This window comes from Chryseobacterium sp. R2ACT005, assembly GCF_049949215.1.
GTDB lineage: Bacteria > Bacteroidota > Bacteroidia > Flavobacteriales > Weeksellaceae > Chryseobacterium.
The window spans coordinates 1151798-1209468 of sequence record NZ_CP188192.1; the positions used below are offsets into that span (position 1 = coordinate 1151798).

The window sequence follows — 57671 nt, forward strand, 5'->3', positions numbered from 1 at the left end:
TCGGTATTGATGGTGGTAAGGAAATAACTGAAGGTTTTAGCCGCTTCAAAAGCCACCTGTAAAGATGGAGCGGAAAGAAAGGTCATACTGTTTTCTACGAAACTCAGCATACGCCAGGGCTGACCATCGGCATCTTCTACCAAAAGCCTGTTGTTTAGAGAGGGGATAGGTTCAATAATTTGAAACTGATAATCATGTGCTCTAAGAATTTCATTAACCATTAAATGATTATTAACGATGACTTCCGGCTGCCTGAAAACATGATTGTTGATTTTCTGCAGAATAAACTTTTTCCTCTGATCTTTATCTTCCAAAAGATAGGTTGTATTGATCAATCCGTCAGTAATAGAAGTGAGTTTATAATTATCTGTACCGATAAACTCATTAATAATATCATTTAACTCCATAAATCTTCCGGGTATCTGTTGTTTTTAATCTCTGAAGTCAGAAAATCTATAATTTCCTTTTTATCATCGGCATAAGTGACACCCATCCATTGAGACGGAGATGCTTTTACCTTTACCTGTACTCTGTTTTCATCTATCATTCTCTGTACGGCTGTAGGAATATAAAATTCCTGGGTAGGCAGCGGATCAGATTCGATAAAATCATAAAAATAAGCTTCCAGATAACAGAAAATATGAGGATGGAATATAAAAAAGTTCATGGATACCAAAGTATCAGAATCTAATTTTACATTTTCTCCATTTTTAATATAAACGATGGAGTTATTTATTTTTTGAATGGAAGTCTGCTCTTCAACCTTAATCAGATAATTTTCCGGATCCAGTGTACATATTCCTCTGGCTACAGCTCCATTACCGCTCAATGTTGTCCCTACAGGATAAGCAATCATACCCAATTGTGAATCTGAAATATGATGATGGTTGATTTCATGTGCAGCCAATTGATACGCTTCTTTTCCGTAAAAGTCATCCGCGTTGATCATCACAAACGGTTCCTGTATTGAATATTTTGCACAAAGTACAGCATGAGCAGTTCCCCATGGTTTTTCACGATCAGGATAATCAAAACCTTCCAGCGAAATAGGAATACTGTCTATTTCCTGATATACCCAGTGAAGTTCAAAGTTTTTAGCCTTTGAAATGGTATTGAGTCTCTCAATATAACTTTGAGGAATCAGTTTATTGACAATAATAACTACTTTTTGGAAACCGGCTTCCAGAGCGTCAAAGATAGAATACTCCAGAATTGGCGAACCGTTATTGAGTATTCCGTCTACCTGCTTTAATCCTTTATATCTGCTTCCTAATCCACCTGCTAATATGAGTAATGTTTTCTTAGAACTCATCGGTCATTCCAAATACAGGTTTACGGGTTTTCCATTTTCCATTGGTAAAATCAGGAATATCAACTACCTGACCGCCTTTGGCAATAGACTCTTCACTCAATGGCGTAATCGAATACCACAACGCAAGATCATACACATCCATCGGGAATTCTATATTTCTTTTAATACATTCAATAAAAGTATTCATCACAAAGAAATCCATTCCGCCATGACCGGCTCCTGCTGCTGTATTTTCAAACTTCTTCCACATCGGATGATCGTGTTCTTGCATCCATTTTTCAGTATTATCCCAACGGTGGGTATGGTTCATCGTTTTTTCAAAATAAATATGACCCTGGTTGAAGTCTCCCCATCCGAAATCCTGCCACAACCCTTCAGTTCCCTGAACCCGGAAGCCCAGATCATAAGGTCTCTGTAAACTTGTATCATGAGTCAGAAGAATGGTTTCTCCATAAGCACAGGCAATTTGTGTTGTTACCACGTCTCCCTGATTGAATTTCACTTGGGCACTAGGATGGTTTTCTCCTCCTTTTGGATGTTCAACAATATATTTATGAAGCCCTACAGATTTTGATGAGAATGAAGACAGCCTCGTTAATCGGTTTCCTCTGTTGATGTCCATCATCATTGCTACCGGGCCTAATCCATGTGTAGGATAAAGTTCTCCGTTACGCTTTACATAATGTTCAGTTCTCCATTTTGCTTCACTGAATCCTTTCTCTCCGAATTCTGCACCAGAATTGTAAGGAGTAACGCCGTCATTGAAAAGTACACCTCTCAAATCGTGCTGATAACCGCCTCTGCCATGTACCAATTCTCCAAACATTCCTTTACGAACCATATTCAGAATGGCCATAATATCTCTTCGGTAGCATACATTTTCCATCATAAAGATAGGAACTTTTGTTTCCTCATATACCTTTACAAACTCCCAGCAGTCCTGAAGCTTTATCGCTCCGGAAACTTCCATACCCACAATTTTTTTAGCGCGCATAGCTTCTACCCCTTGGGTAAGGTGCCATTCCCATGGAGTAGCAATGACAACAGCGTCTATTGCTTTTGATTTTAAAAGATTTCGATAGTCATATTCACCGTTGGAAAACTCCTGAGCAGCCGGCTTATTATTGTCTTTTAAGATTTTTTGAGACGCGGCAAGCATTCTTTTCTCTGGATCTGCAAACGCAACAATCTCTACGTCATTACGCTTTGCCAGTAATTTTACATGTTCCTGCCCACGAAGACCTACACCGATGAAACCGACACGGACTTTTTTATCTGTTTTAAAATCATTGGAATAGGCAAATAATGAATTGGGTAAAACCAATGCCCCAAAGCTTGCCAAAGCTGCTGTCTTAAGAAAGTTCCTGCGCGAATTGCTATTGTCCATCTATTTTTTTTCTTAAATATATTAAAAACTTTTGTAAATCCCGACGTTGTGATAGTAGGGAGTTGAAGAGGTCATTAGTTTGAGCGTCGAAAAATTTAAGAGTTTAAAGCATATGGTGAATATCCCGGAGATTTATTGATTAATCCATGCTTTTCTTAAAGCTATTTGTTTTGAATCGGGATTGGGTAGAGAAGTTACCTTTCCGGTAATTTCATCATAGTTGAAACCTGCTTTTTCCAGATATTCTTTCAAAGGAATAGGTTGGGTGCCTTCTATAAAGTTGCTGAAAAATGTGCGTATTTCAGGATAAGTCATTTTTGTAATTTCATCAAACAGATCATCATCATTGAAATATTTACCTTCTCCATATTTTTTCATAAGCATCTGCATCAGGTTCTGAGTTCCCATTTTTCCATCAGAAAGTTCCCTTAGCCTTATATCTAAACACAGTCCGAGTAATGCTCCTTTCATATAAAAGTTCATATACTGATCCTGTCTTTCCATAGAATTTTTACTCATTTCCGTAAAAGATAATGTGTTGTCAAACTCTTTCATACCATGTATCTTTTCTTCCAGACTCTTTTCAAAATCTTCCAGGCTGATCATTTTTTGTTTGATAGGCATATGAATCGTAGCATATTCGGTCATTCCTTCATACAGCCACAGATGTTTAGACATGACAGGATTCAGGAAATCATAATGCTGAATTTCTCCTGAATGAATGTTGAGAGGAGTAACAACATGGAAAAACTCATGAGAAGCCACTCTGTTTAAAGCATTCGGAAGAAATTTCATACTTCCGGATCTGTACAGGCAGACTGTAGAATGGGAGTGTTCCAGACCATCTCCCAAAAATCCATTCTCATTTGAAGATTCATAATAAATTAGAAATGCATATTTCTTTACCGGTAATGTGCCTCCCAGATAAGCCTGCTGATTTTTCAGAATGTTCTCTATTTCATGAGCTATTGTTTTGGAATAATGTCTTTCCTTTTTATTATAAAATGATACAAGCACTTTAGTATGACCTATCTTGAGCCACGTTGTGTCTGGAACGGAATACAGAACAGGAGAATCTACCAGTTCCCGGTAATCTTTTGCCCAAACTACATCCGTGTTTTTATTTTTCTGTTGATAATCTAAAGCAGAGGAAGCATAAAAATCCTTGTTTTTTGTAATGGTAATTTGGTAAGGAATATCTTTCATTTCTTCAAAATATCCCACTAAAGAATTATAATTGATGACTGAAACACTGTCTTTTATAAACATACTTCCGGCAGATCTTGCCTCATTGGATTCCTTCTCCAAAGAGTTCCATCCATCCGCTACCTGATAGGATATTTTCTTTACACGATTCAGATCATGTACCAGCCAGCTGTTTTTATCCAGACGTTCGGTCAGAATTTTTTTTCCGTTTTTATCGGTGGCTGTGAAATTAGAAACATATTGTCCGAAATTCATAGCCTGATAAAATCCGGGTACCAGTTTGGGAATAATAAACCTGCCCTGTTTAAGATCATTCTTTGGGGGCGAAAAAGATACCCGGACTTCATCGTTGGACATATGAAGAAGGTCTATATTGTATTCGTAATTATTCTTTGTTTTTTGGGCTATAATGATATTAGGAATTATAACGATCAGAAAAAATAGCTTTATAATACTATTCATTGCTATTGCTTTAAGTACTACGAAAATACAAAATTACCTCTAAGGTTTGCGGACTTTATTTTTCCATATAATAAACTTCTTCGTAAGGCTGGATCAATACCCATCCGTGGCCTGAGAACTTCATCTGAAACTCTTCACCACTTCCTCTGCCAATAAGGCTTTTGAAAGAAACATTTGTTTTCAGTTCCGGGCTCAGATTTCCGGACCATGCAACAGTGGCATTAGGATCTGTAAATACAGGCGTATCAGGAGTTACCAGTAAAGTCAATGGATCTCCGTGAGTTGTAATCGCAATATGTCCCGTTCCTGAAAGTTTCACCTGGAAAAGTCCTCCGGACATCATTCCTGCAATACTCTTAAGCATAGTAATATCACTGTTTACACTTTGCTCATGGGCAAGAACATCATTTCCGTTCACACATACTGATTCATTATTCAGATAAAGGATACGTACTTTTTTCCCGGCATCTGCTACATACAATTTTCCGGTTCCTTCCGCTTTCATAAGCTTACTTCCTTCACCACTGATTGCTTTTTTTAGAAGGTTTCCAATTCCTCCGGCCAGCATTCCCTGTCTTTCAAAATTGATATTTCCCACATAGCTTACCATGCTTCCTTTTTTAGTCCATACCGCCTGATTATTTAGGTTGATTTCCAGAAGATGTTTGGTTTCCAGCTCAAAATAATCTCTTTGCTGCGGATTTTCTTTTGTTTCGTTGATAAAGGCTTCAATTGAATATTTACTCATAATGATAATTTTTTGATTGGTTATTTTATGCGGTTATCGATTTGATTTTGTTTAATTTATATTCTCTTTTATTACTTTTAGGATTCAGATCCACAAATTCATAGGCTTCAAAGTTGGCAAGTTTTGCTTTGAATACCTCAGCAGCTTTTTCTACCGACCAGGTTTTAGGATAATGGAATCCTTCAAATTCAGCATTGAAAATCTCTGCTTTGAACTCATGTGAAAATTCATCATCACCCGCGTAGGTTAATGCTATCTTGCCGGTCCATGTAATATCATATTGATTGTTGTCTGTTTTTGAAAACCGGATTTCATGACCTGCACAGCTGTCATGGCCAAGCAGATAAATATTGAAGGCCAGATCCTCATCATCAAAATGTTGTTCAGACGGAAGATCGTTACTGAAAAGATCATTTTTAACAACAGCATCAAAGTCCAGTTTTTCATCCGGATTGTTTATTCTGATTCCTCTTTCTTCACCCCAATAATTTGACGATAGAGTACAGGTATGGTAGTTTCCCCATACGCCTTTAGAGTCCCAGTCTGATAAATCTTCGTCTTCTTCTTCGCTGTCATGATCATCATTGGCATAATAGTCTTCAGTTTTTAAATGAAAATCAAACCAGATAAAACCATACTCATCAATTCGTCCACTCCAGTTGAATGTGACGATCTTATGCCCGTTAGGATACGGATTATTAAGGAAGTATATTTTGCTTACTGACTCCATACTGAATTTTAATTTTCCCAAAAATAGAACTTTTTAAGCTTAAAAATCCCCGTAAAATCACGGTTTTATATTTCATTGTAAATAATACTTGACAAAGGGGTATTCAATGTCGTATATTTGCAATCCGAAAATTACACCTTGTAATTACAATAATTTTTAAACCGTAATTTAAAAAATGAAAACATCAGATTTTAATTTTGATCTTCCTGCGGAATTATTAGCAGAACACCCATCAGAGCACAGAGACGAAGCTAGATTAATGGTACTTGATAGAAAAACACAAACTATCGAGCACAAATTATTCAAGGATGTAGTGGATTATTTTGATGAGGATGATTTGTTTATCTTCAATAATACTAAGGTTTTCCCTGCTCGTCTTTACGGAAATAAAGAAAAAACAGGTGCTAAAATTGAAGTTTTCTTATTAAGAGAACTTGATAAAGAAACCAGAGTTTGGGATGTTTTGGTAGATCCGGCAAGAAAAATCAGAATTGGTAACAAATTATTCTTCACTGAAGATGAATCTTTGGTAGCAGAAGTTATTGATAACACCACTTCAAGAGGAAGAACATTAAGATTCTTATTCGACGGTTCTTACGACGAATTCAGAACGAAATTAAAAGAATTGGGAGAAACTCCACTTCCAAAGTATATCAAAAGAGCAGTAGAGCCGGAAGATGCAGAAAGATACCAGACTATCTATGCTAAAATAGAAGGAGCTGTTGCTGCACCTACAGCAGGTCTTCACTTCTCCAAGCATTTGATGAAGAGATTAGAGATCAAAGGAATCAATTTTGCTGAAGTAACACTTCACGTAGGATTGGGAACATTCAACCCGATTGAGGTAGAAGATCTTTCTAAGCACAAAATGGAATCTGAAGAGATTATCATCGATGAAAAAAATGCTGACTTGATCAACAGAGCTGTAGAATCTCACAGAAGAGTTTGTGCGGTAGGTACTACAACAATGAGAGCATTGGAAACTTCTGTTTCTTCAAACAAAAAGATCTCTGCTTTCAACGGATGGACAAATAAATTCATTTATCCGCCTCACGATTTCGGAGTAGCTACTTCAATGATCACAAACTTCCATACACCGAAGTCTACACTGCTTATGATGATTGCTGCCTTTGCTGGAAAAGATTTCGTAATGCAGGCTTATGAAGAAGCTGTAAGAGAAAAGTATAAATTCTATTCTTACGGTGACGCAATGTTAATTCTATAAAAAAGTAAAAAGAGCCAAGTTAAAAGTAATACAAGTGTAAATGAGACAAAATGATTTACTTATAAGAACTTTTACATTTGGAGTTAATTGTCTTAAATTTTTAAGAACACTTCCAAATGATTCTGAAAGTAAATTAATAAGATTTCAACTTGGAAAATCAGCTACTTCAATAGGTGCTAATTATGAAGAATCCCAAGCTGGATCTTCTAAAGCTGACTTTAAAAATAAAGTGAAAATTGCTTTAAGAGAAGCAAGAGAAAGTAATTTCTGGCTTCGGGTTTTAGAAGAATTAGATGGTTATGATTCTGAAGAATTTAAAGCTTTATTGAATGAGAGTAACGAATTGAAAAACATTTTGGCTGCAATAGTTAACAATACTAAACTTTTTACTTTTAACTTGGCTCTTTAATATTATGAAAGATATCCGTATATTATCACTGGACCAGCTTAAAGATTACTTTGAGTCTTTAGGAGAAAAACCGTTTCGTGCGAAACAGGTCTATGACTGGCTATGGAGTAAAAACCTCCATTCGATAGATGAAATGACGAATCTTTCGAAATCACTTCGTGAAAAAATTTCCGAAGAATACACTATTAATCCTGTTTCCGTAGATCTTCTTCAAAAAAGCACTGACGGAACCATCAAAAACGGAGTGAAACTTCATGACGGGCTGATGGTGGAATCTGTTCTTATTCCTACAGAAACAAGAACTACAGCCTGTGTATCTTCCCAGGTAGGATGCTCACTAAACTGCGAATTCTGTGCTACAGCAAAACTGAAAAGGATGAGAAACCTTGAAGTAGCTGAAATTGTAGATCAGGTAGCCCTGATTGACAGCCAGAGTAGAATGTACTTCGAAAGACCACTTTCCAATATCGTATTTATGGGAATGGGAGAGCCGATGATGAATTACAAAAACGTCGTTGAAGCCATCAGGAAAATTACCCAGCCGGAAGGATTGGGAATGTCTCCAAGAAGAATTACCGTTTCTACATCCGGTATTCCAAAGATGATCAAAATGCTGGCAGATGATGAACTGCGTGTGAAATTGGCTTTATCCCTTCACTCAGCTATCGAATCCAAGCGTAACGAGATCATGCCTTTCTCAGATAAATTTCCGTTGACTGATATAATGGAATCTCTTCAGTACTGGTATCAAAAGACAGGTTCTGTCATTACTTTTGAATACTGTGTATGGAAAGGAATCAATGACGGAGATGAAGATATTAAAGCTTTAATCAAATACTGCAAACAGGTTCCTTCAAAAGTAAATCTTATTCAATACAACCCGATTGGTGACGGAAAATATGATCAATGTAACAAACAGGCGGAAGAAAACTATATCCGTCAGCTTGAAAATGCAGGGGTTACTGTAATGGTCAGAAGAAGCCGTGGAGGTGATATTGATGCTGCCTGCGGGCAATTGGCCAACAAAGCAACAGATTAAAATTTCCTTAAAAAAAATCAAAACTTTCTTAAAAAAAGGTTAAAGCCCTACCTTTGCACAAATTATTTTGTGATGATGGATTTTCTTATGAGCGAGGATGGGCTGGAAAATGTGTATGCATGGGCTATCCCGTTGCATGCAACCGTTATTTTAGCTGAAATGATTTACAGCCATGTTTCAGAAGCTAAGCTATATAGTGGGAAAGATCTTGCTACCAATGTTTATCTGGCATTGATGAACTTTGGTCTGGACCTTATCATGAAAGCGTTTGCCATGGGCGTAATGTTTTTCTTCTACAATCACAGGCTTTTTTCATGGGATCTGAGTGTATGGTATCTGCTGGCTTGTTTTATAATCACAGATTTTGCCTATTATGTACTGCATTATGTTGACCATCGTTCCAGAGCATTCTGGGCAGTTCATATCACGCACCACAGTTCAGAATATTTTAACCTTACAACAGGATTCAGAAGCCCTGTACTACAGCCGCTTTACAGATATTTATATTTTTCACCACTTGCATTTTTAGGATTTAATCCGTGGCATATTATGGTGGCTTATGCCATTGGTCAGGTATATGGAACGTGGGTTCATACACAGACTGTGAAGCGTATGGGATTTTTAGAATATATTCTTGTCACTCCTTCCCACCATCGTGTTCATCATGCATGTAATGTAAAATATCTGGATAAGAACATGGGAATGTGTCTGATCATCTGGGATAAAATATTTGGAACCTTTCAAAAAGAAGATCCTAATATTCCTGTAAAGTATGGGATTTATCCCAAAATGCCGGATAACAGACCAGATACAGTCCTTTTTTATGAATGGAGAAAAATCTGGAAAGATCTCAAACAGCCAGGATTAAAATTCACAGACAGAATCAATTATATTTTCAATTCACCGGGGTGGAGACATGACGGAACCGGAAAAACGGTAAGGCAATACCAGAAAGAATATTTTGCAAAACAGGCAAAAAAGAAAGAACAACAGCAAACTCAGGAAGAGCAGAAAACTGCTTAAACTTGTTTTTAAAATCGATAGAAATCTAAGGGAAAAGCGGGCTATTTCAGCCCGTTTTTCTATTTTGAGATAGAGAAAGGTGAATAAACAAAATAATAAATCTCTTAAACTCTACAATACAAAATCAAAAATTTTTCAAAGGACTATATAAAATATTCAGATTTCTGTGGAATGGCAAGGTGTGTGGAGAAATAAAACGCCTAGTTTGTCCATTCCGTAAGAATCTATGTTCGTATAGATCCCAACCCCTCAACTGGCAATAAAACCTTATTTTTGTCCTATGAAAAAATTCTTTCTGATTGTTGCCCTTATCATTACTCAATCTGCATTTTCCCAGCAGACCGATTTTCTGAAAATAAAAAAATACAGAGTTAATTATCTGAATGAGAAGATTGATGAAACTTCAGGGCTGGATATTTTGAACGGGAAATTATATACCTTCAATGATAGCGGAAATCCAGCTGAGCTTTTTGAAATTGATAAAAATAATGGCGAAATTATCCGAACACTTAAAACCAATTTGATTAATAACGATTGGGAAGCTTTGGCAAACGACGGTGAAAACTTTTATATCGGAGATTTTGGAAATAATACGGGAACAAGGAAAGATCTGATGATTTATAAAGTTCCTTACGAACGTCTTGATACGTCTATTAATATTAAAATTCCCGGTTCAGAAAGAGCTTTAGACGGATCTAGAATTCTTTTTTATTATCCTGAACAGACAGAATTTATTTCTAAAAATACCAGAAATGATTTTGATGCGGAAGCCATGATCTATTTGAATGGAAAGCTGCATATCTTTACTAAAGAATGGGCTGCAAAAGCAACCTCTCATTATATCGTAGATCCAGACATTTCAGAATTGCAGAAAGCAGAAAAAATAGAAACCTATACAACAGGTTTTGTTGTTACAGATGCTTCCTATTTTGATAAAAAGCTTTATTTGGTGGGATATACCAAGAAAACGGAAGTCTTTTTAAATGTCTTTAATGAAACAGAGCCCGGGGTATTTTTCAAAGAAAAGCCAAAGCATTATTATTTAGGAACAGCTCTTTCATTAGCTCAGATTGAAGGAATAAGCGTAGATAAAACAGGAATCTATATTTCCGGAGAAAAATTTAAATCTCCATTGGGAACTGCAAAACCCTCTTTTTATTTTATCCCGAAAGATCAACTCAAAGATTAATATGTCTTAAAATTGAGCGAAAAAAATTATCTTTGTGAGAATTAATAATTATTCACCCAGCATTCGCAGATTGTGGCAAATACAGTAGAAGAGATTAAACGACCGATCAATGATGAAATGAAACTTTTTGAACAGAAGTTTTATGAATCAATGCAGAGTAAAGTAGCTTTATTAGATAAAGTAACCCGTTTTATTGTTACCACCAAAGGAAAACAGATGCGTCCAATGTTTGTATTTCTCTGTGCCAAACTGGTGGGTGAAGTGACTGAAAAAACGTATCGTGGTGCGTCTATGATCGAGCTGATTCATACGGCTACTCTTGTACATGATGATGTAGTGGATGAAAGTTTTAAACGTCGTAATTTCTTTTCAATCAATGCTTTGTGGAAGAATAAAATTGCGGTTTTGGTAGGTGATTATCTTTTGTCAAAATCCGTACTATTATCTACAGATCATAAAGATTATGACTTGCTTGGTGTAATTTCCAGAACAATCCGGGAAATGTCAGAAGGAGAGCTTCTTCAGCTGGAAAAAGCGAGAAAGCTGGATATTACTGAAGATGTTTATTATGAAATTATCCGCCAGAAAACAGCGACTCTGATTGCTGCCTGCTGTGAAATAGGAGTTCTTTCCAATAATGCAGACGAAGCTTTGGCTAAGAAGATGATGAACTTTGGGACCTTTACAGGAATGGCATTTCAGATCAAAGATGACCTTTTCGATTATTTAAGTTCAAACGTGATTGGAAAGCCTGTAGGAATTGACATTAAAGAACAGAAAATGACCCTGCCTTTAATTCATACCCTGAAAATAGCTGATGAGAAGGATAGAAAGTATTATTTCGATACCATAAAACGTTATAATAACAACCCGAAACGTGTAAAAGAGCTTATAGAATTCGTTAAGAACTCAGGAGGATTGGAATATGCCATTAAGGTAATGAAAGACTTTCAGCAGAAAGCAAAAAATCTCCTGAATGAGTTTCCGGATTCTGAAGCAAGAAAATCGTTACATAGTATGTTAGATTATGTAATTGAAAGAAAGTTTTAAAAATACTGATATATAAAACTGATATATAAAAAGGATTCGGCGCACCACAGGTGCGCCGAATCCTTTTTATGTTTCCCTAATTATATTTTCTGTACCGTTACATTGGTCACATTTCCATTTCCTGTAGGCCCCATCTCTGTTGATAAAATAGTGCATGCCTGATTGGGAGCTGCTGTAAAACGAATCTGATAACCAGCTGTAGGCACTACAATTACAGTTGTATAATTCATTAGTTCACCAATTCTTGTGGAAGCAGTCAGGGTGGGAGTTGCGACTCCTGCATAATGGCTTCCTCTTCCCAGGTAGTTACTGTCCGGAACAGGTCTGATACCTAAAAGTAATTGCGCTCCTGCAGAAATATTTGTGAAACTTGCCTGCAAAGTCACCAGATAATTACCGGCCTGACTAAAAGTCAGAACCCCCGAAGAGGTGTTGTAAGAATAAAATGGGGAAGTAGCAACCGGGCTGGCAAACATTAGTGTCACGATTGAAGCTGCGCTGCCAATATTTTGATCTGCAGCCAAACGTGCATGAAATAATGAGTAGGCTGTAAAGTCAATAGTTTTCAAGACACCAGTGGCATCAGCAACAACAACTCTGTCTGTTCCTCCAACTCCAATATTGGAATTAATAGTTCGGACACGTACATTTCCTGAACTTACATCCAGCTTTTCTGTTGGAGTAATTGTACCTATACCAACTTGCGCTGTATTGGTCACTGCAAAATCATTAGTTTGTTGTACTGCTGTAGGAACTCCTGATGTCGAATTGTCTTTAGCTCCGTCAATATGAAAGGTTGTTTGAGGATTCGAGGTGTTTATTCCTACCTGTGCAAAGTAAAGTGTAGAAAAGGCGAAGACCTTAACTACGGTCAGTAATTTTTTTGTCATCTTATAGTGTTTTAAAAATAATTACTAACGTGAATTTCAAATAATATACCAGAAAAACGAAAATAAATGATTTTCGATAAATATCTATAGCTTATAGTTCAAAAATGACAATTGATTTGGTATTTTTTGAATTAGATTATTTTTAGGCTTACAATAATAACAGCTAGAACTATACAAAATAAAGCGATTAAAAATAAATAATCCGCAATACTCTCAAAGGTGTATTCCCGTTTTTCAGTTTTCGTTCTGATAGCCAGAAATGAGAAGAAGCAGCTGCATGCAAAAAAAATGCTGGCAAGACCTGCAAATTCGTCCAAATATGTATTCTGACTGATTTTAGCGATTTTTAGAGATGTCATGATAATCAATGAAAATCCTAAAAGATTGCTTGACGCATTCAAAATGTGAGGTGATTTTTTTTCCATCTTTTACAATTTTTTTCAAAATAAAGCACAATTTTTTTTATTATCAAATTTTTAAAAAAGATTATTAAAAATTAAAATTAATTTAAAAATTGTATATTAGCAAAATACTTGAAGACTAAAAAACTTTTTTACTTAGCTATGCAAACAACCTATATTGAAACACAGCAAATATCCTTTCAAGATTTTAAAAATCAGATACTTGAAGATTACAGGTTAGGAAGGATCTCTCGTGAAATGTCTTATCTCGGAAGGAGAGAAGTACTCACTGGAAAAGCTAAATTCGGAATTTTTGGGGATGGAAAAGAACTTCCTCAGCTTGCAATGGCGAAAGTTTTCAGAAATGGAGACTTCCGTTCAGGATATTACAGGGATCAGACTTTTGCATTGGCAATAGATGCCTTAACGGTAGAAAGTTTCTTTGCACAGATGTATGCAGATACAAGCGTGGAAAGAGAGCCTGCTTCAGCTGGAAGACAAATGAACGGGCATTTTGCAACAAGAAGTTTAAATGAAGACGGAAGCTGGAAAGATTTGACGGCTCAGAAAAATATCTCTTCGGATATTTCTCCTACAGCAGGACAAATGCCAAGATTATTAGGATTGGCTCAGGCTTCTACAATTTATAAAAGTGTAAAATTTGAAGGTTCAGAAAAATTCTCAAGAGAAGGGAACGAAATAGCTTTTGGAACAATTGGAGATGCTTCTACAGCAGAAGGTCATTTCTGGGAAACTCTGAATGCGGCATGTGCACTTCAGGTTCCTATGATTGTTTCTATCTGGGATGATGGATACGGAATTTCAGTTCCTACTAAAAATCAAAGAGCAAAAGCTGACATCAGTGAGATGCTAAGCGGTTTCCAGAGAAAAGAAGGAGATAATCAGGGATGTGAAATCATTCAGGTGAAAGCTTGGGATTATCCTGCATTATTGGATGCATATGCTAAGGCAGAACATTTTGCAAGAACAGAAAGTGTACCGGTAGTGGTTCATGTAATTGATGTTACTCAGCCTCAGGGGCACTCTACATCCGGTTCTCACGAAAGATATAAAAATGAAGAACGTCTGGCTTGGGAAGCTGAGTTTGACGGATTGGCAAAATTTAAAGAATGGATTCTGAACTATTCTATTGAAATTGATGGAAATGAAGAGGTGATTGCTACTACTGAGGAGCTTGAAGCCATTGATGAAGAAGCAAAAAAGATAGCAAAAGCAGGACAGAAAACGGCTTGGGAAAACTATCAGAAAGCAGTATCAGAACTTATTCATTCTATTTTACCTTTAGTAGAAAGCCTTAAAGGGCAGAATGCTGAAGTTGAAACATATATTTCTCAATTCAATAAACTTGTTTCAAAAGCTAAAAAGGATATTTTCCATTTAGTAAGAAAAGCTTTACTGGCAACAAGAGGAACGAACTCTGCAGAAAGAAATCAATTGATGCAGAAATACAATGAAGTGGCTGCTGTTGAAAAAGACAACTATTCATCTCACTTATACTCTCAGTCGGAGTGGAAGTCTGAAAACATTCAGGAGATTAAGCCGGTATATTCCGACAGTTCTGAAGATGTTGATGGAAGAGTAGTAATCAGAAATAACTTTGACAAAATTTTTGAAAAATATCCTGAAACTTTAATTTTTGGTGAAGATACCGGAAACATTGGTGACGTAAACCAGGGATTGGAAGGAATGCAGGAAAAATACGGTGCTTTACGTATCGCTGATACAGGAATCCGTGAAGCAACCATTCTTGGACAGGGAATTGGTATGGCAATGAGAGGTTTGAGACCAATCGCTGAAATCCAGTACCTGGACTATGTTCTTTACTGTTTACAGGGAATGAGTGATGATCTGGCAACCGTACACTATAGAACGAAAGGAGGGCAGAAAGCTCCATTGATCATCAGAACAAGAGGTCACAGATTAGAAGGAATCTGGCATTCAGGTTCTCCAATGGCAGGTATTCTTAACCTTTCAAAAGGAATTCTGGTATTGGTACCTAGAAACCTTACTAAAGCTGCCGGATTCTACAACACTATGCTTCAGGCTGACGAACCTGCGATCATCGTAGAATGTCTGAACGGATACAGATTGAAAGAGAAACAACCTGATAACTTAGGAGAATTCACCGTTCCTGTAGGTAAAATTGAAGTAACAAAAGAAGGAAAAGACGTTACTTTGGTCACTTACGGTTCTACGTGGAGAATTGTAACAGAAGCAGCTAACGAATTGGAAAAATTAGGGATTTCGGCAGAAGTAATTGATATTCAGTCATTGATTCCTTTCGATTTATCTCACGAAATAGCTGAAAGTGTTAAGAAAACCAACAGATTAGTAGTGATTGACGAAGATGTGGAAGGAGGAACTACAGGATTCATCTTACAGCAGATCCTTGAAAAGCAGAAAGCTTTCAGATACCTGGATTCTGATCCGTTGACGATTGCAGCAAACGATCACAGACCTGCGTATGCAAGTGATGGTGACTATTTCAGTAAGCCGTCTACAGACGATATGGTAGAAAAAATCTACGCTATGTTTAATGAAACAAATCCTCAGAAATATCCTGCGATATTTTAATTGGGATTTTAAATAAATTTTGAAACCGCTTCCTTTGGGGAGCGGTTTTAATTTATATTTGCTTGAATCATTTAAAGATAAATCATGAAAATTAGACTCTTATATTTGATATTAATAATTATATGTTGTAAAAAAGAAGATAAAAAAGAGGTTTTGCTGGCAGGCAGAGAAGCTCCTTTAGGCTGGATTTATTTGAAAATGTATGATGATAAAAGCTTTGAATTTATTTCTCAGGGAATGATACGGGATAAAGATGTGTATAACGGAAACTATCAACTAAAAAATGATACTCTTTATTTTAAATACAAAGATTCAATTCCTACAGCAGGTTCAAAAGCTGTTATAGAGAAAGGATTTGTGAATTATATTAATGGTAGTTATCATGAAAGCGTTCAGATAAAACTTAATAAATTACCAACTGACAAATAAACGGTGTAATATATTGCTAACCTGTTGGCTTTTTAATCCCATTCCGCCAGAGTAATTCTCAGTTTATTTAGTGTATTCATTAAAGTAATACTTGCGGTTAATTCTATAATTTCACGCTCTGTAAATTGCTCTATCAGTTTTGTTTTGGTGTCATGCCAGTTATCTTTGCTGTAAATAACGGCTTCAGCCCATTCTAAAACAAGCTTTTGTTGGGCGTCGAAGGCATTGGTATGTTTCCAGCCTGGAAGTCTGTTAATGACATCCTGTTCAAAGCCAAAATCAGAGAGTTCTTTTGCATGATAACTGCAGCAATAAGCACAGCCGTTAATTTGAGAAACCCGAAGTTCAACGAGTGCAATTAGTTTTTCATCAATCCCGGATTTTCTAATGCTGTTGTGGGTCTTATACAGATTTCCAATAGTTTCTTTTGCAATTTCTTTGTAATTCATAATGAAAATTTTTATGCAAATTTGCATCAGAAACAGTTCAGAACCTATATACTTACTTTTTGGTTATACACTTACCTTTTTGAAAGTACTCAATTATGTTAAATAAAAAATGAAAGAAATAACCTCATTTTTGAAGTCCCAAAAATGGACACTCATTATTTCAATGCTATATGTAGGAACCGGAACATTGGCAGTATGTTCAGCCTACGGCAGTGATCCATTATATGGTGAATGGACTTTATATGCTTTATTAATAACATTTCCTGTATCAATTTTGAGTTTTGGCTTCAGATATGCTGATCCAAGTGTATGGCCTGTTTTTTTTATTCAATTTATTATGTTTTTAATTACATTTTTTATTTTATCCTTATTTATAAAAAGTAAGCCGGATAATTAATAAATGGTTTTCAGAATTGTTTTAAAAAGCAAAAGTTATCAAGCATTGACAGCCTTTTTATTTTTTACTTCTTCATTCAAAAAAGCACAGTCTTTATTTTCATGCTGTCCTTTCACCTGATATTTTGCTTCCCATTCCTCCAGTAAATATAAGATCGGTAACAATGCCAGTCCTTTTTCTGTAAGAGAATATTCCACTCTTGGAGGGAGTTCCTTAAACTCTTCACGGATCACCAGTCCATCGGCTTCCATTTCCCTCAGTTGATCCGTTAATACCTTTCTGGAAATGACATTAATGCGTACTGCCAGTTCTCCAAAACGTAGCTTCCTGTCTTTAATAACAAGAACTATAATAGGTTTCCATTTGCTTCCTAAAGCGGCCATTGCCTTACCCAGAGGGCAGCTGTATTGCATTAATTCATTCTTTTTCATAAGAAAATCTTTATTTAAATACCATATGGAACCAAAATTTCATACGTTACTTTGATGTTACTAATGTAAGTTACTGCGAAGTTACCACTATTTTTTTTATAAAAGATACAAAAACGAACTATTATTAGTTACTTTGTGTAACAATTATAAAATATAAATTTAAATATGAGCACATCATCATTATTTAAACCGTTTCAATACAAAAATTTACAGCTTAAAAATAGAATAGTAATGGCTCCTATGACCAGAGCACAGTCTGACAATGGAGTTCCAACTCAGAATATTGCAGACTATTATGGGAGAAGGGCCGCTTCAGAAGTAGGATTAATTCTTTCCGAAGGGACTGTGATCAACAGACCGGGATCAAAAAATATGCAGAACATTCCTGATTTTTACGGAAATGAAGCTTTGAACGGCTGGAAAAATGTAATAGATACCGTACATCAGAATGGAGGTAAAATGGGCCCTCAGATCTGGCATGTAGGAGATACAAGAATGTCTGAGGATTATCCTTTGGTTTCAATGGAAAAGGCTTCAACAATGACCATTGAAGATATTCAGGATACCATTGCACAGTTTGCAGCATCTGCAAAATCAGCAAAAGACCTTGGTTTCGACTGTATTGAAATTCATGGAGCTCACGGTTATCTGATCGACCAATTTTTCTGGGAGGTGACCAACACAAGAACAGATGAATATGGCGGTAAAACATTAAAGGAAAGAAGCAGATTTGCTGTGGAGGTTGTAAAGGCTATCAGAGCAGTAGTAGGAGATGATTTTACCATTATTATCCGTCTTTCACAATGGAAGCAGCAGGATTATAAAACCAGACTGGCATTCACTCCAAATGAAATGGAAGAGTGGTTGTTACCTTTAAAAGAAGCTGGTGTAGATATTTTCCACTGTTCACAGCGTCGTTTCTGGGAACCTGAATTTGAAGGTTCTGATTTAAACTTTGCGGGATGGGCTAAAAAAATTACAGGACAGCCAACTATTACAGTAGGTTCTGTAGGTTTGAACGGAGATTTTCTTAATGCTTTTGCAGGACAGGGAACAGAAAAGACAGATCTTACGGAGCTGATCAGAAGACTTGATAATGAAGAATTCGATCTTGTTGCGGTAGGAAGAGCCATTTTGCAGGATCATCAATGGGTACAGAAGATCAAAGATGGAAACACTGAAGCTCTTCTGGATTTTTCAGCAGAAAGTATGGGCGTTTTATTTTAATATCAATAACGAATAGTGAATTTACTTCGCTGTCAATTTTTTACAGCATAATTTATTGACCTGCAAAGTTAATTTGACCATTCAACCTGATATTAAATCAGCATAATTCACTTTATATTTAATTTTCACCTATTTATTAAAGAACCCGATTTCAGAATTTCTGAAATCGGGTTCTTATTTGTTTTATAAACAACTTCTAAAGGCTTTGAAGGTTATTTTATAAGAATCTGCATCCTGTTGCAGCTGGTTCGCATGACCAGTAGGCAGGAACTCCATTTTCAGCTTTGTGGCGGCAGGCAACAGTATCTCCTTCACACTGTGGTGCATTTCCTCCGATGATGTTTTTTAATGTCGATTTTGTTAATTTCTTTAGATTTTTCATGTTAATTAATTTGTTGATTCATACAAATATAATATTTTTTGTAAATCAAACAATATTTTGCACTAAAATGGGAAATATATTTTTTCAAAGGTTATATTTTAAAACAAACCCGCTTCCGGAATTTCCGAAAGCGGGTTTTAACAGATTTAAATATCTAAAACTGCCTTTAAACCGGCAGAAATGATTTCTTTATCTTATAAACCAATATTCTTAGTTGGTTTCAATTGTTTTAAGATGCTTTTCGGGATTGCATTTTTGTGAACAAGGATCGCTGTTGATTTGTATTCAACATAAGGTCTTGTTACATAAAGATATCCGGCGAAATCATTGGTTACTCCCCATGAATTTTTCACCATATAATATTCTTTACCCGTTTGATCTTTTGCCAAACCTACGATATGCATACCATGATCATCCGTTGTAGAAAGGTTATTAAGTGCTTTCTGACGCATATCTTCAGTGATTGTTTTATCTTTTTTAGGCTCTGTAAATAAAGTTTGCTTATTCTCTGCAGTGATCTGATCAAGCTCCATATCCGGAACATAAGCTACACCATTTTTGTAAGAGAAATAAGGCTCAGAAACGTCAGTTGCCCAGCCTACAGAATATCCTTTCGTTACTGCATTGTCGATGATCGCTGTAAGATCTTTCATTGGAACATTCCAGTCAGAATCGTGGCTCCAGTTATCAGGAATCGGAACTACAAATTTCTCATAATATGCATAATCTTTATAAGAAGATAATTCTACATAATCTTCAGCATTGATTCCCACTACTTCCTTTGCAAATGTTTTCGGAGTGTAATTCTTCCCTTCATATGTGAAGTTAGCAGGTACTTTTCCTAAATATTCATCAAGAATAGCATCTACAGAATCCATCCAGTTATCTGTAAGTTTTCCTTTTGAAGAAGCTTGAACAAGGCTGTCAAGAACAGGCTTCAGTTTCCCCTGCATTTCCTTGAAGTTATTCGTAGTTTGTCCGGCTTTTAATCCTGTGTACACATCCTGAGGAACTGCACCATACTTCTTGTACATATTGATTACGTCATGAAGTTCTCCTCCGTCACCCCAGCTGATTGCACCATTATTTAAAACATATAATTTCGCTTTATCATGATAAGAGTTTCTCGCTGTAAAAATCTCAGCAAGATCTACAGGTTTTTTACCCATTCTCTGCATTTCAGATTCAAGGAAAGAATTACCTGAATAGCTCCAGCAAGTTCCTGATGAACCCTGGTTTTTTACAGAAGTTGCACCAACGTCTTTTAACGTTGTGAACTGAAAATTAGCATTTTGTGATTGGTTGTTTTTTAACTTGTTGATTAAGTCATCTTGGGCAAACATCATACTTCCTGCAGACAAAACAAAAAGTAATGATGCAATTTTGGCATTTTTCATTACTATAAAAAGATTATTTATATTAAGAGTCGTTGATAATAAAGATTTGTTACAGATGGAAAAGTTAAATTTGAAATGATAAAAAAATATCAAATGGCTTATTTTAAAATTTGTTTTTTCGATATTTTAATAAAAAAGTTGACCATGTTTCCAACCCCAGCAAAAGTTTCTGCATCTATAATAATATAACTCCTGACTATGGAACAAGAATTATTATTGGAATGCCAGCGTAACGACCGCAATGCACAGCGGAAGGTTTACGAGAAAATGGCGGGTAGGCTTTACGCAGTCTGCAGACGCTATTTGAAAAACGATGAAGATATAGAAGAAGTATTGGCAGATACGTTCTATAAAATCTTCACGAAAATTACCCAGCTTCAAAATGCTCAGACCTTTGAAGCATGGGCCAGAAAAATTGCGGTGAACGAATGCCTGCAGAAATTAAGATCTAGTAAGGGATTGTTGATTTTTCTTGAAGAAAATTTCATGGATCCTTCTGAAGGAACCACAGAGAACCTTTCCCTTGAAAAAGATATTCTGAGTTTACTGAATTTTCTTCCCGAAGGCTGCAGAGCGATCTTTAATCTTTTCGCTATTGAAGGATATCCTCATAAAGAAATAGCCGCAATGCTTTCCATCAGTGAAGGTACTTCAAAATCACAGCTCAATTTTGCAAGAAAAAAGCTGCAGGAACTTTTAGTGAATCAAAACATTTAAACTTTTACAACAATGGAAAATAATCATATAGATCAACAATTCAATGAAGCATCCAAGCTTTCAGAAGAGCCAACTGTTTTTCCTGGTTTTGAAAAAGTATGGGGGAAAATTGAAGAGAAATTAGATAAAAAAGAAGAAAAAAAGAGAACAATTCCTATTTGGCTGCCATATGGTATTGCCGCAAGTTTGATAATTGGTTTGGGAGCTTTTTACTTTATGAATAATAAAGAGACTGCAGAACCTGTAATCGCAGAGAATACAACTTTAAGAGGTCCGGTTACAAAGACAGATATTGCAAAAATAGATAGTACTATAAAGAATAATATTCAAAAAGAAAAGAAAATTATTAAACCTGCAGAAAATCTGGCTGTCAATCCGGAACCTATTAAATACTCTGTGAAAGTTCCGCCACTTCCGCCTTTGCCACTTCCAGTACCTTCAGATCATATCTATCAACCGGTAATCTCTGAGTACCGTATGGAAAGAGAACAAAATGTATATGCTGATAGAAATACAAATTATATTCCTACCGGCCAGCGAAAAGATACCAATCAGACTAAAAGTATTGAAGAGGTTGTAGTAATGGGATATTCAAAGGCGGTTAAAAGAAATTATGCAACAACATCCAGTACAATAACAAGTAGTTCTGTCAGTAATCTACCACAGTCCACCACTTATTCATCATTACAGGGAAGTGCTCAGGGCGTGCAGATAACCACTTCATCGGGTAATAAAAATGTAGTTAACAGCATTAATCAAGGATTTCTTAGTAACAATAACCCGATCCTGATCAGAGGAGCAGCTTCTGTTTCACCAGAAAATAACCCTTTATACGTAGTTAACGGAATATTGACAAAAGCTGATGACTTCAGAAATTTAGATCCTAACAAAATTGACAGTATGCAGGTTCTGAAGGGCAGTTCTGCTACAGCAATTTATGGAAGTAAGGGGGTAAATGGAGTAATTGTGGTAATAACCAAAGACCTTTCAAGAAGGGAAAGAAAAAAGTTGAAGAAACTTCAGGAAGAAATTAATAAACAACAACAGATTTCACCAGTTACTCAAAATAATGAGAGCTATGATGCCTTTGTTGAAAATCCTTTTGAGCTCACCCGCAGTCAGCCTTTATCTACGTTTTCTATTGATGTTGATAATGCCTCTTATTCGAACGTAAGAAGGATGATCAATAACGGACAGGGAGTTGATGGAAATGCAGTAAGAATAGAAGAAATGGTTAATTATTTTAAATATGACTATCCACAGCCTAAAAATGGAGAGCCTTTCTCAATAAATACCGAATACAATGATTCGCCATGGAATCCAAAGCATAAATTACTTAAAATAGGGCTTCAGGGAAAAAATATCCCAATGGATCATCTGCCAGCATCAAACCTTGTTTTTCTTATTGATGTTTCAGGTTCAATGGATGAGGATAACAAATTGCCCCTGTTGAAGTCTTCCTTTAAAGTTCTGCTGAATCAGCTCAGACCCAAAGATAAAGTGGGAATTGTAGTATATGCAGGAAGTGCAGGGATGGTTCTGCCCCCAACGTTAGCAGGGGAAAAAGATAAGATTATAGAAGCTTTGGATCATCTTCAGGCAGGAGGAAGTACCGCAGGAGGAGCAGGAATTGAACTGGCCTATAAACTGGCACAGGAAAACTTTGTGAAGGACGGTAACAATCGTGTTATTATTGCAACAGACGGGGATTTCAACGTAGGAATGTCTTCAACTTCAGACCTTAAAACGTTGATTGAAGATAAAAGAAAATCAGGAGTCTTTTTAACATGTTTAGGTTTTGGAATGGGTAATTATAAAGACAATACTCTGGAAACTCTTGCAGATAAAGGAAATGGTAATTACGCCTATATTGATAATATGCAGGAGGCGAATAAGTTTCTGGGAAAAGAATTTGCAGGAAGTATGTACGCCATAGCCAAAGATGTAAAGATCCAGATTGAATTTAATCCTGAATACGTAAAATCATACCGCCTGATTGGTTATGAAAACAGAAAATTGAAAAATGAAGACTTTGTAAATGATAAAATAGATGCCGGAGAATTGGGAAGCGGACATACTGTTACGGCTTTGTATGAAGTGATTCCGACAGATGTAAAATCAGACTTTACTCCTAAAGACAGTGATCTGAAATATACTCATAATACCTCATCGAAAAAATTTGGAGATGAACTGGCTACAATAAAATTCCGTTATAAAAAGCCTGATGGAAATACCAGCCGTGAAATCAGCCTGATTGTTAAAAACGATGATAACAGAATATCTTCTGCCAGTCCGGATTTTAAATTTGCTTCTTCAGTAGCATGGTTCGGACTGGTACTAAGAAATTCTGAACTGATTACCAAAAAAGATCTTTCAGAGATTGAAAATCTGGCCCAGCAAGGCAAAAATAAAGATGAAGAAGGCTATCGTTCAGAGTTTATAAGATTAATAGAGAGTTATAAAACAGTTCAAAAGTGATTTTTAAAGAAAGAAATTTCCCCGGAGATTTCTTTCTTTAATTTAGGAAAATCGGTTTTATCAAATATTTATTAACAGGTTTGAATTTATTTTAATAATTTCCTGCCGAAATTTGAACAAGATGAGAAAAATTGTAATAACCATGCTAGGGCTTGTTGCATTGACAAGCTGTAAAACTCAAAAAAATACTGAAAGCAACAACGAACCAAAGACTTACAGTATCAGAAAAGATAAAGATCAGGATGGAATTCCTAATAAATTGGATAAATGTCCTGATATCGCTGGTCCTGTAGAAAATGAAGGCTGTCCGTGGGTAGAATCGGATGGAGATGGGGTAATTGATAAAGATGACGCATGTCCTACTGTAGCTGGACCTCCTGAAAATAATGGCTGCCCATGGCCGGATACCGATGGAGATGGTATTCTGGATAAAGATGATGCCTGTCCCACAGTTCCGGGAATGCCTGAGTATAATGGCTGTCCAAAACCAAAATCAGTTACTGCAATGGAAGTAAGTTCCAGCTTAGAGAGATCTTATGAATCAGGAAGAGTTTACGACAATCAGGTAGGAGGCAAAAAAGAGGTTCAAAAGCCGGCAAAAACGGATAAGAATATTGATTATAATAATGAAGAATATACTGCATTGGCTGAGAATGCCTTTGAATTAACCCGCAATCAGCCTGTTTCCACGTTCTCTATTGATGTGGATAATGCTTCCTATTCCAATGTACGAAGAATGATCAATTATGGAGGGAAAGTTGATAAAAATTCAGTGAGGGTAGAGGAAATGATCAATTATTTTAAATATGATTATCCACAGCCTGTAAATGGTGATCCTTTTTCTATTAATACAGAATACAATCAGTCTCCATGGAATCCAAAACATAAACTGCTTAAAATAGGACTTCAGGGAAAAAATATTCCTATGGATCGTCTGCCTGCTTCCAATATTGTTTTTCTTATAGATGTTTCAGGTTCAATGAATCAGGAAAATAAACTGCCATTGCTGAAGTCTTCTCTTAAAATTTTGCTGAACCAGCTCAGACCTAAAGATAAAGTAGGAATTGTAGTGTACGCAGGGCAAGCAGGAATGGTGTTGCCACCTACATCAGCAGGAGAGAAAGAGAAAATTATCAAAGCGCTGGACAACCTTCAGGCAGGTGGAAGTACAGCAGGGGGAGCAGGAATCGAACTTGCTTATAAACTGGCTAAGGAAAACTTTATTAAAGGAGGGAATAACAGAGTTGTTCTGGCAACAGATGGCGATTTTAATGTAGGAGCTTCTTCAAGTGCGGATATTGAAACCTTGATCACGGAAAAAAGGAAAACTGGGATCTTTCTTACCTGTCTTGGCTACGGAATGGGCAATTACAAAGACAATACCATGGAAACCCTTGCAGATAAAGGAAATGGAAATTATGCCTACATTGATAATATGCAGGAGGCCAATAAATTTCTGGGTAGAGAATTTGCGGGAAGTATGTATGCCATAGCCAAAGATGTAAAGATTCAGATTGAATTCAATCCTAAATTTGTAAAATCTTACCGTTTAATAGGATATGAAAACAGAAAGCTGAGAAATGAAGACTTTGTAAACGATAAAATTGATGCCGGAGAGTTGGGAAGCGGTCATACAGTTACAGCTTTATATGAGATCATTCCGGCAAATGTAGACTCAGAATTTATTCCCAAAAAGACAGCATTAAAATATTCTGCAACTTCAAATACTAAGAATTTTGGAGATGAACTGGCAACTGTAAAATTCCGTTATAAAAAGCCTGATGGAGACAAAAGCATGGAAATCAGTAAAGTAATTAAAAAAGAAGATACACCTGTAGGATCAATAAGTCCGGATTTTAAATTTGCTTCTTCAGTAGCATGGTTTGGATTGGTACTAAGAAATTCTGAACTGATTACCAAAAAAGATCTTTCAGAGATTGAAAATCTGGCCCAGCAAGGCAAAAATAAAGATGAAGAAGGCTATCGTTCAGAGTTTATAAGATTGATAGAAAGTTATAAAACAATTAAAAAATAATTTGTAAAAAAGAAATTTCCCCGGAAATTTCTTTTTTATATTTTTAAGCATACTAATAACTGATGAAAAAGAATTATCTGCTGTTACTGCCATTTACCATTACTGTATTACAGGCACAAAATTCACAATTATATTATTCCGGAAAATTTTTAACACCTAAAGATAAAACACAGAATTTTTTAAAGATTCATAATAAAAACAGTGGTATTTATGAACTGACCGATGAGGAAGGATTTGCAATTATTGCTGCCAAACCTTATGACACACTCGTTTGGAATCAAGGCAAGAATACGCATGTTATTTCTACCTATGAGCTCAGGGAATTAAAAGTCATTCTGGAAAGCCAGACAGGCAATAAAAATGTAGAAAATATTTACAGTAAAACATATGACAGTCTGGTTTCAAAGGAGATTAAAGATGATTTCAGTATTGAAAAAACAAAGACCCGTTTAAGTAGAAGATCACACTCTTATTTTGATCAGATAAGAAGATTAAAGCAAAGGAATGACAGTGTTTATATTGTAAAAAGACTCAATCGGAAAACATTACTTTTTAACGGAAGTTTTACCACATCATTAGATATTAAAAACAGGAATGCTATTCCGGGAACTCAAAGCAAATATGTACAGGGAAGATCAGAAAACGGAAGTCTTGTCTGGAAAGGACCTGAAACCAATGAGATGCTCAGTTTCGGACCCGATATTTCTACATTAGGATTTAATGGATTACCTTATGAATATGATCAGAATGGAAAATTAATCCCCTGGGTTGATGGTCTTCAGCGCGCGCAGAAATATGACAACAACATTTTTAAAACAACAGTAGGATACAACAATCAGTTGAACGTAAATGCTTTTATAAAAGAAGGTTACAATGAAAAAATCCGTTTGTCATTGAACCTTGGCCAGCAGAAAAACCAAATGTATTTTATCGATCAGTTTGATATTGCCAATTCCTTTAAAGCCAAGCTTAATACGGGACTAAGTGGATATTCCATTAATCTTGCTTTTAATTACGAAGAAGATAAAGCCACTAATACCAATAGGATAGGGCTGTTCAACAAAGCTTATCAGAATTCATTGTTAACACCCGTTTCTTTTTCAAATGAACAACATACTTTCCTAAACAATGGTTTTCAGAGAAGTTACAGCAAATATGCTGACAATCCCTCATTTCTTTTTGAGCAGGAAAGCAAATATAGTTATCAGAACCGCGAAAGATGGTTTAGCCTTAATATAATAAAAGACTGGGATCATCTTAAACTGAATATCAGCCAGTCCTATGAAAGTAACAACATCTGGAATTTTGATCAGTACAAACCTTCTGCTTATGGTTTTAGCAATGGAGTATTGAATGAAAGAACTCAAAACAGCAGTTCATACCATTCCAATATACTGGGTTCCTATACATTGGGAGATTATAATTTTAAAAATATTTTCAGCCTGAATTTTATTTTAAATGATAAAAAATCGGATGTTTATAACAGTTTTATCAATCAGAAATACCTCTATCAGAGAATTTCGCAGGATCATATTTTTAATTATAATATGGATATCCGGGATTATGATTTTGAAGCAGGTTTAAATCTTGGAAATTCATTTTACATCTCGAATACATCGCTTAAAAATAGCTATTGGCTTCCCAAAGCTAATTTCTATGTGAAATTCAATAACATTTTCGATTGGTATAATTACAGTTTTAAAATACTGGGAAGTTACACACAGCTAAGCTCAGAGCCGGAAATTACAAGATCATACGCTTCTTATGCCACCACTTTATTGAATGCACAAAACTACAATCAATATTTCCCGGTACAGGAAGTGGAAAGCTTCAGAGGTTTATCCAATATCAATACCAGAGAATGGAAAGTGGGAACTAGGTTTAACTTTGGTTATAATGTAAGTTTGGAAGGAGAATATTTCAACAGAAAGAATATAAATGATATATTTCCTGTTTTTGAAAATAATCAGCTGAAATTAAAGAACATAGCTGACCATACATACAGTGGATATGAATTCAGTTTTACCTATGACAGGCTTCGCCTTGGGTACGATATATTTACAACCCATAAAGTCTCATTTTTCAAATATAAAGATATTGTAGACCGTATCTCTCCCGGATATCAGAATCTGGCTGTTTCAGGATTTAAAGACATTTATAAAACCCTTACTGAAGGACAGGTTTTGGGAGCTGTCATGGGAAGCTATTTTGAAAGAAATGCTGACGGGCAATTGATTATTGATGAGTCTGGATTCCCCAAAAAAGCAGAAGGAATGAAAATTATCGCAGATCCTACACCAGATTTCGTGATGAAATTTACCCATAGTTTTGCCTATAAAAACTTTTCCTTAGATATCAATTGGGAATGGAAAAAAGGCGGACAGCTCTGGAATGGAACACAGGCAGTTCTTGACTATTATGGCCGTTCTTCTGAATCGGGAGAAGACAGAAATATCAAAAACTATGTTTTTCAGGGCGTGCAGGCCAATGGAACGGGAAACCAGATTCCTGTAGATTTCTATGATCCCAACCTGAATGTACAGGAAAACCGGTGGTCCAGATATGGTTACCTTGGCGTGGCAGAAAACTATATTCAAAAGGCAGATTATATAAGAATCAGCAATATTTCACTGTCTTCCAGTTTTCCAATCAACTATGGAAAACAGAATCTTAAACTTACTTTTTATGTGAATAATCTAATGCTTTGGCAGGCCAGTAAAGGTGCAGATCCCAATCAGAATTTTTATGATATGGATAACGGAAGAGGACTTGATTTTTTCAACCTTCCCTCTTTTAAAACATTTGGATGTATTGTTTCACTCAAATTTTAACCCATGAATTTCAAATTTATATCACCCTATATCATCTTGCTGAGCTTATTCTTTTCAACCTTTTCTTTGAAAGCACAGCAGTCATTTCAGGACTTTGAAAAGGAAAAAACGTACATTCAGACCAACCATGTTTTTTATAAACCTGGTGAGGGAATGTATTTTAAAATATACGTTGTAAAAGGAAAAAACAATCTTCCGGTGGAAGACAGCAGAATTGTTAATTTTGAAATTATTGATCCCGCAGGAAGCGTTTTGAAAAAAATGAAATATGAAATTACCAATGGATATGCCCAGGGGTATTTCTATTTTGATGAAGACATGAAAGGCGGAATTTATAAGATCAGAGCCTTTACCAACTGGATGCAGAATGAAGAAGGAAAAAATACCTTCGAGAAAGAAATTACCCTCCAGAAAATAGTTTCCCCAAGAATATTAATGAAGCTGGATTTTCCTAAAAAAGGATATGGCCCGGGAGATGAGGTAACAGCCGACTTTTCAATGAGAAGTCTGAGCAACCTTCCGATTCCCTTTTATGAAGCGGATTATACGGTAATGGCCAACGGGGAAACTGTCTCAGAAGGGAAACTCATCACCAACAAAGAAGGTAAAAATCAATTGATTTTCAAGCTCCCTGAAGTTCTGAAATCATCTGATGCACTGTTGAATATTAAAGTGAATTTTGATGGATTTACAGAATCTATTTCCAGAAATATTCCGGTTGTTCTGAATAATCTGGATGTAAAGTTTTTACCTGAAGGAGGAACTTTTATCAATGGAATAGAACAAAATATAGCCTTTAAAATTCTTGATGAATTTGAAAAACCTGTAGATGCTGTCCTGACTGTTTACAATCAGAATCATGAAAAGGTAAAAGAAATTTCAGCCTACAATTTCGGGATGGGAAGCTTTCGTTTTACTCCTAAAAAGGAAGAATCCTATTATGCAAAAGTTAGTAAGCCGGAAAATATAAACCAGACTTTCAATTTCCCGGCGGCAAAAGATGAAGGTTTGGTTTTAAATATTCAGAATGAAAACAGAAAAATAATTTTCACCATCATTTCAACTCAGGAAAAACAGATTACCCTGAAGGGAAATTTCCGCGGAAAAGAATTGTATACTAAAGATATTCTGCTAAAAAAAGGCAGCAATTCATTTGAAATTGATGAAAAAGACTTCCCGATAGGAATCTGCCGATTTACCGTTCTTGAGAATAATATCCCTCTTGCAGAACGTATTGTTTTTACCAATAAAGAGAATCGATTAAATATAAAAATTAAGCCTGTAAAACAACATTACCTGCCACGGGAAAAAGTAATTCTGGATATCGAAACTACTGATGAAAATAGCAGACCTATTCCTGCCAACCTTGGATTGAGCGTAGTGGATGATAAACTATGGACATACGCTGATGACAAGCAAAATCATATCGTTTCCTGGCTTCTGATGGACTCTGAGTTGAAAGGGAAAATTGAAAAGCCACAGTTTTATTTCGATAAAAAAGAAGAAAAAGCGGATAAAAGCTTAGATCTTGTGATGCTCACAAACGGTTACAGATATTTCGACCTCATCCCGGAAGTTTTAAAAAACAATAAATACAAATACCTTCCTGAAAAGAAAAACACAATTTATGGAGTAGTGGAAGACGAAAACAAAAAACCGGTGAAAGCAGATGTTTTCCTTTTGAATACTGATAATAAAAAAATTCTTAAACAAGCCGCTGCAGAAAATGGACGTTTTTATTTTTCAGACCTGAATGCGGACAATTCATATAAAATGATAGCCAGATCTTCTCAGCCTAAACATCAGTTGAAAATCAGAATATTGTCTTATAATCTGGATATTAACCCTTTAGTGGAACAGAAGCTTTCTAATATTGATGTAGAAGAAATCGTAAAAGAAGCTGAAAGAAAAGAAGTAATAAAGACAGAAAACAAAAATAATACCCAAACATTGAGCAAACCCGGTCGGTCAAAAACTGATACTATTCAGAATAAAAGGATTGAAGAAGTTGTGGTTTTAGGATACAGTTTGAGAAGAGATAAAGCCGCGGTTACTTCTACAACAATAATGTCTTCGATGGAAATTCAGAATCCCAATGTAACGTCATTACTAAGCGGAAAAGTCGCCGGGTTAATAATTACACCAGCGGGACAGTCCGGAGCCAGTTCACAGATAAGAATACGGGGAGAAGCATCCATTACCAATAAGAACCCATTGTTCATTGTAGACGGTACTCCTGTTGAAAACTTCAATACTACCATAAATCCGAATGATATCAATAGTATCACTGTCCTCAAAGATGCAGCCGCTACAGCTATTTATGGAAGCAGGGCAGTGAATGGAGTCGTGATTGTAAATTCATACAAAAACAGCAGTTCAAAGATCAGTTTTGATATTACCCCGAAATCTTATATTGCTGTTGAAACCCTACCACAAGGAAGACTTATATCATACGCAGGATCAAGAGAATTTGCTTATCCGGAATATAAAACCACCAATACATCCTACCGTTTCGATTACAGAGAAGCGCTTTATTGGAATCCGGTGGTAGAAACCGATAAAAATGGGAAAGCAAAAGTGGAATTTTATAATTCGGATGCCAACTCCACTTTTAGAATTATGACAGAAGGTATTGCAGTATCAGGACTTGTAGGAAATGATGAAACTACGTATGCTGCACAGAGCCTTATCTCAATAGATGCTAAAATTCCTCAATATCTGACAAGAACAGATCAGATGACGATTCCTGTTGTGATTAAAAATAATTCTTCGGAACTAAGGAAAATAACCATGGATGTTATTGTTCCCAATCATGTAAAACTAATCGGCTCTGACAATTTAATTACCCTGAAACCATTGGAATCAGGAAGATTATTTGTCAAAATACAGACCGATGAGATCGTGGATTCCAATATTCAGCTTACTCTAAGATCCGGAGACTTCAGGGAAACGATGATTCTTCCGTTTAAAGTAGAAGAGAAAGGATTCCCACATAAGTTTTCCATCATCAATAACAAAACGGAAGATATCAAAATCAATATTCCGGAGTATATCAACGGAAGTCTGTATTCCTCATATTATGTATTTGAAAACGCTGCTTTACAGATGTTTGCAGATATTGAACAACTGAAGAGAGAGCCTCATGGCTGCTTTGAACAGCTTTCCTCAACAGTCTACCCAAACATTTTTATTCTGGATTATTTAAAATCAGAGAAAAAAATAGATACTGCAACGGAGAATTTGGTGATTAAAAACCTGAAAAAAGGGTTTCAGAAAATGTTGAGTTATAAAAACAGAGACGGAGGTTTCGGATATTTCAGCAGCGGAGAATCAGATGTGGCACTTTCCGCATTTGCGTTACTGGAATTTACGGATTTAAAAAAATATGTAAACCCGGATGCCAAGCTTATTCAGGGACTTTCCTCATTTATTTTATCCCAAAAGAATGCAAACGGATTATTTGAAGTAAGAAAACCCTATGAATTAAGAAAAGATTTCTCCGAATATTCCTGGTCAAGAAATATGTATGTGGTATATGCTTTATCCAAACTGGGTTTTAAAAATGAAATAGAAGACACCTTTGCTATAATGATGAAAAGAGCTTTAGTCACAAAAGATTCTTATCAGCTTGCTTTGCTTGCCAATGCTGCCGCTCATCTGGGAAAACAGCAGGAGTATGATCATCTGATAAAGCTTCTGGACCAGCAGTATGAAACGAGAAATATAAAATCTAAAATCACTTTTACAGGCTCATGGGGATTGTCTGCAGATGCGGAAACCCTTTCATTATATATCATGGCACTTCAGAAAGATGAAAAACTGAATCAGTTGAAGATTGCAGAAGCTGCTGATCAGCTTATTAATTTCAATGGATATTTCGGGTTCGGTTCTACCCAGGCAACAACGCTGGCCATACAGGCTTTGTCCGAGTTTTTCTCTAAAAATGGACAGTTATATGGAGCTGAAAGACCGGTTATCACCATCAATAAAGCAAGTACTTATCCTAATATCAGTCTTTCATCAGCATATAAAGCCGGAGAAAATAAGATCAGTATTCATTATCCAACCAAAAATGGACTGCCTTATCAATTAGAATATCAGTATTATACTCTTCAGGCCCCGGAAAGCAAAGATATTCCCGTTATAATGGAAACAAAACTAAAATCTGCGGTATCCAAAGTAGGTGAGACCAACAGAATGACGGTTACCGTTAAAAATAAAATCAACGGCCAGCTGCCAATGACTATAGCGAAGATCGGTATTCCTGCAGGCCTGACCCTACAAAATGCCTTGCTGAAAGATTTGATTGATAAAAAACAGATTTCTTACTATGAAATCTTTGACAATTATCTGGTACTTTACTGGGAACATTTCAATGCAGAGGAAACAAAAACCATCAATCTGGATCTCAAAGTGGAATTTGCAGGAACTTATACTGGTAAATCAAGCAATGTGTATCTCTATTATATGCCGGAAGCAAAGTATTGGAATCAGGGAATAACGGCTAGTATTGAGCCTTAACCTTAATTTTTTATAAAATAAAACAGACCTTCTTATGGAGGTCAGTTTTATTTTAAAAATTAATTTTCAAAAATTATTGAAAATTCAAAAAAATATAATTACATTTGTAACAGAAACTTAAAAGGAAAATAAAATGCAACTTTCAGAAGCAAAAGAAAAATACATTCAGACCTGGGGAACCTTTGCCACCAATTGGGGAATCAACCGTACGATGGCACAGGTACATGCATTGCTTTTGGCTAGCGGCAGACCCCTTTCTACTGATGAGGTAATGGAACAGCTGGAAATTTCAAGAGGAAATGCCAATATGAATCTTCGTGCCCTGATAGACTGGGGAATTGTGAAAAAAGAATTTGTGAAAGGAGACCGTAAAGAATATTTCGTGGCAGAAAAAGATGTGTGGTACCTTTTCAAACAGATTACCAAAGAACGCAGAAAAAGAGAAATTGAGCCTGTAATTTCTTTTCTTGAAGAATTAAAAAATATTGAAGATAAAGACTCAGAAGAAGCTCAGGAATTTATCAAACTGATGAATGATTTCAGTTCTGTAACCGGAAAAATAAATAATATTATGGATCTGGCGATAAAAAGTGATGATCACTGGCTGGTAGGAAAGATTACCAATCTGTTGAAATAGAAAAATTGAAAAAGGGTTAAAATCCTTTTTTATTTCAATTTAATTTTCAAAAATTACTGAAAATATAAAATTTATAAAATGTTTAATATTGTTTCTTATATAATTTTCTTAAGTATCAGTTCTTATGTCATAATTGATGTAGGAAGAAGATGTTACCATGAAGGAAAAGCCTATTTGAAATACTTACTTCATGATGAAGGTCTTTGCCTGACAATTAACAGGATACTTCTTGGCTGTTATTATCTCGTGAATCTTGGTTTTATCGCAATAAACCTTACAATATGGAACAAAATAAGCAGTCTCGAAGAAATGATAACCATTACTGCTACGAGAGTTGGAAGTATCATTTTAATCCTTTCTATGCTGCATTATATGAACATTTTTATCCTTTACTTCCTGAGAAATAAATTAACATTAAAATAATACTATTATGACAACTACAGTTTTAACCACAACGTATAATTTTTCTGCGTACATGATCTATTTACCTATTGTAATTACCCTTACAGTATTGGTATCCCAATTTTTGTTTAAAAATTCAAAAACATTCATGATTGATATTTTTCACCAGAAAAAAGACATTGCAATGGCAACAAATTCATTATTTAAAATTGGGTTTTACCTTTTAAATATAGGTTTTGCTCTATGCATCATTGAATTTTTTCAAATTGAAACCATAGAAAGGCTGGTCGTTGCGCTGAGCAAAAAAATAGGAGGATTTTCAATTTATTTAGGAATAATGATGCTTTTGAATCTATTGTTATTCCTGAAAGGACGTAAGCACGCATTGAACAAAGAAAAAGTAGTAAGTGAAAGAAATGCTGATCTTGAAAGAAATTAATTTTTTATTTGGAATTATGTTTCAAAAATTACTGAAAATATAAAATTAACAGTAAGTATGAAAAATTTAATCGTTCACTTATTTCTGATTATTTATTTCAGAAGAAAAGGATCACTTTAAACAGTCATTGCCATGAAAACATTTGCAAAATATGATTATTACATTCATCTGTTTTTTATAATAATAGGGCCTCAGGCTTTTATATTTGGTGGTTTGTCGGGATTTGTTCTGTTTTATTTTATAGTAGGAATCCCTCAATTGATAAGCTTTCTGGTCAAACTATTTCTTAGAACAAAAAAATCAGCATTGTATATCGCGTATGGGATTGTAGTACTGCCGGTTTGGATTATTGTACTGATTTTGTTTACAGAAAAACATATCAATGATTTTTTTGGATATGTTTTAATGGCTGCTCTTTTATACAGTCCCGTGATGGCAGCAGCATATGTTTATGATTGCTATAATACTTATGAACCTTATAAATCACAATTATGAAAACGCTCAAAAACCACACATTAATCTACGACAATCAATGCCCGATGTGTAATCTCTATTCCAAAGGTTTCACAAAATGTGGAATGCTGGATGAAGATGGAAGAGAAGCATTTACAGAACTTTCTGTTAGAAATAAAAACCTAATCGATTTCAATCGTGCGAAAAATGAAATTGCTCTGGTAGATCACGACAAAAATGAAGTCGTTTACGGGCTGGACAGTCTGCTTCTCATCATTGGAAACTCTTTGCCATTGTTGGAAAAAATTGCTCGAATACAACCTCTGTATTGGTTTTTTCAAAAGCTGTATTCCTTCATTTCTTACAATAGAAAGCAGATTATTCCTTCCCAAAATGACGGTACAGAACAATCATGTATCCCGGATTTTAACCTGAAATACAGAATGGCCTACATCAGTTTTGTTGTTATTTTTTCAGCATATATCCTAAGTGAATTTTCCGTAAAGCTGAATTTTGATTTAGAACGAAATTTCCTGAGAGAATTTACAGTTTGCCTTGGTCAGCTCGTTTGGCAGATCCTCTTTTTAAAAACTTATCTCAAAGATAAAATCTGGGATTATCTCGGAAATATGATGACTGTTTCTTTAATTGGAACCTTACTTTTAATTCCTGCGCTGATGATCGATTTCACCCCTGTTTTTTATCTGATATACTTTGGAATTGTAGTATTGATCATGCTTCTGGAACATATAAGAAGATGCAGAATACTAAAACTAAACTTTCTCCCTACCATTTCCTGGATAGTATTCAGAATCACTGCGTTGGTCGTTATCATTCTGACAACCATTGAATTTAAAATTTAACAAACTTAACACCTCTGAAAATGTCAACCATCTATTTAAACACCGTAATCAATGCAGATATTCACTATGTTTTTGATCTGGCAAGAAACATTGATCTGCACCAGCAGTCAACCTCAGTATCTCATGAAAAAGCAATTGCAGGACGTACCTCAGGATTGATTGAAGAAAACGAAACCGTAACCTGGCGGGCAAAACATCTGGGAATTTATCAGACCCTTACCACAAAAATTGTCAGTATGGAGAAACCGGTTCAGTTCATTGATGTTATGCAGAAAGGCGCCTTCAAATCTATGCGACACAGACATACCTTTAAATCTGTAAACGGAAAAACATTAATGACCGATATTTTTGAATTTGAATCTCCACTCGGGATTGTAGGAAAATTGTTTAATGTCATTTTTCTTACAGGATATCTCAAGGATTTTCTGCTCAAAAGAAATGAGATGATCAAAACCATTGCAGAATCTTCCACCCATGACGGAATAGCCATTTTTTAACCTAAAGAACACAGTATTATGAATTTTTTAAAAGCAGAATGGCGGAAGCTGGCCATCATCAATTACGAAATAGATCCTGAAATCTTATTGCCTTATTTACCTAAAGGTACAGAACTCGATTTTTATAAAGGTAGATGTTATGTAAGCTTAGTAGGATTCATGTTTTTAAATACAAAACTGCTGGGATTACCCATTCCTTTTCACCGGAACTTTGAGGAAGTGAACCTAAGATTTTATGTAAAGAAAAAAGAAAAAGGAGTCTGGAAAAGAGGTGTGGTATTTATCAAAGAAATTGTTCCCAAACCTGCATTGAGCTTTGTCGCCAATACTTTGTACAAAGAAAATTATCACACAATGCCAATGAAAAACCAGATTCATGAAAGTGGGGACGAACTGCTGATCCGGTATTCATGGAAAGATAAAAGCTGGCATTCTATTGAAATTATGGCTGATCGTACGACAAAACTTATGGAAGAAAACTCAGAGTTTGAATTTATCACAGAACATTATTTTGGCTTTACAAAAAAGGAAAATACAACCACCGAATATGAAGTATGCCATCCAAAATGGGATTGTTACACCGTAAAAGAGCATCATGTGGATATTGACTTTCAAAAGATCTACGGAAATAATTTTGAATGTTTGAATCATCAGGAACCTCTTTCCGTAATGTTGGCCGAAGGCTCAGAAATTCAGGTGAGAACAAAGAAATACATCAGCTAAAAAAGAACAAGAATACCCTTTATCCATAAACATCTGTGTTAGTTTGTACAATTTGTGGTTAAAACCTTAAACATTGAACCCAAAACTTTGTATTTTGAACTTAAAATTTTAAAACAATGAAAATAATCATAGCCGGAGGCACCGGATTTCTTGGTGAAAATCTTGAGAAATACTTTACGGAAAAAGGAAACCAAGTCTATATCCTGACCCGTAATCCTCAACGTAAAAACGAAATTTACTGGGATGCCAGAACATTGGGTGAATGGAAAAACACTTTGGAAAAAGCAGATGTTCTGATCAATCTTACAGGAAAATCTGTAGACTGTCGTTATCATGAGAAAAATAAACAGGAAATCTATTCTTCAAGAATTGATAGTACAAGAATATTGCAAAGAGCAGTAGATCAATGTTCTGAAATACCAAAAGTGTGGCTGAATGCTAGTTCTGCTACCATTTACGTTCATTCTGAAAAACATCTCAATACAGAAGAAAACGGAATTATAGGAGATGATTTTTCAATGAATATCTGCAAAAGCTGGGAGAAAGAATTCTTTGCAGTCAAAAATGAAGGAATACGGAAAGCTGTTCTTCGCACATCAATCGTTCTGGGCAATAATGGCGGAGCATTTCCAAAGCTGAAAATGATTACCAGGATGGGTTTAGGAGGAAAACAGGGAAGAGGGAATCAAATGGTAAGCTGGATTCATATTGATGATTTTTGTAAAGCAGTAGACTGGATTATTCAGCATGAGGATATGTCAGGAACGATCAATATAACCGCCCCTGCACCGGTTTCCAATGAAAATATGATGAAAAAATTGAGAAAAAAACTGAATGTTCCTTTTGGGCTTAATGCTCCGGTCTGGCAGTTGGAAATTGCATCTGTATTCCTGAATACGGAAACCGAATTACTCTTAAAAAGCCGTAATGTGTACCCAGAAAGATTGATAAAAAATGGATTTCAGTTTTCATTTTCCGGATTTGATGAAGCTATTCTTAATCTCTTGGAATCCTAATGTTTGCGGATTTCCCAAAGGATAATTAAATTAGCGGAAAACTATTCCATATGTTGGTTATCCCCAAAATAAAACCTTTTTTCCTTTCATCTTTTTTAATAAGTTCAGTCGTATTTTCACAGGCTCATAATGTGTCTGACGGATATCAGAAACCCACAGACCCTCTTGTTGTTCAGAATCTGGACCAATGGCAGGATATGAAATTCGGACTGTTTATGCATTGGGGAACCTACAGCCAGTGGGGAATTGTTGAAAGCTGGAGCTTATGCCCTGAAGACGAATCTTGGACGCAGAGAAAACCTGAGCATGGGAAATCTTATGACGAATATGTAAAGAATTATGAAAACCTTCAGACAACTTTTAATCCCACTCAGTTTAATCCTCAAAAATGGGCGGATGCAGTAAAAAAAGCTGGAATGAAATATGTGGTTTTTACCACGAAGCATCATGATGGTTTTGCGATGTTTGACACTCAGCAGTCAGATTATAAAATCACTTCTCCTAAAACTCCTTTTTCAAAAAATCCAAAATCTGATGTGACGAAAGAAATCTTCAATACCTTCAGAAAAGAGGGATTCAAAATTGGAGCATACTTTTCAAAACCTGACTGGCATTCCGATGATTACTGGTGGCCTTACTTTCCGCCGAAAGACAGAAATGTAAATTATGACCCTAAAAAATATCCGGAAAGATGGGAGAGTTTTAAAAAATTCACCTTCAATCAGCTGAACGAAATCACATCCGATTATGGTAAAATTGATATACTCTGGCTGGATGGAGGCTGGGTACGTCCTTTTCATACCATTGATCCGAAAGTTGAATGGCAGCGCACCATCAAAGTAGAGCAGGATATTGATATGGATAAAATAGGAACAATGGCCAGGAAAAATCAGCCGGGAATTATTATTGTAGACCGTACCGTTTCCGGAAAATGGGAAAATTATGTTACACCAGAGCAGGCGGTTCCGGAACATGCTCTTCCCATCCCTTGGGAAAGCTGTATCACCATGGGAGATTCCTTTTCCTATGTTCCCAATGACAACTATAAAACCTCCCAAAAGATTATTGAAACCTTGGTGAAAATCATTTCCAGAGGAGGAAATTACCTGATGAATATCGCTCCCGGACCTAATGGTGATTATGACCCCATAGTGTATGAAAGATTACAGCAGATTTCCGGCTGGATGAACAAAAATCAGTCTGCTGTTTTTGCTACAAGAAGCATTGCTCCCTATCACGAAGGAGATTATTATTATACCCAAAGCAAAGACCATCATACGGTAAATGTTTTCCATCTTGATGAAAAATCAGAATATAAGGCTCCATCAACATTAAGTTTTACAATTCCTGATAATTTTAAACCAAAATCTTTGAAAGTTTTAGGATTGTCAAACAAAATTAAATGGAAAAAATTAGGAAATTCAATTGAAATTAATTTACCTAAAGAAAGAAATAAGTTAAAATATTCAACTGTAATTCAAATAACGCAATAGTTGAATTGGTGACTTATTTTATATTAAAGTGACATAGGAAATCGAAGCGTTAAGAAAATATAGTCTGTGAACGTTAAGAAAATTCTAGTGTTTGAGTGCGAGACAACTGTTGAACAGGAAAACTAACATTAATTCACACGAGTTTTAGAATTTTTAGAGAGCAGATTCTATTTTTAGCGGAGAGTTCCAAGTCTTGAACTTTTGGTTCTTTTGCTTCAAGGTAAAAGAACAAATTTTAAACTAAATTATTCTTGAGATGTGTTTTAAACTTCGATTTAAAATTATAGGAATTTTCTTGTTGAGTTCAGTATTTATCTCTGCTCAAAAACCCTTATATAAAGACCCAAAACAATCCATTGAAACCAGAGTTCAGGATCTGCTGAAGAGAATGACCCCTGAAGAAAAATTCTGGCAGTGTTTTATGATTCCCGGAGATTTGGATAACGTCCCAAAGGGGCAATATTCTCATGGGATTTTTGGATTGCAGGTAAGTGCTGGAAACCAGGGAGGCGGCGCTGCAGGGCAGTTGTTGAAATATAACGCCAATGAAGATGCCGAAAGATTGGTGAAAAAAATCAATGCTATTCAGAAGTATTTTGTAGAAGAATCAAGATTAGGAATCCCGATTATTCCCTTCGACGAAGCATTACACGGATTGGTAAGAGAAGGAGCTACCGCTTTTCCTCAGGCCATCGGTTTGGCAGCCACTTTCAACCCGGAGTTGATGAACAAGGTTTCAACAGCGATTGCAAAAGAATCCAAATTGAGAGGAATCCGTCAGATTCTGACCCCTGTAGTAAATCTGGCGGGTGACGTGAGATGGGGCAGAACAGAGGAAACTTACGGTGAAGATCCCTTTCTGACCTCAGTAATGGGAGTTAGTTTTGTCAGTTCATTTGAAAATATGGGAATCATTACTACTCCGAAGCATTTTCTTGCCAACGTAGGAGAAGGTGGAAGAGATTCATATCCGATTCATTGGAGCAAAAGATACCTTGAGGAAACACATTTAATACCTTTTCACAATGCTTTTACAACAGGAAAAAGCCGTTCAGTAATGACCTCTTATAATCTTCTTGATGGAAGACCTTCAACCGCTAATCATTGGCTGTTAACAGAAAAGTTAAAAAAAGACTGGAATTTCAAGGGCTTCGTCATCAGTGATGCAAGTGCGGTAGGAGGCGCAAATGTGCTGCATTTTACGGCAAAAGATTATGATGATGCTTCTGCACAGGCCATCAATGCAGGGCTGGATGTGATTTTTCAGACAGAATATAAACATTATGAGCTTTTTATTCCTCCGTTTTTGGATGGAAGAATATCAAAAGAAAGAATTGATGATGCTGTTGCAAGAGTATTGAGAGCTAAATTTGAGCTTGGATTATTCGAAAACCCTTATGTTTCAGTCAAAGAAATTGAAGAATTAAAAAAACTGAATCATAAACCGCTGGCAGAAAAAACGGCTGCAGAGTCTTTCGTTTTGCTCCAGAATAATAATCAGACCCTTCCTGTTCCCGGAAATGTAAAAAGAATTCTGGTGGTAGGAACAGATGCTGTTGATGCCAGATTAGGCGGTTATTCAGGGCCTGGAAACAAAAAGATAAATATTGTTGACGGAATTAAAAATTATACCAGAGATAAAAATATTGAAGTCGTTTATTCAAAAGGGATTGATTGGAATGTAAAGGATTTTACTACAATTTCCAATGAATACTTATCCTCCGAAAACAAAAAAGGATTAAAAGGGACCTATTTCTCTAATACCAATTTAAAAGGAAGTCCGGCTTTTGAAAAACAGGATGAACAGCTCAATTTTAAATGGACTTTATACTCACCCGATCCTCAAAAACTTCAACCTGATCATTACAGCATCCGCTGGACAGGACAACTGGAAGCACCGGATTCAGGAAAGTATCAGTTAGGATTGCGCGGAAATGACGGCTTCAGATTATACCTTGATGGAATATTAATCATTGATCAATGGGAAAAACTAAGCTATTCCACCAAAATGGTTGATCTAGATTTCGTAAAAGGTGAAAAATATGACATTACCATTGAGTTTCATGAAAATCGGGGAGAAGCAAACCTTGAGCTGATCTGGAACTATGGACTTCATAAGTACCGGAAAGAGTATGAAGAAGCTTTAGATCTTGCTCAGAATGCAGACTATATCATTGTTACTGCCGGTATTCATGAAGGCGAATTTCAGGACCGTTCTTCACTGAGTTTACCCGGAAATCAGGAATCATTTATTCATGAAGTTTCAAAATTGAAAAAACCGCTAACAGTAGTTTTAGTAGGTGGATCTGCTATAAAAACAACTGCCTGGAAAGATAAAGTAGGTGCTATTTTAGATGTTTGGTATCCGGGAGAAGAAGGAGGAAATGCTGTGGCAAAAACTCTTTTTGGTGCAGAAAATCCATCCGGGAAATTACCTATAACCTTTCCGGTTGAAGAAGGCCAGCTGCCTTTGACATATAATCACCATCCAACGGGAAGAGGAAATGATTATTATGACCTGAGTGGTGAGCCATTGTATCCGTTTGGTTTTGGTTTAAGTTATACCACCTTTGAAATCTCCGGTTTACAGCTGAACAAAACCAAATATTCAGAAAATGAAACTATTATTGCTAAAGTCAATGTAAAAAATACAGGACCAAAAGCAGGAAGCGAAGTTGTTCAGCTCTATGTAAAAGACTTATTGGCAACTGTTTCCAGACCGGTGATTGAGCTTAAAGGATTTCAGAAAGTAGAATTGAAGCCCGGAGAAACAAAATCTATCACCATTGAAGTTCCCATAAAGCAATTACAGTTCTTGAATGAAAAAATGGAATGGGTTGTAGAAAAAGGAACTTACAGAATTATGGTTGGCAATTCATCCAAGAACCTTCCATTAAAACAAAATATTGAAGTTTTGTAGATTAAATTAAAAAACAAAAAGAGCAGAAATTCCTGCTCTTTTTGTTTTTTAATTTTTTGAAGATATCTAGTATTTTCGGGCTAGTAGAACGTTCAATAAGAATGTTCCGGTCCAGTTACTGTTATTAGATCCGTTATTTCCAATGAAATCTATACGGGCTACAGATACCGTAAGTCTTGTTCTTCCGGCAGTACCGTTATTGGCAAGGCTTACAAAAGATGCTGTAAATACATCCGGGAAACTTGAATTATTTCCTGCTGTAAGGATTGGATACATATTGGTAACGTTGAACGGAGTACCCTGATATTCATAAACCAAGGTCATTCTGCTGGCATTGGAATAGAGTGACGTGTGAGCATTATCTACTGATGTTTTGCTAATGATCCACCATCTGTCATTGGTTGTTCCTGTATCATAACCAGGATTACCATGGTTAGTCCAGTCGGCAACAGGTGCTGTTCCAAGTCTATGAGGAGGAATGAGAACTTGCGTTCCATAGATTTCCACATTGCTCGGTTTAGGAAGAACTGTAAAAGACAAGTCCCATGTTCCGCCAGTTGTATTGCTGTTGTTCACAACTTCAGCATAGGCACCGATAGGAATCACAAAAGAAGCAACAGGAGTGTTGTCAATTCTTAGGGTATTACCGCTGGAAGCCTGAAGTGTGATATTATTCGGCGAAATGTTTTTGATCTTATAAATTCTTCCTGTAAAACTCGTTGTTCCGGTTCCGATGACAGGAAGGGTAAATGTGGCATCGGCTGTTCCATTATAAGTAATATAATGATCAGTAGTCAGAATATTATAAGCAGTGGCGGTGACTTCACTATAGCCAGCCCTCAATGAACCATTTATAGCAAGTGTGCTGTTAGGAGTTGTAGTATTAATACCTACTTGTGCAGTTAAGGGAAGGGTTACAAATAAAAGGATCAAAATGTATTTTTTCATGTGTTGGAAATTTGGTTTCGATCAAATATAGAAAAAAAATAACTAAAAATTAAATAAAACTTAATAAATTATATATTTTTAAATAAATCACTATTTAAGAATGTAATAACTGTTGAGAAATATTAAACCAGTCTACACGGGACTTCCAGATCTTCGGTAAGATAATAGCTGCAGCAAAGGCGGTGGTAACCATCTGCAATAATCAGTTCATTTTCACCTCTTACTAAAAGTATGGGCGAAAGTTTTTTATTTTTTTCTACTTTTTTCAGGTTTTCTTTTACATGAATATTGGTCTCAGGAAGCAGAGGAAGCTTACTAGCTCTTAAAATATCTTTTGATTTTTTTGTAATTGTATCAGCTGCCTTTAATTTTTCAACCATTTTTCTGGCTTTATCGGGCTCAAAAAGCAGTTCCAGATAATCCTGTGCCGCAGGAAAATCGTGAATTTCGGGTTCTTTCATCCAGATACTGTCTTTAGTCAGATTACCTTTTTTTACAGACGTTTTCATAGGTGTTTGTTAAAAGATAAATGTATGAAAAATAGATCGTTATTAATGACCATAATTTCAAATGAGTTAATGATTTTACATGATGAATTTTACTTTCTACAAAAAATATTGGTATGATATATGCAAGATTTATCACGAACCGGAATGAATTTAATGAAAATTATAAAATTTATTGAAGTCATTCAAAAATATGAACATCATGAAAAAGTTTTTAATTTCAACACTATTAGTATTAGGTTTATCAATGAATGTTTCTGCCCAGAAACGTCCGCCAGCTCCTCCACATCCATCAAAAACGGAATTGGTTAATATTAAAATGCAAGAGCTCACCAAAAAATACAATACTGAGAAAAAGCTCATTCTTAATCATCCGCTTGCTACCAAACAGATGAAAAGGGATCAGATGAAAGCCTTAAATCAAAGATATGCGACTGAAAAACGATTACTTAGACAGGCTAAATAATACAGAATTTTTGCGGTTATTAAAATAAAAAAAGCCGCTTTTTATATTTTAAATTTTGAGAAGTTTTCAATGTAAAATAAAATTTATTGAAAGAGGATGCGTTTGTTTCCTCTTTCTTTGTTTAAAATTGAATGAAAATAGCTTTATTGATGCATTTTAAGATCGGTTTACAGAAACATCAAACATCCAATATTTTTCCTTAAATTCGCATAAAAATTTTTAAAGTAATGAATTACGATATTATTGTCATTGGAAGTGGTCCTGGTGGATATGTTACTGCGATCAGAGCAGCGCAATTAGGTTTCAAAACCGCAATTATCGAGAAAGAAAATTTAGGAGGAATCTGCCTTAACTGGGGATGTATTCCAACTAAAGCTTTATTGAAATCTGCTCAGGTTTTTCATTATATCAACCATGCTGAAGATTATGGTTTGAATAAAGTGGAGGTTAGCTTTGAATTCCCGAATGTAATTCAGAGAAGCCGTGGTGTTGCCAGCAAAATGAGCAAAGGAATCGAATTCTTGATGAAAAAGAATAAGATTGACGTAATTCTTGGTACTGCAAAAGTACAGAAAGGTAAAAAAGTTTCTGTGATAGATAAAGAGGGTAAAGTAACTGAATATTCAGCTAACCACATTATCATCGCTACAGGAGCTCGTTCAAGAGAATTACCAAACTTACCACAGGATGGTAAAAAAGTAATCGGATACAGACAGGCATTATCTCTTCCTGAGCAGCCGAAATCTATGATTGTTGTAGGTTCTGGAGCTATCGGGGTAGAATTTGCTGACTTCTATAACACAATGGGAACTAAAGTAACTGTTGTTGAATTTATGCCAAACATCGTTCCTGTAGAAGATGAAGAAATCTCTAAACACTTAGAGAAATCTCTGAAAAAGACAGGAATCGAGATTATGACAAACGCTTCTGTAGAAAGTGTTGATACAAGTGGTGAAGGAGTAAAAGCTACTGTTAAAACAGCTAACGGAAACATTACTCTGGAAGCTGATATCTTATTATCTGCTGTAGGTATTGCTGCTAATATCGAGAATATCGGATTAGAAGAAGTAGGTATCCAGACAGATAAAGGAAGAGTATTGGTAAACGAATGGTATGAAACTTCAGTACCAGGTTACTATGCAATCGGAGATATCATCCCAACTCAGGCTTTGGCTCACGTTGCTTCTGCAGAAGGAATCACTTGTGTTGAGAAAATCAAAGGGATGCACGTTGAAAAAATCGACTATGGCAATATTCCTGGATGTACTTACTGTCACCCTGAAGTAGCTTCTGTAGGTCTTACTGAAAAGCAGGCTAAAGAAAAAGGATACGAAATCAAAGTTGGTAAATTCCCTCTTTCTGCAAGTGGTAAAGCTACTGCAAACGGAAACACAGACGGGTTTATCAAAGTAATCTTCGATGCTAAATATGGTGAATGGTTAGGATGCCACATGATTGGTGAAGGAGTAACGGATATGGTGGCTGAAGCTGTGGTAGCTAGAAAACTGGAAACTACAGGTCACGAGATCATCAAGTCTATTCACCCGCACCCAACAGTTTCTGAAGCAATTATGGAAGCTGCTGCTGCTGCTTACGGTGAAGTGATTCACATTTAATCTGAAATATACAGAAATCAATATATAAAAGCCCGGAGATATCCGGGCTTTTTCGTTGAAATACATTAATAAAACCATTGATTTTATTAAAATAATTTTAAAATCAGCATATTTATAAAAATTAACTCGATTATTTCAGGCTGTTTCCTTACATTTATTCTATGAATTTTGACAGAGTAGGACTTGTTTTATCAGGCGGCGGTACCAAAGGAATCGCTCATGCAGGAGTATTAAAATTCTTACAGGAAAAAGGAATTGAAGTAGATATCCTTTCCTCCTGTAGTGCAGGATCTATTGTAGGATGTCTTCATGCTATCGGAAAAACTCCGGAAGAAATTCTGGAATTTTTCAATTCTGTGTATTTTTTCAACTGGAAACATTTTACATTCAATCAGCCGGGACTTGTTTCTTCAGTGATTTTCCGGAATTATCTGAAGCCTATTTTTCATGAAATGAAATTGGGTGATCTCGATATTGAAGTAAAAATTGTGGCCACAGAACTCGTTTCCGGAACCCAGAAGATTTTTGACAAAGATTTTGAGATTGTGGATGCTATCATTGCCTCGTGTTCCATTCCCGGAATAACAACCCCTTACATTATTGGAGAGGAAATGTACTGTGATGGAGGTGTACTGAACAACTTTCCGGCAGATATCATCAGAGATGACTGTGATAAGCTGATCGGCGTATTTGTCTCTCCACCCAACGAAGCTAAAATCAAAGACCTGAACTCCATTAAAGCAATCGTTTCCCGTTCCTATGATTTACTTTCCTATAGAATTGAAAAAATAAAATTTGATTACTGTGACTGGTTTATTTCCTCTCAAAAATTATCTTCTTACGGAACTTTCGAACGAAGAAAGGACAGATTGGAAGAGATTTTCAATATCGGGTACCAAGCAGCTAAAGAAAGCTATGAAACCAGTGGTTATTTTGAAGAATTAAAACAGTCGGGAACATAAAAAATCCCGCATCAACGCAGGATTTTAGTTTATACAAAAGGAAGATAAACGTTGAGTTCATAAAGTAGAGTGTTAGACAGACTGTAATAACTTCCAGCTTCTCTCCTCCAGCTTCCAGCTTTTATTCTAATTCTTGACTACATACCCGTCCTGTCGTACAATTTCATTATCGTTGGCATCGTTGACAACCAGTGTATAAGGTGCTTTTTTAGGAGAATCTGTAAGGTAATTTCTCCAGATCTGGTAGCTGTGCCCCTCATTGCTGAAAGTGATATAATAATTCCCTCCAGTACCGTCAGGAATCATTTCACCATCACTGATGATCATGCTTGGTTTTGCTGTGATCTTTGCATTGGCATTCCATGATTGATAAAGGTATTTGCCATTTGGCTGTTTGTCAATTCTGATCTTGAACTTTTTGGTTTTAATAATAACTGTTTTGGGTACCTGTTGAAGAGCAGAAGAAGCTACAGAAATATCTGTTTTCGGATTCGGAATCTCTTTGGCATAAACAAAAGAAAATTGAGCCAAGCAGAAAGTCCCTAGTAAAATATGTTTTATCATATTGAGTGGTTATTGGTTAACATTTCAGAGTCTATCAAATATAGCGCCATATTTCAATTAAAAAGAAGAATATAGAGTGTCGGAAAGAGATTTCGGAGACCGCTAAATATCTGTTTTTAGAAATAATTGTATTGATTATCAATTTGTTATATTTTTGTTTGTGAAATATTGTCAGTTTTTGAAACAACTGAATACTTTTCTTCTGTACATTTGTACCATCAAAGGATCTCGTTCCTTTATTATCAAAATGAAACTAATTAATTTTAAGTTTTTTCTATTAAAAGTATCAGAAATCATCTTCACGATTTTTAATACATCTCCTCCTGTAATTTCTTAATTTTTTCGAAAGAATTATCACATAATTCGTACTCTGTTTTTTCATATCCCGAAGAACCAGAGCACAATCCCTGTTTTCAAAAATAATCAAAAACAAAAAACAAAACTATGGAATTAGCTTTTCATGGCTGGATGGTTCCGGCCGTAATGGCACTTTTGTGCGTACTTTTTTATAAATTCATTTTAAGAATTTTCTTTGGATTAATCATTGTCCCTCAGGACAAAATAGGGTTGGTAACCAAAAAATTTGTGCTGGTAGGTAAGCAGGAACTTCCGGAAGGAAGAATTATTGCAACCAACGGAGAGGCAGGCTTTCAGGCTCAGACACTAGCTCCGGGGGTATATTTCAGAAAATGGATATGGCAATATACTATCGATTTTCAATCTTTTACAGTGATTCCGACCGGAAAAATAGGATTATTGCTGGCAAAAGATGGGGTAGAACTAGAAACCGGAAGAATCTTGGGTAGAAAAGTTGATTGTGATTCTTTTCAGGATGCTGAAGCTTTTTTGAAAAACGGAGGAAGAAAAGGCCGTCAGACCGCGATTATTGCACCAGGATCCTATAGAATCAACACGTTATTATTTGAAATAGAATTAACGGATATGACTCAGATTCCTGATAATGCAGTGGGGGTTATCACAACCATGGAAGGAGACCCTTTAGCAGAAGGTCAGATTGCGGGTAAAATTATCAATGGACATAATAAATTTCAGGATGTAGATACTTTTTTAAATAGCGGAGGATTTAAAGGTCTTCAGGAGCAGGTAATTCTGGCGGGTTCTTATTTCCTGAATCCCTGGTTTACAAAAGTTGAAATGGTGAAAATGACGGAAATTCCAATTGGCCATGTGGGAGTTATTATCAGCTATGTAGGAGAAGAAGGGCAAGATTTGAGCGGGATTGATTTTAAACATGGAAACATTGTTGAGAAAAGCCGTAAAGGAGTTTGGGCAGAACCCATTGGTCCCGGAAAATATCCCATCAATCCTTATATTATGAAGGTTGAACTTGTTCCTACCACCAATTTGGTACTGAACTGGGCTTATGAAAGAAGCGAATCTCACCAGCTGGATAAAAACCTCTCAACGATTACGGTACGAAGTAAAGACGGTTTCCCTTTCAATCTTGATGTTTCGCAAATCATCCATATTCCGACATATGAAGCTCCAAAAGTGATTGCACGCTTTGGAAATATGATCAATCTTGTAAGCCAGGTTTTAGAGCCAACTATTGGGAATTATTTTAGAAATTCAGCGCAGGATAGTGATGTGATTGCATTTCTGGGAACGCGAAAAGAAAGACAGCAGTCGGCAAAAGACCACATCAGCAGTGTTTTGGAACAATATAATGTAAATGCAGTAGATACTTTGATAGGAGCGATTGTTCCTCCGGAAAGTTTAATGAAAACCTTAACGGATAGAAAATTGGCGGAAGAACAGAAAATTACGTACGAAACTGAAATGCTGGCTCAGGAAACGCGTCAGGCTCTGGAAAAAGAAACGGCTGTTGCTGATATGCAGAAAGAAATTGTAAAAGCGGATCAGGGTGTTGTGATTGCGGAAAGAATAGCTGATGCATCAGTGAAAAAAGCAACCGGAGATGCCAATTCCGTAAGATTGCAGGCGAATGCAGAAGGAGACAGATTGAAGCTGTTGGCCACAGGTGAAGCAGAAAAAACAAGACTTCTCGCAAAAGCTGAAGCAGAAAAGATAGAGTTGCTGGCAAAAGCAAACGCGGAACAAATTTCATTAACAGGTAATGCAGAGGCAGAAAAAATTCTGGCCATTGGTAAATCTAATGCAGAATCCTATAAGTTATCTGTAGAAGCAATGGGCGGAAATAACTTTACCCAATTGAAAATCATGGAAAATATTGCCAGCCAGAATGTAAGAATAATGCCTGAAGTATTAATCGGAGGAAACGGAGATTCAGCGAATGGCGGAATTAGCGGACTTTTAGGACTTCAGCTTTTGGAACAGGTGCAAAAGAAAAATACTGAAACGGCTGCTGTAATTGAGGAGAAACCGGATAACAATTCTTGATTTTAACTTGAAGAATAATTAAAAAAAATCGCCCGGAAATTTTTCCGGGCGATTTCATATTCTTTATACAGTATAACTTGCAAACGCTTCTTCCAGGCTTTCAAATTTACCTTTAAACTCATCAATAGGGCAGTCCTGAAGAATATTCCCTTTATGAATAAGAATAACTCTTGAACAGAGTGCTTCCACTTCCTGCATGATGTGCGTAGAAAGTAAAACCGTTTTCTGCTGGCCGATTTGTTTTACCACATTACGGATTTCAATGATTTGATTGGGATCCAGACCATTGGTAGGTTCATCAAGAATCAGTAAATCCGGCTGATGAATAATAGCCTGAGCCAATCCTATACGTTGTTTGTAACCTTTAGAAAGCTGTCCGATTTTTTTAGATTTTTCTGGTGTGATTCCTACTAGCTCAATCACCTCATCTACTCTGGACTCTGATATTTTGTGGATATTGGCTACAAACTGAAGATATTCTTTTACGTACATTTCCAGATAAAGCGGATTGTTTTCAGGAAGAAAGCCTATTTTCTTTTTGCTTTCAATCTCATGGTTTGAGATATTCATCCCATTGAAAATGATTTCACCCTGGTCAATTTTCAGTGCTCCGACAATAGATTTCATCAGGGTAGATTTTCCGGCACCGTTCGGGCCAAGAAGACCGATGATCTCATTTTTATCAATAGAAATGTTGATATTGTCAAGGGCAGTCTGCTCACCAAATTTTTTGGTTAAATTGATTATCTGAAGCGGCATAAGTTTGAATGTCTTTTTGCAAAAATAAAATAAAAAAACTCATCCGATAGAATGAGTTTCGCAATATTTATAAAATATAATTATTTTTTTGATTTTTTCTTGGTTCCACCTGTTGCCGGAGCAGCAGTAGAGGCTGTATTGCCGGCTCCTTTGGTTACAGCTGGTTTTACAGAACCTGAGTTGTCATACATGGCATACTTTCCATTGGTTCTTCCGAAAATTTTCTCCACTTGTTTTTGGGTCAAAAACTGTGATTTTCCTATATATTTCCGGTTCTTATTGATCACCTGGATAAACTGTACGGTTGGCTGGCCATAGTTCTTTTCATAATGAAGCTCAATGATATCATTAGGCAGTTCCAGGATAATATTCTCACCAGGAGCAGAGATAAACCCATCCATAATAAGTTTAAATAATCCGGTAACATCACCATTAATATTCTGAAATGAAAAAGATCGGATTGTATTCAGGTTAGCGGTGTTCAAATCCTGGTAGTTGACTGTAAATTTATCTTCCTTTTTATAGAGACCAACGGAATTATCTTTACCAATTTCCACCAAACTTTCATTCTTCAACACTTTAATCTGTGAGAAAACTGAAATACCGAACATACATGTAATAAGTAGAATTATTTTTCTCATGAAATGAATTTTAATGTTTTATAACTTGGTGCACATAAAATTACTAATAAAAAAGCGTAAAAGCAATTTTATTCGGATGGAGCAAAAATAACCATTTTTTTTAATATCCATACAGGTTGGTAGAATAATGTTATGCAATTCATTATATATGAATTTGATTATAATGTATTTATTTACAATGTTTTATATTGTAAAGAGGTTCCCACTTTAGCAAATGTTAAAGTTATTAAATAATGTGGTTTTTTATCATAATCTACTGATATATAGGAAGTATTTTTTTTAATGAAAATAAAATGTGATTAATTTAATGTCCATAGCTGATCACTCTTGATATTTTCCATCCATTAGGGGTTTCTTTCCAGATATGAACAAATTTAAATGTTCCACAATTGATCAGTAAACCATTTTCCAGACGGCAAAATTGATGGGTCCCGGTTTGTAAAGCCCCATAATCTTTAATAGGATATACTTCCACAGATTCAGGAACTAAAACTCTTCGGGTGTATGCATAGTTTTTAGCTACTCTAGTGAAATTATCAATAGTCTCTTGATAGTTTGCCAGGCCACCAACATCATGGAAGAACTCGAGGTTTTCAGTGAAAAACATTTTAAGTTTTTCAATATTTCCTGAGTTGGAAGCGCTGAAAAGAATGCTGTCCTTTTTTATTATGGTATTGTAGAGTTCCTGAGAGACTGGTGTATAAGATTTTGATTGTGAGAAAGTGTTAGTCCATATCAAACAAAATAATAGGGTTGAGAATAATGGAATAAAGAATCTGTTTTTCATATTTTATGGTTTTATAATTCGAAATTTTTCAAAAGCATGTTATACTACTTTCAGTTTATCCAAATGTAACCAATTAAATTTTAGCAGATTATGAAGAGATGTCCTTTAGTTGTTAATAGAACGTTTAGAAATAAGAGCTATAAAAGTATCAAATTCATTTTTATAACTTCTTCCCACAGGGATTCGATGATTGCCAAGAAGAACCTCATTATTACTGAATGCCATCACAATAGCGGAATTAATGATAAAAGATCTGTGAATTCTTACAAAGCCTTTACCAGACAAAGTTTTCTCCAGATCTGTGATTTTACTTTTTGAAATAAAACTTTCTTGGGTTGTTAGTACAACTTTGATATCGTTTCCCTGGCTTTCAAAATAAGCGATCTCCGAAAGCATAAGTTTCCGGTGCATTCCTTCAATTTTGATAAGGATAAAATTTTCTCTATTGCCGGCTGTAGTTCTCAGTATGCGTTCCACAGATTTGAAAAACCGTTCAAAAGTAATGGGTTTCAGGAGATAATCTACCGCTTCCAGTTCAAAACCTTCAATGGCAAAATCCCGGTAAGCTGTAGTGAAAATAGTATTGGGCTTCTGAGACAGTGACTTCAGAAAATCAATTCCATTGAGGTGAGGCATCTGAATATCCAGAAACATAAGGTCTACAGTCTGATTTTGCAGTGTTTTATAAGCCTGCATTGCATTTTGAGCTTTTCCCACCAACTTTAAATCGTCGATTTTAGAAATATGGTTTTCCAGTAATGACATAGCCAGAGGTTCGTCATCTACAATAATACAGTTAATCATGATGTGAAGGAGTACTTATTTCAACTTTAAAAATATTGTTTTCCTGTGAGATACTGAAGGTAAAATTTTTCTGATAATGATGGAGCAGCTGTCTTTGTATGTTTTGCAGCCCGATTCCTTTTTCATTGGCTGTCTGGTGGTCTGAGAAAGTGTTTTCAATTTTAAAAACAGAATGAAGATCATTTGTTTCCACTTCAATCTTTATTTCTGTGGTTTCGGAACTTTTCCCGACTCCATGTTTAAAGGCATTTTCTACCAAAGTAAGATAGAGAAGGGGCGGAATGGTATTCGGGGAGTTTAACCTGGTGCGTTTCTGGATTTTTAATCTTTCATTATGATACCGCAGGCTTTCCAGCGCAATATAATGTTCAATAATAGCCAGTTCATCAGAAACGGTTACCCATTTTTTCTGCCCTTTGTATAAAATATAATCCAGAATATCGGATAGCTGGCTGATAGATTGAGAGGTTTTATCAGAATGGCTGATTGACAGAGAATAAATATTATTCAGGGTATTAAAGAGGAAATGAGGATTGAGCTGGGATTTGAGAGACTGTAATTCCAGTTCTGTTTTTTCCTTTTGCAGTTTGATTGTTCGTTCTTTTTCATCCTTATACCTTATAAAAAACATGATTGAAATAAAGATAAATGCCCCGCTGATAATAGTAAATGTATAATGGAGCAAGAGGTAAGGAATATCTGTGAAAATACTGAAAATACTGTCCTTCACTTCCTTGGTAAAAAGTGGTTCAGCAATATAAACAAGGAAAAACCTGTTGATGACAGAAATAGCGTAAAGACTGATGATGAGATACAGAGAAAAGGTAACATACTTTTTCCGGTCAAAAAAATGACGGATCAGCACAAAATAAATAAAATTGGCTCCTGCAATCTGGAAAATCCAGTGACAAAAGTTATAAATCATTATTTCTTTAAAAGCTCCACTTTCATATTCTCCATACATTCTTGCCGTTCCGAATAAAAATAAAGCAATCCAGAAGAACAGCTGGAAGTATAGAGTTTGTCTGATCTGAGTTCCTGATGGAGTTTTCATCATCTTCAAAAATATAAAAACTTAAGTTACGCCAGAGAAATGTCATGCAGAATACTTTAAAATAATGTCAGATAACATCATTTATGGTACAAACTTCCTGTTTTGTTGTCGGTACTGAATAGGCCGTTGTTCGGATTCTATGTAGGAAAGTAGTTGGAAATTGGTCAATATTTGCATAAAAAAATAATGACGGAACGTTCTGAAAGGCTTTACGGATTGGATCATCTGAGAGCTGCTGCTATTTTACTAGTGTTACTATATCATTATCGGGCATTTAAGCATCCCGGCTGGATCGACAGCATTGGAAGATTTGGCTGGACAGGAGTGGATCTTTTCTTTGTTTTAAGCGGGTTTCTGATCTCAGGCCAGTTGTTCAAAGAAATAGAAGATAAGGGAAATATCAGTCTGAAAGCATTTTATATAAAACGTTTTTTCAGAATTATTCCGGCTTACTTTTTTACTCTTTTACTCTATTTTATATTTCCTTTTTTCAGAGAAAGGGAAGCTTTATCCCCTTTATGGAAGTTTGTCACTTTTACTCAAAATTATGGACTGGATGTCATCAGCTTTGGAACATTTTCTCATGCATGGTCATTATGCATTGAAGAACAGTTTTATCTCATTCTTCCTTTGTTTCTTTTGATCGTCATTCCAGCACAACTGTTCAGATATATGGCCATTCTGATGATGGCTGTCATTGGATTTTCTATTACCGCAAGGCTGATGGTATGGAATGAATTTATTGCGGTGGCAGATACTTCTTCCACAGATTTCTGGAAATTATGGTATATGAAAATATATTATCCTACCCACACACGGTTAGATGGCCTGGGAATGGGTGTCATGATCGGTTATCTCATGCAGTATTCTTCAATATTCAAAAGAATAGTTGCCGGCAATGGAAATAAGCTTTTCTTTCTTGGAATAGTATTGCTGGGAATTTCATTTTGGGTATGTAATGAACAGACTTCCAAAACGGCTTCTGTATTTGGGTTTACACTGGTGGCGGTAGGCTATGGAATTATTCTGATGGCTGCCATTTCACAATCGTCTTTCCTGTATCGTTCAAAGTCATATATTACCGCTCAGCTGGCAGCTCTGTCATATACTGTTTACCTTTCACATAAAGGAATTATCCATATGGTACAGGGACTTCTTGACTATTTTAAATTTGAAACCTCAGATAATATCACTCTTTTGATTTGTCTGTTTGCTTGTATTTTGGGTGGCTTGTTTTACCGTTTTGTTATTGAAAAACCTTTCTCTGTCCTTAAATCCAAAGTTTAAAAAAAATCTGTATAGCCTTCTCAATCTGCGGAGCATAAAAAATAAAGAGTCAGTTTCGGAATAGAAACTGACTCGTAAATAGTTAGCATAAAAAATTATTGATTGGAAGTCATCGCTTTTAGAACCACATTTTTTATCGAAGCCTCTTTAAAGCTCCAGTATTCACTTTTTTCAGGCATCTGATTTTCTAAAATGACCAAAGTAGTATCTGTAGAAGGAAAATAGACATTAAGGCATGTAAAACCATCTCCGAGACCTGTCACTGCAAAATAATCAAGACCTGCTTCTTTGATAAATCTTACATTGTAACCAAACCCCATACTTTCTTTTCCAAAAGCATTGTGCTGGGAGCTTGTGGAAGGAGTCAGCATCTGCTTTTGAAACTCAGGAGAGAGAAGTTTTCCTTTAAATAATGCTGCATCCCATTTAGCAAGATCCTGCACCGTAGAAATAATACCAGCTGCAGGAGAAATATTATCATTCAGGAATGATTGTTTCACTTTTTCAAACTGATTGTCTTCGTTCATATAGCCGGGAACAAGAGACTGATTGTTCCTGGTGTTGAATACCAGTGTTTTATCCATTTTTAGCCTTTTGAAAAGAGAAGTGGCAAGTTCTGTGAAGCTTTTTCCAGTTGTGTTTTTAAGGATTTCCCCCAACATCATATAGGAGAGGTTACCGTATTTGAATTGGGAGCCGGCTTTGAACGTTGTCGGTTTATTTATATCTGTAATGCCATGAGTATGGTTCAAAAGATGATGTACAGTAACAGTATCTGCCCAGCTTTGGGTAAGAGAGGGAAGATACTTTTTGATAGGGGTGTGGAGGCTCAGTTTTCCTTGTTCAGCAGCCTGTAAAATTAAAACAGCGGTAACCTGTTTTGAATTGGACATGATTTCAAACTGGTCATCTGTTTTCACCGGGATTTTCTTTTCGAAATCTTTGTACCCATTGGATTTCAGGTATTGGATTTTTCCTTTCTGAGTAACCAAGACAACGCCATTGAATGCAATTGGACTGGAAGCCGTTATAATGCTGTCTATTTTGTGTTTATAAATGTCTTTTTTCTGAGCTGTTGCGGTAACAGACAGTACTGCTGAAAACAGAGCTGTGAAGAATAATTGTGTTTGGGTCATTCCTTATTTTTTATGGTAATAGTCATAAGTTGCTTTCGAGATGTCTGCAATAATTGCTTCTGCATTTTCGAACTTTTCATAGGTATCATGAACAAAAACAGCGATGTATATCTTTTTGTTGTCTGAAAGTTCAATAATTCCGAAATCATTGATGGCACCTGTCATTCCTTCTTTATTGGTAAAAGATGTTCCAGTTCTGTGGGCTACTTTTACCTGCGGTGGAAGATTGCCCTTAAGCCTTTTTGGTCCGGCAGTGTTATTGAGCATAATGTTATAGAGCCACAGGCTATGTTCTTTATTCAGTATTTTTCCATTACTGAATGCTGTAAGGAGCCGGATAGCTTCGTTGGGTGTTATTTTATTTACAAACTGAGATTCCCAGTCTTTGTGCATATCCTCTTCATTGTTTTGAATGATACAATCTTTACTGTTGGCCAGCTGCTGAACAGGCTCCGACCCGCCAACCAACCTCATCAGGATATCACTGATATTATTGTCACTGTAGGAAACGATCCATTTCAGAGCTTCTTCCAGGCTGATTTCTATATTACCCTCAGGATGTTCTTTTTTGAACGGACTCCAGGTATCTTCAAGAAGTTCTTCTTTTTTAATGAATAGTTTCTGCTGTAAAGAAAGTTCACCCTTTTCTACCTTTTTCAACACCGTTAAAGCAATAGGAAACTTTACTGTACTGAGCATGGGATATAATGTATTACCATTAATCTGTATTGTTTCTTTCTGATCAGGTCCAAGGATTGAAACACCCACATCTGTCTTCTTATTGGAGATAATGGATTCAATGGTTTTCTTAAGATCAAGGGATTTCTTGTGCTGTGAAAAAATAGGGAGATTGAATAAGAGCGCAAATAGCGTGAAAATAATTCCTTTCTGCATTTGAATCTGGTTTTAAAGTTTTTTTGATTTCCAAATATATGTATTTCCACTCCTCCTTCTATTGTAAATATTTTAATAATTTAGTTCCATGAAAATAAAAACTATTAGCCTTTTTGTCCTTCTTTTCACAATTATTTCCTGTAAAAAAGACAAAGAATATCCGAAATATGTTGAGCTGCAATCCGGAGGCGGAGTATATTCATTGTATATAAAAAACGGAACTTTTGAATTTTTAAAAACAGAATATATAAGCTATGATCAGATTTCAACAGCTCCATTTTCAGAGGGAAAATATGAGATATCAGGAGATGAGCTTATTCTTAAAAGTGATAAAGGAAAAAAGTATACTTTCAAAATAGGAAATGAAGCGGAACTGATTCCTGAAAAAATGGATTCTCTAAAAGATTTGAAAGGCCTGTTTCCGATCCAGATTCTTCACAATAACAAAATGCCGAAAGAAAT

At 35.8% G+C, this 57671-nt stretch carries 53 protein-coding genes (2 of these 53 running past the window's edge); 31 read left to right on the forward strand and 22 right to left on the reverse strand.

Annotation, left to right across the window (positions count from 1 at the left end; translation table 11 throughout):
• From ACPF63_RS05280 to ACPF63_RS05305, 6 genes are all read right to left on the reverse strand, one after another.
• Positions 1-407, reverse strand: the 5' end (the start) of a protein-coding gene (locus ACPF63_RS05280) for a phosphotransferase enzyme family protein (RefSeq protein WP_426482263.1). 625 nt of this gene lie to the left of the window's left edge; 407 of the gene's 1032 nt are visible here — the first part of the coding sequence; the start codon lies at positions 405-407; its stop codon lies beyond the left edge, outside the window.
• Positions 398-1312: a sugar phosphate nucleotidyltransferase gene (locus tag ACPF63_RS05285; protein WP_077418591.1), complete on the reverse strand. Its 915-nt coding sequence runs from the start codon at positions 1310-1312 to the stop codon at positions 398-400. Before ACPF63_RS05285 ends, ACPF63_RS05280 begins: the two co-directional genes overlap by 10 nt.
• Positions 1302-2699, reverse strand: a complete 1398-nt coding sequence (locus ACPF63_RS05290) for a Gfo/Idh/MocA family oxidoreductase (protein WP_426482264.1) — start codon at positions 2697-2699, stop codon at positions 1302-1304. The genes ACPF63_RS05285 and ACPF63_RS05290 overlap by 11 nt, the downstream gene beginning before the upstream one ends.
• Before the next feature lie 132 nt (positions 2700-2831).
• The gene (locus ACPF63_RS05295) at positions 2832-4367 is read right to left on the reverse strand and encodes a hypothetical protein (RefSeq protein ID WP_426482265.1); all 1536 of its coding nucleotides are present in this window, start codon (positions 4365-4367) and stop codon (positions 2832-2834) included.
• A 55-nt stretch (positions 4368-4422) separates the two neighbouring features.
• Positions 4423-5115 carry an AIM24 family protein gene (locus tag ACPF63_RS05300; protein ID WP_426482266.1) on the reverse strand — a complete coding sequence of 231 codons (693 nt, stop codon included), beginning with the start codon at positions 5113-5115 and terminating at the stop codon, positions 4423-4425.
• Positions 5116-5140: 25 nt separating this feature from the next.
• Positions 5141-5866: a hypothetical protein gene (locus ACPF63_RS05305; protein WP_426482267.1), complete on the reverse strand. Its 726-nt coding sequence runs from the start codon at positions 5864-5866 to the stop codon at positions 5141-5143.
• A 154-nt stretch (positions 5867-6020) separates the two neighbouring features.
• Between ACPF63_RS05305 and queA the strand changes: the two genes are divergently transcribed.
• From queA to ACPF63_RS05335, 6 genes are all read left to right on the forward strand, one after another.
• A complete protein-coding gene (queA, locus tag ACPF63_RS05310; protein WP_047388096.1) occupies positions 6021-7070 on the forward strand; it encodes a tRNA preQ1(34) S-adenosylmethionine ribosyltransferase-isomerase QueA in 1050 nt (349 codons plus the stop codon).
• 40 nt (positions 7071-7110) lie between these two features.
• Positions 7111-7479 carry a four helix bundle protein gene (locus ACPF63_RS05315; protein ID WP_426482268.1) on the forward strand — a complete coding sequence of 123 codons (369 nt, stop codon included), beginning with the start codon at positions 7111-7113 and terminating at the stop codon, positions 7477-7479.
• A 4-nt stretch (positions 7480-7483) separates the two neighbouring features.
• Positions 7484-8518, forward strand: coding sequence for a 23S rRNA (adenine(2503)-C(2))-methyltransferase RlmN (gene rlmN, locus ACPF63_RS05320; RefSeq protein ID WP_047388102.1), 1035 nt, complete (start codon positions 7484-7486; stop codon positions 8516-8518).
• Between the two features lie 72 nt (positions 8519-8590).
• Positions 8591-9541, forward strand: a complete 951-nt coding sequence (locus ACPF63_RS05325) for a sterol desaturase family protein (RefSeq protein ID WP_077418596.1) — start codon at positions 8591-8593, stop codon at positions 9539-9541.
• Between the two features lie 280 nt (positions 9542-9821).
• A complete protein-coding gene (locus tag ACPF63_RS05330; protein ID WP_426482269.1) occupies positions 9822-10730 on the forward strand; it encodes a hypothetical protein in 909 nt (302 codons plus the stop codon).
• A gap of 72 nt (positions 10731-10802) precedes the next feature.
• The gene (locus ACPF63_RS05335) at positions 10803-11780 is read left to right on the forward strand and encodes a polyprenyl synthetase family protein (protein WP_426482270.1); all 978 of its coding nucleotides are present in this window, start codon (positions 10803-10805) and stop codon (positions 11778-11780) included.
• An 80-nt stretch (positions 11781-11860) separates the two neighbouring features.
• On the opposite strand, the gene ACPF63_RS05340 is transcribed toward ACPF63_RS05335, so the two are convergent.
• Together ACPF63_RS05340 and ACPF63_RS05345 are read right to left on the reverse strand one after the other, a co-directional pair.
• Entirely contained in the window at positions 11861-12670 is an 810-nt protein-coding gene (locus ACPF63_RS05340) for a hypothetical protein (RefSeq protein ID WP_426482271.1), read from the reverse strand.
• A 131-nt stretch (positions 12671-12801) separates the two neighbouring features.
• Entirely contained in the window at positions 12802-13095 is a 294-nt protein-coding gene (locus ACPF63_RS05345; protein WP_047388112.1) for a hypothetical protein, read from the reverse strand.
• Positions 13096-13233: 138 nt separating this feature from the next.
• Here ACPF63_RS05345 and ACPF63_RS05350 point away from each other — a divergent pair, with 138 nt between their 5' ends.
• The gene (locus tag ACPF63_RS05350) at positions 13234-15666 is read left to right on the forward strand and encodes an alpha-ketoacid dehydrogenase subunit alpha/beta (protein WP_426482272.1); all 2433 of its coding nucleotides are present in this window, start codon (positions 13234-13236) and stop codon (positions 15664-15666) included.
• An 84-nt stretch (positions 15667-15750) separates the two neighbouring features.
• Complete coding sequence (locus tag ACPF63_RS05355; protein ID WP_426482273.1) at positions 15751-16095, forward strand: hypothetical protein; 345 nt, start codon at positions 15751-15753, stop codon at positions 16093-16095.
• Between the two features lie 32 nt (positions 16096-16127).
• Here the strand turns inward: ACPF63_RS05355 and ACPF63_RS05360 are convergent, their stop codons facing one another.
• Positions 16128-16544 carry a carboxymuconolactone decarboxylase family protein gene (locus ACPF63_RS05360; RefSeq protein WP_426482274.1) on the reverse strand — a complete coding sequence of 139 codons (417 nt, stop codon included), beginning with the start codon at positions 16542-16544 and terminating at the stop codon, positions 16128-16130.
• Between the two features lie 109 nt (positions 16545-16653).
• On the opposite strand from ACPF63_RS05360, the gene ACPF63_RS05365 reads away from it, so the two are divergent.
• Entirely contained in the window at positions 16654-16941 is a 288-nt protein-coding gene (locus tag ACPF63_RS05365) for a hypothetical protein (protein ID WP_426482275.1), read from the forward strand.
• A gap of 38 nt (positions 16942-16979) precedes the next feature.
• Here the strand turns inward: ACPF63_RS05365 and ACPF63_RS05370 are convergent, their stop codons facing one another.
• Positions 16980-17372, reverse strand: coding sequence for a winged helix-turn-helix transcriptional regulator (locus tag ACPF63_RS05370; RefSeq protein ID WP_426482276.1), 393 nt, complete (start codon positions 17370-17372; stop codon positions 16980-16982).
• A 165-nt stretch (positions 17373-17537) separates the two neighbouring features.
• On the opposite strand from ACPF63_RS05370, the gene ACPF63_RS05375 reads away from it, so the two are divergent.
• On the forward strand, positions 17538-18599 hold the full coding sequence (locus ACPF63_RS05375; protein WP_426482277.1) for an NADH:flavin oxidoreductase: 1062 nt from the start codon (positions 17538-17540) through the stop codon (positions 18597-18599).
• A 217-nt stretch (positions 18600-18816) separates the two neighbouring features.
• Here ACPF63_RS05375 and ACPF63_RS05380 read toward each other — a convergent pair whose 3' ends face one another.
• Together ACPF63_RS05380 and ACPF63_RS05385 are read right to left on the reverse strand one after the other, a co-directional pair.
• Positions 18817-18981, reverse strand: a complete 165-nt coding sequence (locus ACPF63_RS05380; RefSeq protein ID WP_157885757.1) for a bacteriocin-like protein — start codon at positions 18979-18981, stop codon at positions 18817-18819.
• A gap of 194 nt (positions 18982-19175) precedes the next feature.
• On the reverse strand, positions 19176-20378 hold the full coding sequence (locus ACPF63_RS05385; RefSeq protein WP_077418604.1) for an aminopeptidase C: 1203 nt from the start codon (positions 20376-20378) through the stop codon (positions 19176-19178).
• 198 nt (positions 20379-20576) lie between these two features.
• On the opposite strand from ACPF63_RS05385, the gene ACPF63_RS05390 reads away from it, so the two are divergent.
• The 15 genes from ACPF63_RS05390 to ACPF63_RS05460 all read left to right on the forward strand — a co-directional run bounded on the left by ACPF63_RS05390 (position 20577) and on the right by ACPF63_RS05460 (position 42403).
• Positions 20577-21095 carry an RNA polymerase sigma factor gene (locus ACPF63_RS05390; protein ID WP_426482278.1) on the forward strand — a complete coding sequence of 173 codons (519 nt, stop codon included), beginning with the start codon at positions 20577-20579 and terminating at the stop codon, positions 21093-21095.
• 12 nt (positions 21096-21107) lie between these two features.
• Entirely contained in the window at positions 21108-23573 is a 2466-nt protein-coding gene (locus tag ACPF63_RS05395) for a YfbK domain-containing protein (protein ID WP_426482279.1), read from the forward strand.
• Between the two features lie 121 nt (positions 23574-23694).
• A complete protein-coding gene (locus ACPF63_RS05400) occupies positions 23695-25608 on the forward strand; it encodes a vWA domain-containing protein (protein ID WP_426482280.1) in 1914 nt (637 codons plus the stop codon).
• A 62-nt stretch (positions 25609-25670) separates the two neighbouring features.
• Positions 25671-28439 carry a hypothetical protein gene (locus tag ACPF63_RS05405; protein WP_426482281.1) on the forward strand — a complete coding sequence of 923 codons (2769 nt, stop codon included), beginning with the start codon at positions 25671-25673 and terminating at the stop codon, positions 28437-28439.
• Between the two features lie 3 nt (positions 28440-28442).
• Positions 28443-32960: a TonB-dependent receptor plug domain-containing protein gene (locus tag ACPF63_RS05410; RefSeq protein WP_426482282.1), complete on the forward strand. Its 4518-nt coding sequence runs from the start codon at positions 28443-28445 to the stop codon at positions 32958-32960.
• A 133-nt stretch (positions 32961-33093) separates the two neighbouring features.
• Positions 33094-33597 carry a GbsR/MarR family transcriptional regulator gene (locus ACPF63_RS05415; protein WP_047388136.1) on the forward strand — a complete coding sequence of 168 codons (504 nt, stop codon included), beginning with the start codon at positions 33094-33096 and terminating at the stop codon, positions 33595-33597.
• Positions 33598-33675: 78 nt separating this feature from the next.
• Positions 33676-34020 (forward strand): hypothetical protein, encoded by a 345-nt coding sequence (locus ACPF63_RS05420; RefSeq protein ID WP_426482283.1) that lies wholly within the window; start codon positions 33676-33678, stop codon positions 34018-34020.
• 7 nt (positions 34021-34027) lie between these two features.
• A complete protein-coding gene (locus tag ACPF63_RS05425) occupies positions 34028-34438 on the forward strand; it encodes a hypothetical protein (RefSeq protein WP_077418610.1) in 411 nt (136 codons plus the stop codon).
• 132 nt (positions 34439-34570) lie between these two features.
• The gene (locus ACPF63_RS05430) at positions 34571-34933 is read left to right on the forward strand and encodes a hypothetical protein (RefSeq protein ID WP_426482284.1); all 363 of its coding nucleotides are present in this window, start codon (positions 34571-34573) and stop codon (positions 34931-34933) included.
• A complete protein-coding gene (locus tag ACPF63_RS05435; RefSeq protein WP_180564141.1) occupies positions 34930-35754 on the forward strand; it encodes a DCC1-like thiol-disulfide oxidoreductase family protein in 825 nt (274 codons plus the stop codon). The genes ACPF63_RS05430 and ACPF63_RS05435 overlap by 4 nt, the downstream gene beginning before the upstream one ends.
• Before the next feature lie 20 nt (positions 35755-35774).
• Positions 35775-36251, forward strand: a complete 477-nt coding sequence (locus tag ACPF63_RS05440) for an SRPBCC family protein (RefSeq protein WP_426482285.1) — start codon at positions 35775-35777, stop codon at positions 36249-36251.
• A gap of 18 nt (positions 36252-36269) precedes the next feature.
• Entirely contained in the window at positions 36270-36974 is a 705-nt protein-coding gene (locus ACPF63_RS05445) for a YqjF family protein (RefSeq protein WP_426482286.1), read from the forward strand.
• Positions 36975-37090: 116 nt separating this feature from the next.
• Complete coding sequence (locus ACPF63_RS05450) at positions 37091-37990, forward strand: TIGR01777 family oxidoreductase (protein ID WP_426482287.1); 900 nt, start codon at positions 37091-37093, stop codon at positions 37988-37990.
• Positions 37991-38040: 50 nt separating this feature from the next.
• On the forward strand, positions 38041-39483 hold the full coding sequence (locus tag ACPF63_RS05455) for an alpha-L-fucosidase (protein WP_426482288.1): 1443 nt from the start codon (positions 38041-38043) through the stop codon (positions 39481-39483).
• Positions 39484-39778: 295 nt separating this feature from the next.
• Positions 39779-42403, forward strand: a complete 2625-nt coding sequence (locus ACPF63_RS05460; protein ID WP_426482289.1) for a glycoside hydrolase family 3 N-terminal domain-containing protein — start codon at positions 39779-39781, stop codon at positions 42401-42403.
• Positions 42404-42469: 66 nt separating this feature from the next.
• Here the strand turns inward: ACPF63_RS05460 and ACPF63_RS05465 are convergent, their stop codons facing one another.
• Together ACPF63_RS05465 and ACPF63_RS05470 are read right to left on the reverse strand one after the other, a co-directional pair.
• Complete coding sequence (locus ACPF63_RS05465; protein WP_426482290.1) at positions 42470-43351, reverse strand: hypothetical protein; 882 nt, start codon at positions 43349-43351, stop codon at positions 42470-42472.
• Between the two features lie 122 nt (positions 43352-43473).
• A complete protein-coding gene (locus ACPF63_RS05470; RefSeq protein ID WP_426482291.1) occupies positions 43474-43860 on the reverse strand; it encodes a hypothetical protein in 387 nt (128 codons plus the stop codon).
• Between the two features lie 199 nt (positions 43861-44059).
• Here ACPF63_RS05470 and ACPF63_RS05475 point away from each other — a divergent pair, with 199 nt between their 5' ends.
• The 3 genes from ACPF63_RS05475 to ACPF63_RS05485 all read left to right on the forward strand — a co-directional run bounded on the left by ACPF63_RS05475 (position 44060) and on the right by ACPF63_RS05485 (position 46901).
• Positions 44060-44323, forward strand: a complete 264-nt coding sequence (locus ACPF63_RS05475; RefSeq protein WP_228408889.1) for a hypothetical protein — start codon at positions 44060-44062, stop codon at positions 44321-44323.
• A 227-nt stretch (positions 44324-44550) separates the two neighbouring features.
• Positions 44551-45939: a dihydrolipoyl dehydrogenase gene (gene lpdA / locus ACPF63_RS05480; RefSeq protein WP_426482292.1), complete on the forward strand. Its 1389-nt coding sequence runs from the start codon at positions 44551-44553 to the stop codon at positions 45937-45939.
• Positions 45940-46100: 161 nt separating this feature from the next.
• A complete protein-coding gene (locus ACPF63_RS05485; protein ID WP_426482293.1) occupies positions 46101-46901 on the forward strand; it encodes a patatin-like phospholipase family protein in 801 nt (266 codons plus the stop codon).
• A 126-nt stretch (positions 46902-47027) separates the two neighbouring features.
• Here ACPF63_RS05485 and ACPF63_RS05490 read toward each other — a convergent pair whose 3' ends face one another.
• Positions 47028-47465: a hypothetical protein gene (locus ACPF63_RS05490; protein ID WP_426482294.1), complete on the reverse strand. Its 438-nt coding sequence runs from the start codon at positions 47463-47465 to the stop codon at positions 47028-47030.
• Positions 47466-47909: 444 nt separating this feature from the next.
• On the opposite strand from ACPF63_RS05490, the gene ACPF63_RS05495 reads away from it, so the two are divergent.
• Positions 47910-49847 carry an SPFH domain-containing protein gene (locus ACPF63_RS05495; RefSeq protein WP_426482295.1) on the forward strand — a complete coding sequence of 646 codons (1938 nt, stop codon included), beginning with the start codon at positions 47910-47912 and terminating at the stop codon, positions 49845-49847.
• Positions 49848-49910: 63 nt separating this feature from the next.
• Here ACPF63_RS05495 and ACPF63_RS05500 read toward each other — a convergent pair whose 3' ends face one another.
• From ACPF63_RS05500 to ACPF63_RS05520, 5 genes are all read right to left on the reverse strand, one after another.
• Positions 49911-50606, reverse strand: coding sequence for an ABC transporter ATP-binding protein (locus tag ACPF63_RS05500; protein WP_426482296.1), 696 nt, complete (start codon positions 50604-50606; stop codon positions 49911-49913).
• Positions 50607-50686: 80 nt separating this feature from the next.
• Positions 50687-51247 (reverse strand): hypothetical protein, encoded by a 561-nt coding sequence (locus tag ACPF63_RS05505; protein WP_426482297.1) that lies wholly within the window; start codon positions 51245-51247, stop codon positions 50687-50689.
• A 304-nt stretch (positions 51248-51551) separates the two neighbouring features.
• On the reverse strand, positions 51552-52034 hold the full coding sequence (locus ACPF63_RS05510; RefSeq protein ID WP_426482298.1) for a nuclear transport factor 2 family protein: 483 nt from the start codon (positions 52032-52034) through the stop codon (positions 51552-51554).
• 105 nt (positions 52035-52139) lie between these two features.
• Entirely contained in the window at positions 52140-52838 is a 699-nt protein-coding gene (locus tag ACPF63_RS05515; protein ID WP_426482299.1) for a LytR/AlgR family response regulator transcription factor, read from the reverse strand.
• A complete protein-coding gene (locus tag ACPF63_RS05520; RefSeq protein WP_426482300.1) occupies positions 52831-53895 on the reverse strand; it encodes a sensor histidine kinase in 1065 nt (354 codons plus the stop codon). The genes ACPF63_RS05515 and ACPF63_RS05520 overlap by 8 nt, the downstream gene beginning before the upstream one ends.
• Before the next feature lie 183 nt (positions 53896-54078).
• Between ACPF63_RS05520 and ACPF63_RS05525 the strand changes: the two genes are divergently transcribed.
• The gene (locus tag ACPF63_RS05525; protein ID WP_426482301.1) at positions 54079-55179 is read left to right on the forward strand and encodes an acyltransferase family protein; all 1101 of its coding nucleotides are present in this window, start codon (positions 54079-54081) and stop codon (positions 55177-55179) included.
• Positions 55180-55274: 95 nt separating this feature from the next.
• Here the strand turns inward: ACPF63_RS05525 and ACPF63_RS05530 are convergent, their stop codons facing one another.
• Together ACPF63_RS05530 and bla are read right to left on the reverse strand one after the other, a co-directional pair.
• A complete protein-coding gene (locus ACPF63_RS05530) occupies positions 55275-56315 on the reverse strand; it encodes a serine hydrolase domain-containing protein (protein ID WP_426482302.1) in 1041 nt (346 codons plus the stop codon).
• 3 nt (positions 56316-56318) lie between these two features.
• Positions 56319-57209 carry a class A beta-lactamase gene (gene bla, locus ACPF63_RS05535; RefSeq protein WP_426482303.1) on the reverse strand — a complete coding sequence of 297 codons (891 nt, stop codon included), beginning with the start codon at positions 57207-57209 and terminating at the stop codon, positions 56319-56321.
• Between the two features lie 88 nt (positions 57210-57297).
• Here bla and ACPF63_RS05540 point away from each other — a divergent pair, with 88 nt between their 5' ends.
• On the forward strand, positions 57298-57671 hold the 5' portion of the coding sequence (locus tag ACPF63_RS05540; protein ID WP_426482304.1) for a hypothetical protein. 139 nt of this gene lie beyond the right edge of the window; only the first 374 of its 513 coding nucleotides appear in the window; it begins with the start codon at positions 57298-57300; its stop codon lies beyond the right edge, outside the window.

Coding starts and splice junctions, on each gene's coding strand:
- ACPF63_RS05285 (WP_077418591.1), bottom strand. CDS start 1,312: ATGAGTTCTAAGAAAACATTACTCATATTAGCAGGTGGATTAGGAAGC.
- ACPF63_RS05325 (WP_077418596.1), top strand. CDS start 8,591: ATGATGGATTTTCTTATGAGCGAGGATGGGCTGGAAAATGTGTATGCA.
- ACPF63_RS05385 (WP_077418604.1), bottom strand. CDS start 20,378: ATGAAAAATGCCAAAATTGCATCATTACTTTTTGTTTTGTCTGCAGGA.
- ACPF63_RS05360 (WP_426482274.1), bottom strand. CDS start 16,544: ATGAATTACAAAGAAATTGCAAAAGAAACTATTGGAAATCTGTATAAG.
- ACPF63_RS05465 (WP_426482290.1), bottom strand. CDS start 43,351: ATGAAAAAATACATTTTGATCCTTTTATTTGTAACCCTTCCCTTAACT.
- ACPF63_RS05475 (WP_228408889.1), top strand. CDS start 44,060: ATGAAAAAGTTTTTAATTTCAACACTATTAGTATTAGGTTTATCAATG.
- ACPF63_RS05445 (WP_426482286.1), top strand. CDS start 36,270: ATGAATTTTTTAAAAGCAGAATGGCGGAAGCTGGCCATCATCAATTAC.
- ACPF63_RS05490 (WP_426482294.1), bottom strand. CDS start 47,465: ATGATAAAACATATTTTACTAGGGACTTTCTGCTTGGCTCAATTTTCT.
- rlmN (WP_047388102.1), top strand. CDS start 7,484: ATGAAAGATATCCGTATATTATCACTGGACCAGCTTAAAGATTACTTT.
- ACPF63_RS05330 (WP_426482269.1), top strand. CDS start 9,822: ATGAAAAAATTCTTTCTGATTGTTGCCCTTATCATTACTCAATCTGCA.
- ACPF63_RS05470 (WP_426482291.1), bottom strand. CDS start 43,860: ATGAAAACGTCTGTAAAAAAAGGTAATCTGACTAAAGACAGTATCTGG.
- ACPF63_RS05295 (WP_426482265.1), bottom strand. CDS start 4,367: ATGAATAGTATTATAAAGCTATTTTTTCTGATCGTTATAATTCCTAAT.
- bla (WP_426482303.1), bottom strand. CDS start 57,209: ATGCAGAAAGGAATTATTTTCACGCTATTTGCGCTCTTATTCAATCTC.
- ACPF63_RS05315 (WP_426482268.1), top strand. CDS start 7,111: ATGAGACAAAATGATTTACTTATAAGAACTTTTACATTTGGAGTTAAT.
- ACPF63_RS05355 (WP_426482273.1), top strand. CDS start 15,751: ATGAAAATTAGACTCTTATATTTGATATTAATAATTATATGTTGTAAA.
- ACPF63_RS05450 (WP_426482287.1), top strand. CDS start 37,091: ATGAAAATAATCATAGCCGGAGGCACCGGATTTCTTGGTGAAAATCTT.
- ACPF63_RS05400 (WP_426482280.1), top strand. CDS start 23,695: ATGAGAAAAATTGTAATAACCATGCTAGGGCTTGTTGCATTGACAAGC.
- ACPF63_RS05380 (WP_157885757.1), bottom strand. CDS start 18,981: ATGAAAAATCTAAAGAAATTAACAAAATCGACATTAAAAAACATCATC.
- lpdA (WP_426482292.1), top strand. CDS start 44,551: ATGAATTACGATATTATTGTCATTGGAAGTGGTCCTGGTGGATATGTT.
- ACPF63_RS05300 (WP_426482266.1), bottom strand. CDS start 5,115: ATGAGTAAATATTCAATTGAAGCCTTTATCAACGAAACAAAAGAAAAT.
- queA (WP_047388096.1), top strand. CDS start 6,021: ATGAAAACATCAGATTTTAATTTTGATCTTCCTGCGGAATTATTAGCA.
- ACPF63_RS05350 (WP_426482272.1), top strand. CDS start 13,234: ATGCAAACAACCTATATTGAAACACAGCAAATATCCTTTCAAGATTTT.
- ACPF63_RS05495 (WP_426482295.1), top strand. CDS start 47,910: ATGGAATTAGCTTTTCATGGCTGGATGGTTCCGGCCGTAATGGCACTT.
- ACPF63_RS05390 (WP_426482278.1), top strand. CDS start 20,577: ATGGAACAAGAATTATTATTGGAATGCCAGCGTAACGACCGCAATGCA.
- ACPF63_RS05420 (WP_426482283.1), top strand. CDS start 33,676: ATGTTTAATATTGTTTCTTATATAATTTTCTTAAGTATCAGTTCTTAT.
- ACPF63_RS05375 (WP_426482277.1), top strand. CDS start 17,538: ATGAGCACATCATCATTATTTAAACCGTTTCAATACAAAAATTTACAG.
- ACPF63_RS05370 (WP_426482276.1), bottom strand. CDS start 17,372: ATGAAAAAGAATGAATTAATGCAATACAGCTGCCCTCTGGGTAAGGCA.
- ACPF63_RS05455 (WP_426482288.1), top strand. CDS start 38,041: ATGTTGGTTATCCCCAAAATAAAACCTTTTTTCCTTTCATCTTTTTTA.
- ACPF63_RS05530 (WP_426482302.1), bottom strand. CDS start 56,315: ATGACCCAAACACAATTATTCTTCACAGCTCTGTTTTCAGCAGTACTG.
- ACPF63_RS05425 (WP_077418610.1), top strand. CDS start 34,028: ATGACAACTACAGTTTTAACCACAACGTATAATTTTTCTGCGTACATG.
- ACPF63_RS05365 (WP_426482275.1), top strand. CDS start 16,654: ATGAAAGAAATAACCTCATTTTTGAAGTCCCAAAAATGGACACTCATT.
- ACPF63_RS05405 (WP_426482281.1), top strand. CDS start 25,671: ATGAAAAAGAATTATCTGCTGTTACTGCCATTTACCATTACTGTATTA.
- ACPF63_RS05505 (WP_426482297.1), bottom strand. CDS start 51,247: ATGAGAAAAATAATTCTACTTATTACATGTATGTTCGGTATTTCAGTT.
- ACPF63_RS05520 (WP_426482300.1), bottom strand. CDS start 53,895: ATGATGAAAACTCCATCAGGAACTCAGATCAGACAAACTCTATACTTC.
- ACPF63_RS05515 (WP_426482299.1), bottom strand. CDS start 52,838: ATGATTAACTGTATTATTGTAGATGACGAACCTCTGGCTATGTCATTA.
- ACPF63_RS05440 (WP_426482285.1), top strand. CDS start 35,775: ATGTCAACCATCTATTTAAACACCGTAATCAATGCAGATATTCACTAT.
- ACPF63_RS05510 (WP_426482298.1), bottom strand. CDS start 52,034: ATGAAAAACAGATTCTTTATTCCATTATTCTCAACCCTATTATTTTGT.
- ACPF63_RS05395 (WP_426482279.1), top strand. CDS start 21,108: ATGGAAAATAATCATATAGATCAACAATTCAATGAAGCATCCAAGCTT.
- ACPF63_RS05525 (WP_426482301.1), top strand. CDS start 54,079: ATGACGGAACGTTCTGAAAGGCTTTACGGATTGGATCATCTGAGAGCT.
- ACPF63_RS05435 (WP_180564141.1), top strand. CDS start 34,930: ATGAAAACGCTCAAAAACCACACATTAATCTACGACAATCAATGCCCG.
- ACPF63_RS05345 (WP_047388112.1), bottom strand. CDS start 13,095: ATGGAAAAAAAATCACCTCACATTTTGAATGCGTCAAGCAATCTTTTA.
- ACPF63_RS05290 (WP_426482264.1), bottom strand. CDS start 2,699: ATGGACAATAGCAATTCGCGCAGGAACTTTCTTAAGACAGCAGCTTTG.
- ACPF63_RS05485 (WP_426482293.1), top strand. CDS start 46,101: ATGAATTTTGACAGAGTAGGACTTGTTTTATCAGGCGGCGGTACCAAA.
- ACPF63_RS05410 (WP_426482282.1), top strand. CDS start 28,443: ATGAATTTCAAATTTATATCACCCTATATCATCTTGCTGAGCTTATTC.
- ACPF63_RS05430 (WP_426482284.1), top strand. CDS start 34,571: ATGAAAACATTTGCAAAATATGATTATTACATTCATCTGTTTTTTATA.
- ACPF63_RS05340 (WP_426482271.1), bottom strand. CDS start 12,670: ATGACAAAAAAATTACTGACCGTAGTTAAGGTCTTCGCCTTTTCTACA.
- ACPF63_RS05500 (WP_426482296.1), bottom strand. CDS start 50,606: ATGCCGCTTCAGATAATCAATTTAACCAAAAAATTTGGTGAGCAGACT.
- ACPF63_RS05415 (WP_047388136.1), top strand. CDS start 33,094: ATGCAACTTTCAGAAGCAAAAGAAAAATACATTCAGACCTGGGGAACC.